The sequence below is a fragment of the Leptospira sp. GIMC2001 genome (genome assembly GCF_028462125.1).
Taxonomy (GTDB): domain Bacteria; phylum Spirochaetota; class Leptospiria; order Leptospirales; family Leptospiraceae.
The window spans coordinates 1,473,783-1,531,453 of sequence record NZ_CP115468.1 but is presented as its reverse complement, the minus strand read 5'-3'; the positions used below and the strand labels follow the sequence as shown (position 1 = coordinate 1,531,453).

At 32.6% G+C, this 57,671-nt stretch carries 62 protein-coding genes and 1 pseudogene (2 of these 63 cut by a window edge); 54 read left to right on the top strand and 9 right to left on the bottom strand.

All coding sequences use genetic code 11. The annotated features are described in order from the left end of the window. The 8 genes from O4O04_RS08405 to O4O04_RS08370 all read left to right on the top strand — a co-directional run. Positions 1-105, top strand: the final stretch of a protein-coding gene (locus O4O04_RS08405; protein ID WP_272535397.1) for a hypothetical protein. Its footprint begins 330 nt before the window's first position; only the last 105 of its 435 coding nucleotides appear in the window; its start codon lies beyond the left edge, outside the window; the stop codon is at positions 103-105. Beyond that, positions 106-666: a hypothetical protein gene (locus tag O4O04_RS08400; protein WP_272535396.1), complete on the top strand. Its 561-nt coding sequence runs from the start codon at positions 106-108 to the stop codon at positions 664-666. Positions 667-2,019: 1,353 nt separating this feature from the next. Further along, a complete protein-coding gene (locus O4O04_RS08395) occupies positions 2,020-3,210 on the top strand; it encodes a hypothetical protein (protein ID WP_272535394.1) in 1,191 nt (396 codons plus the stop codon). 521 nt (positions 3,211-3,731) lie between these two features. Beyond that, positions 3,732-4,112 carry a hypothetical protein gene (locus tag O4O04_RS08390; RefSeq protein ID WP_272535392.1) on the top strand — a complete coding sequence of 127 codons (381 nt, stop codon included), beginning with the start codon at positions 3,732-3,734 and terminating at the stop codon, positions 4,110-4,112. 480 nt (positions 4,113-4,592) lie between these two features. Further along, positions 4,593-4,937: a winged helix-turn-helix domain-containing protein gene (locus O4O04_RS08385; RefSeq protein ID WP_272536050.1), complete on the top strand. Its 345-nt coding sequence runs from the start codon at positions 4,593-4,595 to the stop codon at positions 4,935-4,937. Next, positions 4,924-5,487, top strand: coding sequence for a hypothetical protein (locus O4O04_RS08380; RefSeq protein WP_272535235.1), 564 nt, complete (start codon positions 4,924-4,926; stop codon positions 5,485-5,487). Before O4O04_RS08385 ends, O4O04_RS08380 begins: the two co-directional genes overlap by 14 nt. A 2,488-nt stretch (positions 5,488-7,975) precedes the next feature. Continuing rightward, on the top strand, positions 7,976-8,182 hold the full coding sequence (locus tag O4O04_RS08375) for an AbrB/MazE/SpoVT family DNA-binding domain-containing protein (protein ID WP_272535390.1): 207 nt from the start codon (positions 7,976-7,978) through the stop codon (positions 8,180-8,182). Continuing rightward, complete coding sequence (locus O4O04_RS08370; RefSeq protein ID WP_272535389.1) at positions 8,179-8,556, top strand: type II toxin-antitoxin system VapC family toxin; 378 nt, start codon at positions 8,179-8,181, stop codon at positions 8,554-8,556. Before O4O04_RS08375 ends, O4O04_RS08370 begins: the two co-directional genes overlap by 4 nt. 582 nt (positions 8,557-9,138) lie before the next feature. On the opposite strand, the gene O4O04_RS08365 is transcribed toward O4O04_RS08370, so the two are convergent. Both O4O04_RS08365 and O4O04_RS08360 read right to left on the bottom strand, forming a co-directional pair. Beyond that, complete coding sequence (locus tag O4O04_RS08365; RefSeq protein ID WP_272535387.1) at positions 9,139-9,705, bottom strand: ImmA/IrrE family metallo-endopeptidase; 567 nt, start codon at positions 9,703-9,705, stop codon at positions 9,139-9,141. Positions 9,706-9,707: 2 nt separating this feature from the next. Then, the gene (locus O4O04_RS08360) at positions 9,708-10,070 is read right to left on the bottom strand and encodes a helix-turn-helix domain-containing protein (protein ID WP_272535386.1); all 363 of its coding nucleotides are present in this window, start codon (positions 10,068-10,070) and stop codon (positions 9,708-9,710) included. A gap of 339 nt (positions 10,071-10,409) precedes the next feature. Here O4O04_RS08360 and O4O04_RS08355 point away from each other — a divergent pair, with 339 nt between their 5' ends. The 42 genes and pseudogenes from O4O04_RS08355 (at position 10,410) to O4O04_RS08150 (ending at position 49,474) form a co-directional block, all read left to right on the top strand. After that, on the top strand, positions 10,410-10,841 hold the full coding sequence (locus O4O04_RS08355; RefSeq protein WP_272535385.1) for a GNAT family N-acetyltransferase: 432 nt from the start codon (positions 10,410-10,412) through the stop codon (positions 10,839-10,841). A gap of 581 nt (positions 10,842-11,422) precedes the next feature. Continuing rightward, a complete protein-coding gene (locus O4O04_RS08350) occupies positions 11,423-12,250 on the top strand; it encodes a DUF2971 domain-containing protein (RefSeq protein WP_272535384.1) in 828 nt (275 codons plus the stop codon). 249 nt (positions 12,251-12,499) lie between these two features. After that, positions 12,500-13,489 (top strand): SH3 domain-containing protein, encoded by a 990-nt coding sequence (locus tag O4O04_RS08345; protein ID WP_272535383.1) that lies wholly within the window; start codon positions 12,500-12,502, stop codon positions 13,487-13,489. A gap of 414 nt (positions 13,490-13,903) precedes the next feature. Continuing rightward, complete coding sequence (locus O4O04_RS08340) at positions 13,904-14,182, top strand: type II toxin-antitoxin system RelE/ParE family toxin (protein WP_272535375.1); 279 nt, start codon at positions 13,904-13,906, stop codon at positions 14,180-14,182. Beyond that, positions 14,182-14,478 (top strand): HigA family addiction module antitoxin, encoded by a 297-nt coding sequence (locus O4O04_RS08335; RefSeq protein ID WP_272535374.1) that lies wholly within the window; start codon positions 14,182-14,184, stop codon positions 14,476-14,478. Before O4O04_RS08340 ends, O4O04_RS08335 begins: the two co-directional genes overlap by 1 nt. Positions 14,479-15,085: 607 nt before the next feature. Then, complete coding sequence (locus tag O4O04_RS08330; RefSeq protein WP_272535373.1) at positions 15,086-15,601, top strand: hypothetical protein; 516 nt, start codon at positions 15,086-15,088, stop codon at positions 15,599-15,601. Positions 15,602-15,638: 37 nt separating this feature from the next. Next, positions 15,639-16,307 (top strand): hypothetical protein, encoded by a 669-nt coding sequence (locus O4O04_RS08325; protein WP_272535371.1) that lies wholly within the window; start codon positions 15,639-15,641, stop codon positions 16,305-16,307. A 566-nt stretch (positions 16,308-16,873) separates the two neighbouring features. After that, positions 16,874-18,550 carry a DUF262 domain-containing protein gene (locus O4O04_RS08320; protein WP_272535370.1) on the top strand — a complete coding sequence of 559 codons (1,677 nt, stop codon included), beginning with the start codon at positions 16,874-16,876 and terminating at the stop codon, positions 18,548-18,550. Positions 18,551-19,597: 1,047 nt separating this feature from the next. Then, on the top strand, positions 19,598-20,032 hold the full coding sequence (locus tag O4O04_RS08315; protein WP_272535369.1) for an ankyrin repeat domain-containing protein: 435 nt from the start codon (positions 19,598-19,600) through the stop codon (positions 20,030-20,032). 514 nt (positions 20,033-20,546) lie between these two features. Further along, entirely contained in the window at positions 20,547-21,008 is a 462-nt protein-coding gene (locus tag O4O04_RS08310) for a hypothetical protein (protein ID WP_272535367.1), read from the top strand. 1,461 nt (positions 21,009-22,469) lie between these two features. Next, entirely contained in the window at positions 22,470-23,012 is a 543-nt protein-coding gene (locus O4O04_RS08305; protein ID WP_272535202.1) for a hypothetical protein, read from the top strand. 45 nt (positions 23,013-23,057) lie between these two features. Then, positions 23,058-23,324 carry a transposase gene (locus O4O04_RS08300; protein ID WP_272535201.1) on the top strand — a complete coding sequence of 89 codons (267 nt, stop codon included), beginning with the start codon at positions 23,058-23,060 and terminating at the stop codon, positions 23,322-23,324. After that, on the top strand, positions 23,321-24,124 hold the full coding sequence (locus O4O04_RS08295) for an IS3 family transposase (protein WP_272535200.1): 804 nt from the start codon (positions 23,321-23,323) through the stop codon (positions 24,122-24,124). The genes O4O04_RS08300 and O4O04_RS08295 overlap by 4 nt, the downstream gene beginning before the upstream one ends. Before the next feature lie 1,348 nt (positions 24,125-25,472). Further along, positions 25,473-25,982, top strand: coding sequence for a cupin domain-containing protein (locus O4O04_RS08290; RefSeq protein WP_272535366.1), 510 nt, complete (start codon positions 25,473-25,475; stop codon positions 25,980-25,982). Positions 25,983-26,337: 355 nt separating this feature from the next. After that, positions 26,338-26,643: a hypothetical protein gene (locus tag O4O04_RS08285; protein WP_272535364.1), complete on the top strand. Its 306-nt coding sequence runs from the start codon at positions 26,338-26,340 to the stop codon at positions 26,641-26,643. Between the two features lie 1,702 nt (positions 26,644-28,345). Then, the gene (locus O4O04_RS08280) at positions 28,346-28,549 is read left to right on the top strand and encodes a hypothetical protein (protein WP_272535362.1); all 204 of its coding nucleotides are present in this window, start codon (positions 28,346-28,348) and stop codon (positions 28,547-28,549) included. Between the two features lie 93 nt (positions 28,550-28,642). Then, positions 28,643-28,969 (top strand): hypothetical protein, encoded by a 327-nt coding sequence (locus O4O04_RS08275; protein ID WP_272535360.1) that lies wholly within the window; start codon positions 28,643-28,645, stop codon positions 28,967-28,969. Positions 28,970-29,205: 236 nt separating this feature from the next. After that, positions 29,206-30,006, top strand: coding sequence for an SH3 domain-containing protein (locus O4O04_RS08270; protein ID WP_272535359.1), 801 nt, complete (start codon positions 29,206-29,208; stop codon positions 30,004-30,006). Between the two features lie 1,226 nt (positions 30,007-31,232). Continuing rightward, on the top strand, positions 31,233-31,577 hold the full coding sequence (locus tag O4O04_RS08265) for a winged helix-turn-helix domain-containing protein (RefSeq protein WP_272536050.1): 345 nt from the start codon (positions 31,233-31,235) through the stop codon (positions 31,575-31,577). Next, the gene (locus O4O04_RS08260; protein WP_272535235.1) at positions 31,564-32,127 is read left to right on the top strand and encodes a hypothetical protein; all 564 of its coding nucleotides are present in this window, start codon (positions 31,564-31,566) and stop codon (positions 32,125-32,127) included. The genes O4O04_RS08265 and O4O04_RS08260 overlap by 14 nt, the downstream gene beginning before the upstream one ends. A 162-nt stretch (positions 32,128-32,289) precedes the next feature. After that, complete coding sequence (locus O4O04_RS08255) at positions 32,290-33,123, top strand: hypothetical protein (RefSeq protein ID WP_272535358.1); 834 nt, start codon at positions 32,290-32,292, stop codon at positions 33,121-33,123. A gap of 225 nt (positions 33,124-33,348) precedes the next feature. Further along, positions 33,349-34,455 (top strand): hypothetical protein, encoded by a 1,107-nt coding sequence (locus O4O04_RS08250; protein WP_272535356.1) that lies wholly within the window; start codon positions 33,349-33,351, stop codon positions 34,453-34,455. Positions 34,456-35,516: 1,061 nt separating this feature from the next. Then, positions 35,517-36,731, top strand: coding sequence for a hypothetical protein (locus O4O04_RS08245; RefSeq protein ID WP_272535354.1), 1,215 nt, complete (start codon positions 35,517-35,519; stop codon positions 36,729-36,731). Positions 36,732-37,091: 360 nt separating this feature from the next. Then, positions 37,092-37,532 carry a putative toxin-antitoxin system toxin component, PIN family gene (locus O4O04_RS08240; RefSeq protein ID WP_272535353.1) on the top strand — a complete coding sequence of 147 codons (441 nt, stop codon included), beginning with the start codon at positions 37,092-37,094 and terminating at the stop codon, positions 37,530-37,532. Further along, positions 37,522-37,785 carry a toxin-antitoxin system HicB family antitoxin gene (locus O4O04_RS08235; RefSeq protein ID WP_272535352.1) on the top strand — a complete coding sequence of 88 codons (264 nt, stop codon included), beginning with the start codon at positions 37,522-37,524 and terminating at the stop codon, positions 37,783-37,785. The genes O4O04_RS08240 and O4O04_RS08235 overlap by 11 nt, the downstream gene beginning before the upstream one ends. Before the next feature lie 319 nt (positions 37,786-38,104). Next, a complete protein-coding gene (locus tag O4O04_RS08230) occupies positions 38,105-38,494 on the top strand; it encodes a type II toxin-antitoxin system RelE/ParE family toxin (protein WP_272535246.1) in 390 nt (129 codons plus the stop codon). Further along, positions 38,448-38,765, top strand: coding sequence for a transcriptional regulator (locus tag O4O04_RS08225; RefSeq protein ID WP_272535245.1), 318 nt, complete (start codon positions 38,448-38,450; stop codon positions 38,763-38,765). Before O4O04_RS08230 ends, O4O04_RS08225 begins: the two co-directional genes overlap by 47 nt. Positions 38,766-38,980: 215 nt before the next feature. Then, positions 38,981-40,072, top strand: a complete 1,092-nt coding sequence (locus tag O4O04_RS08220; RefSeq protein WP_272535350.1) for a ParB N-terminal domain-containing protein — start codon at positions 38,981-38,983, stop codon at positions 40,070-40,072. Then, complete coding sequence (locus O4O04_RS08215; RefSeq protein WP_272535349.1) at positions 40,062-41,864, top strand: restriction endonuclease; 1,803 nt, start codon at positions 40,062-40,064, stop codon at positions 41,862-41,864. Before O4O04_RS08220 ends, O4O04_RS08215 begins: the two co-directional genes overlap by 11 nt. Before the next feature lie 243 nt (positions 41,865-42,107). After that, positions 42,108-42,374 carry a hypothetical protein gene (locus O4O04_RS08210; protein ID WP_272535347.1) on the top strand — a complete coding sequence of 89 codons (267 nt, stop codon included), beginning with the start codon at positions 42,108-42,110 and terminating at the stop codon, positions 42,372-42,374. Continuing rightward, positions 42,352-43,149: a Nal1-like putative serine protease gene (locus O4O04_RS08205; protein WP_272535346.1), complete on the top strand. Its 798-nt coding sequence runs from the start codon at positions 42,352-42,354 to the stop codon at positions 43,147-43,149. Before O4O04_RS08210 ends, O4O04_RS08205 begins: the two co-directional genes overlap by 23 nt. A gap of 552 nt (positions 43,150-43,701) precedes the next feature. After that, positions 43,702-43,962: a hypothetical protein gene (locus tag O4O04_RS08200; RefSeq protein WP_272535345.1), complete on the top strand. Its 261-nt coding sequence runs from the start codon at positions 43,702-43,704 to the stop codon at positions 43,960-43,962. A 174-nt stretch (positions 43,963-44,136) separates the two neighbouring features. Then, complete coding sequence (locus O4O04_RS08195; RefSeq protein ID WP_272535344.1) at positions 44,137-44,898, top strand: LEM-3-like GIY-YIG domain-containing protein; 762 nt, start codon at positions 44,137-44,139, stop codon at positions 44,896-44,898. Between the two features lie 443 nt (positions 44,899-45,341). Then, a complete protein-coding gene (vapB, locus tag O4O04_RS08190) occupies positions 45,342-45,572 on the top strand; it encodes a type II toxin-antitoxin system antitoxin VapB (RefSeq protein ID WP_272535343.1) in 231 nt (76 codons plus the stop codon). Continuing rightward, on the top strand, positions 45,572-45,967 hold the full coding sequence (gene vapC, locus O4O04_RS08185) for a type II toxin-antitoxin system tRNA(fMet)-specific endonuclease VapC (protein ID WP_272535342.1): 396 nt from the start codon (positions 45,572-45,574) through the stop codon (positions 45,965-45,967). The genes vapB and vapC overlap by 1 nt, the downstream gene beginning before the upstream one ends. Before the next feature lie 376 nt (positions 45,968-46,343). After that, positions 46,344-46,781 (top strand): putative toxin-antitoxin system toxin component, PIN family, encoded by a 438-nt coding sequence (locus O4O04_RS08180; protein WP_272535341.1) that lies wholly within the window; start codon positions 46,344-46,346, stop codon positions 46,779-46,781. Next, positions 46,774-47,037: a toxin-antitoxin system HicB family antitoxin gene (locus tag O4O04_RS08175; protein WP_272535339.1), complete on the top strand. Its 264-nt coding sequence runs from the start codon at positions 46,774-46,776 to the stop codon at positions 47,035-47,037. Before O4O04_RS08180 ends, O4O04_RS08175 begins: the two co-directional genes overlap by 8 nt. Positions 47,038-47,242: 205 nt before the next feature. Next, positions 47,243-47,425 carry a hypothetical protein gene (locus tag O4O04_RS08170; RefSeq protein ID WP_272535338.1) on the top strand — a complete coding sequence of 61 codons (183 nt, stop codon included), beginning with the start codon at positions 47,243-47,245 and terminating at the stop codon, positions 47,423-47,425. Continuing rightward, positions 47,406-47,828, top strand: coding sequence for an Lp29 family lipoprotein (locus O4O04_RS08165; protein ID WP_442915953.1), 423 nt, complete (start codon positions 47,406-47,408; stop codon positions 47,826-47,828). The genes O4O04_RS08170 and O4O04_RS08165 overlap by 20 nt, the downstream gene beginning before the upstream one ends. A 482-nt stretch (positions 47,829-48,310) precedes the next feature. After that, positions 48,311-48,550 (top strand): annotated as a pseudogene (locus O4O04_RS08160) (CopG family ribbon-helix-helix protein); the annotation flags it as partial. 6 nt (positions 48,551-48,556) lie between these two features. Further along, positions 48,557-48,976: a putative toxin-antitoxin system toxin component, PIN family gene (locus tag O4O04_RS08155; RefSeq protein ID WP_272536052.1), complete on the top strand. Its 420-nt coding sequence runs from the start codon at positions 48,557-48,559 to the stop codon at positions 48,974-48,976. A gap of 18 nt (positions 48,977-48,994) precedes the next feature. Next, positions 48,995-49,474 (top strand): hypothetical protein, encoded by a 480-nt coding sequence (locus tag O4O04_RS08150; protein WP_272535335.1) that lies wholly within the window; start codon positions 48,995-48,997, stop codon positions 49,472-49,474. 44 nt (positions 49,475-49,518) lie between these two features. Here the strand turns inward: O4O04_RS08150 and O4O04_RS08145 are convergent, their stop codons facing one another. Further along, positions 49,519-50,913 carry a hypothetical protein gene (locus O4O04_RS08145; RefSeq protein ID WP_272535334.1) on the bottom strand — a complete coding sequence of 465 codons (1,395 nt, stop codon included), beginning with the start codon at positions 50,911-50,913 and terminating at the stop codon, positions 49,519-49,521. Positions 50,914-51,153: 240 nt separating this feature from the next. On the opposite strand from O4O04_RS08145, the gene O4O04_RS08140 reads away from it, so the two are divergent. Continuing rightward, on the top strand, positions 51,154-51,357 hold the full coding sequence (locus tag O4O04_RS08140) for a hypothetical protein (protein WP_272535332.1): 204 nt from the start codon (positions 51,154-51,156) through the stop codon (positions 51,355-51,357). 68 nt (positions 51,358-51,425) lie between these two features. On the opposite strand, the gene O4O04_RS08135 is transcribed toward O4O04_RS08140, so the two are convergent. The 4 genes from O4O04_RS08135 to O4O04_RS08120 are packed head-to-tail and all read right to left on the bottom strand — an operon-like array spanning position 51,426 to position 53,464. Next, complete coding sequence (locus O4O04_RS08135) at positions 51,426-52,007, bottom strand: hypothetical protein (RefSeq protein ID WP_272535331.1); 582 nt, start codon at positions 52,005-52,007, stop codon at positions 51,426-51,428. Continuing rightward, positions 52,004-52,609, bottom strand: a complete 606-nt coding sequence (locus O4O04_RS08130; protein ID WP_272535329.1) for a hypothetical protein — start codon at positions 52,607-52,609, stop codon at positions 52,004-52,006. Before O4O04_RS08130 ends, O4O04_RS08135 begins: the two co-directional genes overlap by 4 nt. Then, on the bottom strand, positions 52,599-52,820 hold the full coding sequence (locus tag O4O04_RS08125; protein WP_272535328.1) for a FliM/FliN family flagellar motor C-terminal domain-containing protein: 222 nt from the start codon (positions 52,818-52,820) through the stop codon (positions 52,599-52,601). The genes O4O04_RS08130 and O4O04_RS08125 overlap by 11 nt, the downstream gene beginning before the upstream one ends. Beyond that, positions 52,820-53,464: a hypothetical protein gene (locus tag O4O04_RS08120; RefSeq protein ID WP_272535326.1), complete on the bottom strand. Its 645-nt coding sequence runs from the start codon at positions 53,462-53,464 to the stop codon at positions 52,820-52,822. The genes O4O04_RS08125 and O4O04_RS08120 overlap by 1 nt, the downstream gene beginning before the upstream one ends. Before the next feature lie 135 nt (positions 53,465-53,599). Here O4O04_RS08120 and O4O04_RS08115 point away from each other — a divergent pair, with 135 nt between their 5' ends. The 3 genes from O4O04_RS08115 (at position 53,600) to O4O04_RS08105 (ending at position 55,610) form a co-directional block, all read left to right on the top strand. Beyond that, a complete protein-coding gene (locus O4O04_RS08115) occupies positions 53,600-54,259 on the top strand; it encodes a metallophosphoesterase (RefSeq protein ID WP_272535325.1) in 660 nt (219 codons plus the stop codon). 89 nt (positions 54,260-54,348) lie between these two features. After that, the gene (locus O4O04_RS08110; protein ID WP_272535323.1) at positions 54,349-54,954 is read left to right on the top strand and encodes an RNA polymerase sigma factor; all 606 of its coding nucleotides are present in this window, start codon (positions 54,349-54,351) and stop codon (positions 54,952-54,954) included. 5 nt (positions 54,955-54,959) lie between these two features. Then, positions 54,960-55,610, top strand: a complete 651-nt coding sequence (locus O4O04_RS08105) for a hypothetical protein (protein WP_272535322.1) — start codon at positions 54,960-54,962, stop codon at positions 55,608-55,610. Positions 55,611-55,693: 83 nt separating this feature from the next. On the opposite strand, the gene O4O04_RS08100 is transcribed toward O4O04_RS08105, so the two are convergent. Beyond that, positions 55,694-56,170, bottom strand: a complete 477-nt coding sequence (locus O4O04_RS08100; protein WP_272535321.1) for a hypothetical protein — start codon at positions 56,168-56,170, stop codon at positions 55,694-55,696. A gap of 264 nt (positions 56,171-56,434) precedes the next feature. Then, positions 56,435-57,671, bottom strand: partial view of an ATP-dependent DNA helicase gene (locus tag O4O04_RS08095; RefSeq protein ID WP_272535320.1) — the 3' end only. The gene runs 2,360 nt beyond the window's last position; only the last 1,237 of its 3,597 coding nucleotides appear in the window; its start codon lies off the right edge, out of view; it ends in the stop codon at positions 56,435-56,437.

Sequence of the window (57,671 nt, the reverse complement as noted above, 5' to 3'; positions counted from 1 at the left end):
AAAAGACAGGAATTAGCAGATTTAAATATTTACAAAGGTTATGCTTTTAATGTTTTAGTGAATGATTATAATCTTATTTTAGACCGAATGAATAAGGATAAATAATTGGAAAGACCAACAGCGCAGAATGTTCGCTCGCTCAACGATTCATTTTATAAGATTACAAAAAATAAAATCCCATCGGACACCGTTTCCCTTTTTTTCTCAAAGTTTCAGCTAAACACTGAAATCGAGCCTATTCTAATGAAGGTTACTTTATTAAACAAACTATATAGTACAAATATTCTGGATGTTTATTCAGTAGCAATTCATATAAAAGAATTGAAAGTTGACAATGACTTAAACAACGGAAACTTGCAGCTGATTGATAAAATAAAGAAAATAAAAATTAAAGAAAAATGTTTCAATTTCTACTCATTTTCAACAAAATTCTGTAACAAACATAACTCGAACAGCTTTCCCATTTACGATTCATATGTTGATAAAGCTTTATGTTATTTTAGAGATAAAGATAATTTTTTTTCTTTCAAAAAACAAAATTTAAAAGATTATACATCTTTTGTTGACATATTCTATGAATTTAGATATTTTTATGAATTAGATGGATGCTCAAACGATGAAATTGATATCTACCTTTGGTCTATAGGAAAAGTACTAATTAACTAGGCACAACTGCAGATAACTTTCGCTTGCCGCATCGCCGGAATACCGGCTCGGTCTTCGACACATTCCTCTCCGTCACGCTTCTTGCAAAGGCAAGAAGACGTGCCGACGCTAACGCCTCCTCTGGAGGCTCAGCTACGAGGAACGTCGGCAAGCTCATTCGTTATCTGTAACCGCCTTTAAGAGCGGACATCGTGTCCGCTTTTTTATTTTTAAAAGAATTCAATTAAAGAAAAAAAGTTTAAACCGCCCTATTACATTAATGGTTACTATAAGAGTGAAGTATAAGCCTAGCTCAGTTGATATTATATAATTTTTTCACTGAATGTTTGTAAAAGATCAAAGACACTTCATTCAGATCTGAATTAATATCTTCTTTTTAATAAAATTTGAGTCAAAGTTGATTTCAGAGATTTTGTATTAATTTCGGTTCTCAGTTTATAATTAAGATCTAAAACATTTGATATTTAAAAAAGTAAATGAAAGATTAATTCTTTAAGATTGTATTAAAAATTCTAAGAAGAAGATAGAAAGAAAGAAAGAAAAAAAAAGAAGGTATTACTCTATTACATTGTTTATCTATTTCTACTTTCGGTTTTAGTAAATAATATTTGTTATACGCAATCTCCAAACGTCAATCAACGTTATCAAGATTGAAAAAATGAAAGATTCAGTAGCGGATGTGAAGTTCGAGAGATAATTTTTCACTTCAGACTCAATTTGCTCTTATTTGAATTGAAAGCAATTAAATGCAATATGAATACTGCCTAAAAAAGTCGGCTTCCGTGCCGAGAAGATGGCGGCTACAGATAACACCAACTATCCGCTGCGCCTGAAATACAGGCTTGGTCTGCGACACATAAATCCTAGTCACGATTCTTGCATTGCAAGAATTCGTGCCAACGCTACCGCCTCTTTGAGGCTCAGCTAGGATTTACGTCCGATAGTCAGACCGTTAGTAGTAATTTGGGCTGTTGATTGAAAGTAAGGTTTTATTCTTTTCGAAAACCGCTTAATAAATCAAAAAGCAATAAGGTTTTGCTGAGTTTAAATTTTGACGATTCAATTATGCTATTCATAGGCAATTCGGAAGTGAAAATTAATTGAGAGAAGTCGGCAAAATCTTAAGGTAGAAAGATGCTTTAGTCGGATCGCGGTTTTCTCAAAGACAGGAAGACTAAGTAAGCGTGCCCAAACTACTACTAACTCCGACTACCCACTGCGCTCTGATTGTCGCTGAAGCGACTGCAGAGCTTGGTCTACGACACATAAATTCAGCGCTAACGTCTCTTTGAGACTCAGCTCGAATTTACGTCGGGTAGTCTGAATCGTTAGTCGTCAATTCATATATCTACCATGACTAGATCAGAAAAATTAACAAAAGAATTGTGTGAATTAGCTTTCTTAAAAATGTGGAGTCATCCAAATCCAAAAAGATTAGACAATAATAAAGAATTAACTGATCTATTAGTTTATGTCCATCCATATGTAATTATTTTTTCCGTGAAGGAAATCAATTTATCTTCTGAAAGAGATGAAAATATTCGGGAAAAAAGATGGTATAAAAAGGCTATAACGAACTCTATAAAACAGATATTGGGAGCAGAAAGAGCTTTATTAGGAAATATTAAATTTTATGGAACTAACAATCAGATTTTAAATTTAAATAATATCGAGGAAGTAAAATTTTATAGAATAGCGATTGCTTTCGGAAGTGAAGGTAATTTTACTTACAGACATGAACTTTTTAACGGAAAATATATTCATATATTTGATGAAATATCCACATTATTAATTTTCAAGGAATTGAATACAATAATGGATTTTGTTAATTATTTAGATAAAAAAGAATCTTTCACTAATGGAAAAGAAATTATTACTGAAAGAGAAATTGATATGATTGCATACTATTGCAAAAACAATAAGGAATTCCCAGATGTAAACATAAATACATTTTTTGAAAAAGGAATTTGGGAAAATTATTTAAAACATCCTTCATACTATAAAAAATTAAATGAAGAAAGAAAAAGTTATTTTTGGGATAATTTGATAAATCATTTTTCATTTCATCAATTTAATAAAACTTTAGTATTAAATTCTAGTTCGCTAGAAGAGCCCTTAAGGTTATTAGCTTTAGAAAGTAGATTCAATAGGAGAATTCTTAGTATTTCATTTCTAGATATATTGGAGAATCATTTAGATCTCGAAAAAGTAAGTACGAGAACAATTATATCACCTTCAGGAATTGTGTACATTTTTTTCATAATGGATATCCGATCAGATTATAAAAGATTAAATGATTTAAGAAGAAATATATTATATAAAAAATGCGTTGCAACAAGATATTTATGTAAAGATAAAAAAATAATAATTGGTATAGGTGTAAATCCTTTTATGGAAATACTTGAAAGTGTAGATTTGATTTATTTTGAATTAAATGAAATGTCAGAAGATTTTATTGAAGAGGCAAGTATGTATATCAAAAAATTAGGCATACATTCTAACGTTCAAATTACAGAAAAATTTATTAAGGAATATCCAGATTAAGTGAATCGACGACTAACTTTCGCTTGCCGCATCGCCGGAATACCGGCTCGGTCTTCGACACATTCCTCTCCGTCACGCTTCTTGCAGAGCAAGAAGACGTGCCGACGCTAACGCCTCCTCTGGAGGCTCAGCTACGAGGAACGTCGGCAAGCTCATTCGTTATTCGTAATTGTCCATTATACTCTTTTTGATCGGCTCATATTCGCCTTGCAAATTTAGTATAAAAGTGAAATTGATTGATTAATAATTGAAAAAGAAAATTGCTAAGATTTATCACTTGCTTTTTAACAAGAAAGAAACAAATGAATAAAAAAATAAATAGAAAGTAGTTAAGGTAAGGAATTTAATCTTTATAATTGGTTTATTTATATTTTTTTTCTGCGAATTAAATAATAGAGATATACTGATATTATTTGGTTTTTTTAGTTAAACTACATTAAAGTTAATTTCAACAAATTCTTGTTATTTAATAGTTGACAAAATATTATTCAAAAATAGGTTTAAGTTTAAGAGGAGAATGTATGATTCGAAATACGATCTTAATATTAGTTTTAGTCTTTGGATGCAGTCCATCGGCACCTCCAGAAATTTTTCCATATAATTTCGTGAACGCTAAGGAAGAGAAAAATGGAAAGATCCTTAGTAATCTGGAACTTTATGCTTATGAAGGAGAGTTTGATCTCGAACAATTGAAACGTTTTGTTAAAAAAAATTCAGATAGAATGGACAAAATGGATCGATATAATTGGTATTTTATTGCAATTTTTAATACAAAGGAAAAAGCGAAATTCCCTAAAGCCCCTTTGACTGCTGCGTATGGATTAGATGATAATACTATGAAAAACATTAGGGTATATTATACATACAACAGAATGAATGGATTTAAAGAGATTAATATTTAGAAAAAAAAATATGTTTGAGAGCGCGCCACAAACCATAAAGCCTTAATTGATAATCATCATATTATTTTTGTTAAATAGTTTATGATAATATAAAATATAATTATTAGCAATTCAGATTGTTTTGAAGGAAAATATTTCAATTTCAGTGTCAGAATTCAAAATACTATTCATTAAAATTTTAAGAAAAGATTTGAATGGTATATTTGAGACTAATGTAATTATATAATTGGGACAACTACGAATAACTTTCGCTTGCCGCTCCGCCGGAATACCGGCTCGGTCTTCGACACATTCCTCTTCGTCACGCTTCTTGCAAAAGCAAGAAGACGTGCCGACGCTAACGCCTCCTTTGGAGGCTCAGCTACGAGGAACGTCGGCAAGCTCATTCGTTAAGCGTAATTCCGAATGTGACTATATTTTAGTTTATATGAACTAAAATATAGTTGATTAAATTTGAGTAAAAAACACAGTAGTATTGTGATGGTTTTGGATGGAATATTTGGAAATAAGACAGCTTCGAAAGTTCTCATTCATCTTTTCCATTACAATGAATTACATGCCTCCGCCATTGCTAAAGATTATGGTGTAGCACTTACACCTATTAAAAATCAATTAGAAAGATTTGAAAAAGCTGGGGTACTAGTTTCAAAGAATATAGGAAAGTCTCGAGTCTATTCGTTTAATCCCAAATCGCCTTTCGTTAAAGGTCTCAAGTTAATTTTAGAGGTTTATTATAATTCACTTTCAATAAATGATAAAGAAATTCTGTTCTCTTCAAGGCGACGCCCAAGGGACAAAGGAAAGCCAGTTTATGGAAGAACCTAACTGGGAAAAAGTAACGGAAGAAGATCTTTGGAAATTTGTTGGTTGGCATCTTGCTAATAAAGGAATAAGTTCCGTATTAGTTGGAGGTTCCGTAGTTTCTATTTATTCTAAAGGCGCATACAGATCTGGTGATTTAGATATGGTTGAACCATTGATATCTCGCGGCAAAGAAATAAGAGAAACGATGGAAGCATTAAATTTTAAAAAATTTGGAAGGCATTATCGCCATCCAATGTGCGCTCATCTATTTGTTGAATTTGTTTCTTCGCCAGTTTCGATTGGTGATGATTATAGAATAAAACCAGATGAAATAGAAGTTGATGGAAAAATATTAAGGATACTCTCTCCAACCGATTGTGTTAAAGATCGTTTAGCATCTTTTTTCTATTTTAAATCTCGGGATTGTCTAGATCAAGCAGTGTTAGTCGCAAGCAATCAAAGGATATACTTTGATAAAGTAAAAGAATGGTGTTTAAATGAACCAGGAGCCGGAATAGAAGGTTATCTTGAATTTGAAAAAGCTCTCAAAATATTTCGGAACAACGCTTAACTTTCGCTTGCCGCATCGCCGGAATACCGGCTCGGTCTTCGACACATTCCTCTTCGTCACGCTTCTTGCAAAGGCAAGAAGTCGTTCCGACGCTAACGCCTCCTTTGGAGGCTCAGCTACGAGGAACGTCGGCAAGCTCATTCGTTATCTGCAACTGCCTGGAAGAGCGGACATCGTGTCCGCTTATTGAATAAAAAAGGACGAATTTAAAAAGCCTTTAAGAGAATATTGTTTTGTTTCAAGAAAGGTCTAATTAATTTCACATAACACGAATAAAATAATAAGACAAAGAAAGTAAATTCAAATCCACATTTGATGAGATCGATAATTTTTGATTTAAAAAAACTATTGAATAAGTTTTGTCAAAGATTATATTTGGAATTGAAAACGTAAGATCTGAATACCAATTCTTCATTGAAGTAAAACGATGTTCATCTCGAGTTCTACAAGTTTTATTTGAAATTGATTCAAAGAAAAAGAAAGACTTTTTAAACTCATTTTTGGTGTTTATCATTGTTAATAATAGTTTTGAAAGTTTTATAAAAGCAAATTCCTGATTTACTAGAACATCTTTTTGGTAGCGAATACCGATAAAATTTTAGAATTAAATCTATTTTTAGGTTTCAAAATTTTAATTTGAAAAAAATAAAGTACGCTTATAAAGCTGTCTCATGAGTGTATGTTCTACAGTTTCACTAAAGTTTTATGTGAAAAACATAAAAATTATCTCAGAAAAATTGCCTTTATAAGCGGACGTTCTAAGTTAAAAGATCAAAGAAAAAAAAAGGAATTACACTTAAGCGATCTAAATGAACTTAGATTTAAGTTTATTTACAAAAAGAATCAGATTATTAAAGTTTATTTTGAAAGTTATCGGCATCCATGCCTCAATGACGGCAGCAGCAGATAACAATGACCATCCGCTGCGCACTGAGTTCTAGAAGAACCCAGTGCTTGGTCTTCGACACATAGATCCTAGTCACGATTCTTGCAAAAGCAAGAATACGTGCCAACGGTAACGCCTCCTATGGAGGCTCACCTAGGATCTACGTCGGATAGTCTTACCGTTATTTGTAATTTTGGCTTTTAATTGAAAGTCGGGTTTAACTCTTTTCGAAAACCGCTTAATAAATCAGAAAGTATTAGGGATTAGCTTGGCTTAAACTTGCTCGATTCAATTATGCTAAGTGAATTATCTCTGAAAGTGAAAGTTTGTTGAGAGAATTCGGCAAATTCCTAATGTAAGAAGATGCCTCAGTCGGATCGCGGTTTTCTCAAAGACAGTATTTTTAAGTTAGCGTGCCAAAACTACAAATAACTCCGACTACCCACTGCGCTCTGAATGTCGCTAAAGCGACTGCAGAGCTTGGTCTACGACACATAAATTCTTCGCTAACGTCTCTGCGAGACTCGGCTCGAATTTACGTCGGGTAGTCTGAATCGTTATCTGCAACCGCCTAGAAGAGCGGACATCGTGTCCGCTTTTTTATATTTAAAAGAATTAATTCAGAGGAAGAAAGTTTTAACCGCCTATTATTGTAAAAACTAATTAGAATGTGAATTAAAGGATTTGTTCAGATGATATTGCTGTTTTAGCTTATTTCATGTTTACAAAAGATCAAAGAAGCTTCATTCAGATTTTAGTTTTGCTTTTCATTATTAAATTATTATTACCTTCTCTAAATTGAAATTCCCAGATTGATTTAGGTTCTCAGCGGATAAAGAAAATAAAAGCTATTAACCAATTAAGTTTGTTAATACTTTTTCGCTTTCGTTTGTTGAAAAATTTAAAAAAATCAAAGAATTAACTTTTAATTTTCCAACAAAGTTTTGCTATTCTGATTTTCGCATTACGTATAAGCTATATGTTATACGCAATCTCCAAACGCCAATCAACGATTTCAAGATTGAAAAAATGAAAGATTCAGAGGCGGATGTGAAGTTCGAGAGATAATTTTTCTCTTCAGATTCAATTTGCTCTTATTTGAATTGAAAGCAATTAATCAAGACAAAAATACTGTCTAGGAACTTCGGCATCCGTGCCGAGAAGATGGCGGCTACAGATAACACCAACTATCCGCTGCGCCTGAAATACAGGCTTGGTCTGCGACACATAAATCCTAGTCACGATTCTTGCAAGGCAAGAATTCGTGCCAACGCTAACGCCTCCTTGAGGCTCAGCTAGGATTTACGTCGGATAGTCAGACCGTTAGACGGCATATGTCTTAGCTCAACCTGAATTAGAAATTTTTTACTCAAATTAATTTAATGATTCAATAAAACTTCTTATTTAAAGGTGCAATGTATTACGGCGTTTTGAGTATTTAAAACAAAAAACTTAAGTAATACATTACTATCATTGATCTTAATTTATAGTATTCATCGGTTTTCCTTTTCTAGGTTTAATCATAAGAAATGTGATCGATTTTAACATTTAAGATGTTGATTTTTATCGATCAGTCTCTAGTGTTACAAATGAGGTATCGATATGAGTCAAGTTAAGGTTTCACCGAAATTTCAAGTCGTAATTCCTAAAGAAATTAGAGATCTAATTGGTGTCAAAGTTGGTATGAAACTTGAAATAGTTACATTTGGAAATAGAATTGAATTAATACCGATTGAACCAATTAAGAAATTAAGAGGTTTAATACCAGATTTAAATACTGAAATTGAACGAGAAGGCGATAGAATTTGAATGTTGTCGATTCTTCAGGCTGGTTAGAATATTTTAGTGGATCATCGAGATCGGATCTCTTTGCCGAAGCCATAGAAAAAACCAATGAATTATTAGTTCCAAGTATCTCAATATTTGAAATTTTTAAAAAAGTGTGTAAAGAGCATGGTGAAGACAAAGCATTGAAAATCGTCGCTCACATGCAGCAGGGACGAGTAATTGATTTAGATTCACGAATCGCAATATATGCAGCGAAAGTAAGTATTAATAAAAATATACCTATGGCTGACAGTTTAATTTATTCTACAGCATATTTAAACAACGCAATTCTATGGACGCAAGATAATGATTTCAGAGGATTAGAAGGAGTAAAATTCTTTAATAAGAAAAAATAACATACGCCGTCTAACTCCGCGTTACTGGAAACGTCTTCGCTCCTTTGCCTTGAATGAAGAGGAGCTTCAGACCCATTCGGGTGTCACTACGATTGCCCTGCTCTCTTCGTTCACAGCAATCTCGTGCCAACGCCAATGTCTCCTTTGGAGACTCGGCTATCCCGAACGGCAGCAACGCTCCTCGTTATTTGTAATTTTGGCTTTTAATTGAAAGTCGGGTTTAATTCTTTTCGAAAACCGCTTAATAAATCAGAAAGTATTAGGGATTAGCTTGGCTTAAACTTGCTCGATTCAATTATGCTAAGTGAATTATCTCTGAAAGTGAAAGTTTGTTGAGAGAATTCGGCAAATTCCTAATGTAAGAAGATGCCTCAGTCGGATCGCGGTTTTCTCAAAGACAGTATTTTTAAGTTAGCGTGCCAAAACTACAAATAACTCCGACTACCCACTGCGCTCTGAATGTCGCTAAAGCGACTGCAGAGCTTGGTCTACGACACATAAATTCAGCGCTAACGTCTCTTCGAGACTCGGCTCGAATTTACGTCGGGTAGTCTGAATCGTTATACGAAAGTGCAAAAAAAATTAGGCTATACTTCTCAAACGAACTTCTACAACCTGTTTCGAAACTTTGAATTTATTAGCTAATAACATGGCAGGATCTGAAACTTTTCGAACATTAAAATTATCTCTAAGCTTTTCAAGTTCATCAACTAAATCTTTTTTACTTACGAGTAATCCTCCGGCAAATTCATTTGCTTGCCATTCTAATCTACTATAATCACTTTCTGACAAATTAGAAATAAAATTTCTATAATCTTCGCAAGAATTCACATCATACGAACCATAAAAACTTCTATGAAGAACGTAGTGCCCTACTTCATGGGCAAGACCAAATCTCAATCTTGGTAATAGCCTATCGTTATTATATAACTCAGAATCAACTATAATTTTCTTAAAATCTGAAGTAAGGTAAGTTTCTGTTCCCCCATCCCTTAAAAGATTAGGAAGAGGTATAATTTCCAATTTTAAGTGTCTTTCAATTATTATTTCGATATCGACAGGAAAACTTTGAGGCCAATACTGGCCTCGAAAATCTTCAACTTTGCAATGTAGTTCATCTTTGTTTAGATATTTAACTTTCTTTTCCAAACTTACACTCCTTTTTTTAATAATCCGATTAGATTATCAATTTCCTCACTTGTAGGTTTTTGATTTCTTACAGTTCTTAAAAAAGCAGGCAACAAACCTAATATCTCTGGATTCTCAACAATGTCATCTGGTATCCGTCCAGCATCGATGCGTGCTAAATCGATTAATTCAGACATATTTTGAGACTCCTTTCTTAGCTTTAATGCTTTGCCGATTTTATACAACTTCTCCATTTCTTGAGGAGGATTTAAAACTCCTCTTTCAACCTTGCTCCAATTGCTCGGATCTTCCTGGATTTCCCGGCAAAATTCTCGAAGACCAAGATCAATCATCAGTCTATGCTCTTTTACCTTTTCCCCAAACATTCATTTTTTCTCCTATTTAACTTCCTGTATATGTGGTATCATTATAACCACATGTGGTAAAATGTCAACCACATTCTAAAGAAAAAATGTTAATTTTGAAATTATTTGCACCTTCGTATAACTTTCGCTTGCCGCATCGCCGGAATACCGGCTCGGTCTTCGACACATTCCTCTTCGTCACGCTTCTTGCAGAGCAAGAAGACGTGCCGACGCTAACGTCCAGCACCATTTTAAACGTTCGCTAAGCTCACTAAATGGTGCTGGACTCAGCTACGAGGAACGTCGGCAAGCTCATTCGTTATTCGAAAGCACTTAAAGTCCATGATCTAATTTAACGCAATGATTGATTCACAAATTATTATTCGAAAGGCTGTGACAGATGATATTCAAGGAGTGTATGACTTAGTGGAACTATTTTCTACGACGTTTAAAGTTGATTTCGAATGCTTTAAAGTTACATACAGCGAAAATATAATTGATGAAAAATCTATTATTTTGGTAGCCATGTTAGATAAAAAGATAATAGGTTATTGTCTTGGTTTTTTTCATTCAACGTTTTATGCAAATGGAAAAGTTGCTATTTTAGAAGAAATTATGGTTATGGAGAAGTTCAGAAGAAAAAAAGTTGGCGAAATGTTGATGAGGGATTTTGAGAATTGGGCAAAATCAAATAATATATCTATAATCGGACTAGCTACACGAAGAGCTGCTTTCTTCTATGAAGCACTTAACTATGAAAATTCTGCTTTATATTTTCGAAAACTAATCTAAGGATAGTCGTTTTTTTTATTTTCGAATAATTTTTATTTTCAGACTCAATTCATAACAGATTGAACTTTAAACTCATTTTAGTATGTTTAAAATAATTTATAGACAGTTTCAATAATTAATAAAGTCCAACATAATTTTCTAATTGATCAGATTTAAGCTTTCTCTAGTTTCGGAATGGACAATGATCGAGAAAGATATTACTCATTAGAGAGTCCCATTTCATTTTTTTTGAGATTAAGTCATTGTGAGCCTGTTCATAATGTGAATTTAGCAAACTTACTAATTTTGCGCGACTGTTTCAATTGCCCATGCCTGCGCGTTTAAAAAAAATAAAAAATTAGTATTGCTAATTTGACAATTTCGTTAAATTATATATACATTCAAATATATAAGAAGTGCCTTCGAATAACTTTCGCTTGCCGCATCGCCGGATTACCGGCTCGGTCTTCGACACATTCCTCTCCGTCACGCTTCTTGCAAAAGCAAGAAGCCGTGCCGACGCTAACGCCTCCTGTGGAGGCTCAGCTACGAGGAACGTCGGCAAGCTCATTCGTTAGCTGCCATTATCGAAGCACTATATTATGATTTATCAATACGCCTCACTCGGAAAGTACCATTTATCGAATCTTAAAAACAGATGGATACATTTTTCAAATGTTAATACCTTTAATGATCCATTTGATTCTGAAATCAGAGTGCGGCATGAGGGTACCGAAGAGCAGTGGCGAAATTATTTGAAAAAGAACGGGGAAAGTTCCAAGAGTATAGAACAGAAAATTTGGATGCTGAAAGCCATTGCGGTTGCGAATAATACAGATCAGAATCGATTATATTTCCCGCGAAAGGAAAATATACGCTATAATGCATATGTTTCTTGCTTTTCTCGGCGATTTGACAGCATCCTGATGTGGTCTCACTATGCTCACAATCATACTGGCTTTGCACGAGGTTTTGAGCCTAAAGTAGATGAAAATCTTGAATATATTGACATTGAAAAAGGTCAGCTAGAATACCTTGGATTGGGTGATATTGGTCGTTTTGTTTTATTTGATGTGCTATATAGCAGTGACCCACCTCCAACAGCGAATGGACTTATTGAAGATCAATATGTTGAGCGATTTTTGAAAACTAAATATATTGATTGGGCTTATGAGCAGGAGGTTCGGGCGTTCTGTTTGAATTCATGGATGAAAAATGAAGATATTATACATTCAATAGATTGCTTAAAGGAGCTTATTTTCGGTCTAAAAACACCTATTGAGGATATGAAGAGCATGACGGTAGCATTAAAGGAAAGTGGGGCTAGAGATGTGAAACTATATCGCTGCGAGAGATTACCAGATTCATTTCTGATCCAGAAAAGGGAAATTGTCGATATAGATGCTGAAATAAACAATAACGGCAGCTAACTCCGCTCAATCGGAAACCCCCTGCGCCCTTTGAAGCTATGGAAGAGGGCTTGGGGCAATTGTCGTGGCACTGCAATTGCTTTACCTCACTTCGTTCGTCGCAATTTCGTGCCAACGCTAACGTCTTGAATTTCTAATCCTCAGGCACGGAGGCCTTCGGGAAATTCAAGACTCAGCTATCGACAACTGCGATTGAGCTCCTCGTTGTGCGTAATTTTAAAAACGTTTTCTGAGAATTTAAATTTTTCTATGAAGATTTCAATTTTAATTATATTCTTTGTTTTGTATTGTTCTGAAAATAAATCTGACAAGCAAAATGTTATTTTATCGGAAGAAAAATCTAGTCAACACAATGAAGTATATTCAAACTTTATCGTTACAGCTAAGAGCGGTTTAGTCTTAAGAGAAATTCCCGATGCCTCATCTCAAGCTATTTTAACGATTCCATGGAATTCCATAGTTCATAAAATTGAAGATACAAATTTATTTTTTATAACTGAAAATGTTGAAGGAAAGTGGTTTAAAGTAGTCTATAATTTCAGTATTGGATATGTTTTTTCTGGGTTTTTAAAGGAAGATACAACTTCAAAATCGAATATTGAATATTTATTTATAGATTCTAAACCTGAGGTGCAATTTGAATATGATAAAAAAGAAGAAAGAAATGCAACTTTAGAATTTGGTTCCTATAGATTTACTTTTCCACCAAAGATAAACTCTAAAGTTTATTTTTATCCTTTTTCAAATAAAATAAAAAAACCTATTAAATTAAATGTGAGTTTTGTTGAATTTCAATATTTTGATGATTCCGGTGATAGTACTTTTAGGAAAGGATTTTTGGAAGCTTCTGAAGGATTATATGGAAGATTTAGGGTGAATTTTGATAAAATAAACGATAGGGATTATATAAACGATTTAATATTACAAGGACTATTCTATCCTTATGGAATTATCATTTATCCCAAAGTAGATAAATTTGTTTGTTTAAAAAAGGAGAATATTATTAACCTTGATCTTCCTGACAATTTAAATTCTTTAGAATTTGCTATTGATATTAATGGAGATTTGAAGCCAGATATTTTAAGATATCGCATAGTTACTGGTATAAGCGATACCCGGAAAATTTGGACTAAAAATAAATCCGAACAGTGGACAGTTTACGAAGAATATTCTTCTAAAAATTATGACTATGAAGTGGAAGAGGACGGTCTTTATCATCCACAGTATTTATGTAATTAAAACTACGCACAACTCCGCGTTACTGGAAACATCTTCGCTCCTTTGTCTTTAAGGAAGCGGAGCTTCAGACCCATTCGGGTGTCACTACGATTGCCCTGCTCTCTTCGTTCACAGCAATCTCGTGCCAACGCCAACGTCTCCTTTGGAGACTCGGCTATCCCGAACGGCAGCAACGCTCCTCGTTATTCGCCAGTTTACTCAATATTAGAATTTAGAATTACGAATAAATAATTTCATTATTCAGCTATTCTATTGGATCAATTAATTTAAGAATAGTGTAGATACAGGTTTAAGATTATTTTAGATCAGTTAGATCTCCATCATTTTAGTTTAGAAAAAAATAAATAAGATTATTTACGATGTAATGTAAAAAAAGTTTTGACACTGTAACCCTTTAGTTTACATTAACCTCAGGTGATAAAATCTTTTTTACATAAAGGATTGGAGGAATTTTTCAACACAGGAAGTAAAAGAGGAATAAAGCCTGATCATGTGGGAAAGATTGGTCGTATTTTGGATAGATTAGATTCGTCAAAGAATACAGCCGATATGAATTTACCAGGATTCAAGTTACATTCACTTAAAGGTGATAAAAAAAATCGTTGGTCTGTCTGGGTGAATGGTAATTGGAGAATTACGTTTGAATTTATTGATAATGACGCTATATTACTGAATTATGAGGATTATCATTAATGAATCGATTAAAAGGTAGAAAGCCGACTCATCCAGGTGCAGTCTTATTGGAAGATGTAATTAAACCATTGAATTTGACTATATCGGAAGCGGCGAAAAGTTTAGGAATATCACGAAAGACACTTTCCGAAATAGTAAATCAGAAATCAGGTGTTTCTCCGAAGATGGCTTTAAGAATAGGGTATGCCACCAATACATCAGCAGAAAGTTGGATTAACATGCAGGGCAAGTATGATCTTTGGATTGCAATGCAAGAAAAGATGAATAATATAGAAAAGTTTCCAATTGCAGTTTAAGATTAATAAAAAAACCGGCGAATAACTCCGCGTTACTGGAAACGTCTTCGCTCCTTTGCCTTTGAAGAAGCGGAGCTTCAGACCCATTCGGGTGTCACTGCGATTGCTTTTTCGCTTTGCTCAAGCAATCTCGTGCCAACGCCAACGTCTCCTTTGGAGACTCGGCTATCCCGAACGGCAGTAACGCTCCTCGTTATTTGTAATTTTGGCTTCTAATTGAAAGTCAGGTATGATTCTTTTCGAAAACCGCTTAATAAATCAGAAAGTCTTAGGGATTAGCTTGGCTTAAACTTGCTCGATTCAATTATGCTAAGTGCATTATCTCCGAAAGTGAAAGTTTATTGAGAGAATTCGGCAAATTCTTAATGTAGAAAGATGCTGCAGTCGGATCGCGGTTTTCTCAAAGACATTAATTTTAAGTTAGCGTGCCAAAACTACAAATAACTCCGACTACCCACTGCGCTCTGATTGTCGCTGAAGCGACTGCAGAGCTTGGTCTTCGACACATAAATTCAGCGCTAACGTCTCTTCGAGACTCAGCTCGAATTTACGTCGGGTAGTCTGAATCGTTATGCGAAATCTTATAAAATTAAAAAGAGGAAAAACAATGAAAAAGATAATCTTTATTCTAATAGCAACGACAATGAGTTGCGCAGCTTCACAAAAAGGTTATAAGTCTATATCACCCCAATCTAGAATAATAGTAAAAAATGATAAAATAGAAGATCGCTCAATTTATACTCATGAAGATTTTGTAGGTTATTTCTCTAAAAAGTCTATCGAATTATATATAATTAAAATGGGTAAGAAAAAATATTTAAGAATTGTTTTTTCTTATACTGGAAATGATTGGATTTTTTTTGAAAGAATGATATTGTCAGGAGTTAATGAAAAAATTGAGTATTCAATTGATAGTTTTGATAAGTTTACTAATGTTAATAGTAATGCCTCGGTAATAGAAAAAGCCGATTTAAAAATTGAAGATGCAAAATTAAAAGTTCTAAAAAATATATTTTCAAACTCATTTACTTTAAGACTTTCGGGGAAATACTATACGGATGAAGAATATAGAGATTGCGATGCATGTTTAGAGTTAATTGATTTCTATGAAAAATTAGATTAATAAAAAAAATAAATTTATTGATGTTTTTTCTCAATATATGACTCGTAATAAAAATTATTCATGGGATATACTGGAACTTGATGAAGGGACTAAAGGAACATTTTCAGTTTACGTTAAGAAAAATAAGAAAGAACTAAAATCTAAATTTTCAGTAACATATTCAGATTTGCATAAAATGTTAGAAACTGTGAAAAAGGTAATAATAAGATCTGAGGAGAAAAATTGGAAAGATATTAAAGTAATTTGGAGTGCAATAGGATATATGTTATACATTTCTCTTGAATCAAAACATGCAATCGAATTATTGACTTATGAAACAGATTTTGATAAGCAACGATTATATATAAAAAATATAATTAATATTATCTATGAATCACTCAATGATCTCGAAAATTTACTTGGAGGAAAAATATCTAAAGAATTAATTACGCTGGGAATTAATAAAGAAATCTTAGATGAATTAAAGATGGAACGGAATAAAGTCCATAATTTTAAGAAGAGTTATTTTTCGGATCTCCAATATGTTAGAAATGCTTTTTGCAGTCATAGAGATCAGAATTTTATTGAGTACGACAATATATATAAAGCAATTGAAAAATCATCCATTATGAAATTAGTCTTTCTTTATGATGATATCATCAATTCTCTAGGAAAGCCCATGACAAATATTATGAATGAATCGAATCGACTGAAAACATCAACGTGAAAAAGACTTCGCATAACTTTCGCTTGCCGCATCGCCGGAATTCCGGCTCGGTCTTCGACACATTCCTCTTAGTCACGCTTCTTGCAGAGCAAGAAGACGTGCCAACGCTAACGCCTCCTTTGGAGGCTCAGCTACGAGGAACGTCGGCAAGCTCATTCGTTATTTCTAATTTTGGCTTCTAATTGAAAGTCGGGTTTAATTCTTTTCGAAAACCGCTTAATAAATTAGAAAGTAATAGGGATTAGCTTTGCTTAAACTTGCTCGATTCAATTATGCTATGTGCATTATCTCGGAAAGTGAAAGTATGTTGAGAGAATTCGGCAAATTCCTAATGTAAGAAGATGCCTCAGTCGGATCGCGGTTTTCTCAAAGACAGTATTTTTAAGTTAGCGTGCCAAAACTACAAATAACTCCGACTACCCACTGCGCTCTGAATGTCGCTAAAGCGACTGCAGAGCTTGGTCTACGACACATAAATTCAGCGCTAACGTCTCTTCGAGACTCGGCTCGAATTTACGTCGGGTAGTCTGAATCGTTAGCCGCAATAATAATAAAAAAGGAAAAATATGAAAATTACCTCAATAGACAGAAACATTAAAAAATTATTTGACTCAGGATTTTACAGAATCCCAAGATTTCAAAGACCTTATTCATGGGATAGAGATAACTTAGATGAGTTTTGGAATGATGTTAAAGAAAATGAAAGCGGAGACTACTTCCTTGGTTCAATGGTAGTTTATAAACATGATGGTGAATCTTATAACTTAGTTGATGGTCAACAAAGATTAACAACTATTACAATTCTTCTTTGTACCATAAGAAATCGATTCAGTGAATTATTACAAAAGAATCTTGCATCAGGAATACATAATATCATCGAAAGAGCAGATATTAATAATAAACATCAATATATTATTCAAACTGAAACTTCCTATCCGTATTTTCAAGAGCATATTCAAAAATTTGGTCAACCAGATGTTAATCCTTCTTTTCAAAATGAAGAAAGAAGACTTAAAGAAGCATACGATTTTTTTAAAGAAAAATTACTAGAAGTAGCTAAAACTAATAAAGAAAAAGAAATTCAGTCATTAAAAAACCTAAGGGACAAAATACTTTCTCTTAGTTTTGTTTATATCGAATTAGATAATGAAGAAGACGCTTACATTATTTTCGAAACCTTAAATACGAGAGGGAAAGATCTTTCTGCGTCTGATTTGATTAAAAATTTATACACTAAATTGATAAAAAATCAAAATAAACATGTAGATTTAGTAAAAGATAAATGGAAGAAGCTAGTAGAGAATATACAGGATATTTCTTCTTCAACGCAAATTGATCAATTTATGCTTCATTATTGGCTATCCCAAGGTAAATATATAAATTTAAAAAATCTATATAAAAATTATAAAAAAACAGTCACTAAAAATACTGCAAAAACATCTTTGGATGAATTAATTGTTAATAGTGAGTATTATAAAGAAGTATTAATTCCTAATAAAAATAATTTCTCTAAACAAGAATATCCATTGTATGATTCAATTAAAGCAATGACTATTTTTGGATTGTTACAGAATGCTCCTTTATCGCTTGCGATTTTTAGGCATTATAAAAATAAAATTATATCAATGAAAATGGCCAAAGATTGGTTTAATACAATAGAAAAATTTCATTACATTTATACGGCTATCACTTCTAGTCGTTCTACTGGTGGAATGTCCTCTCTTCATGCCGGTGCAGCAAGAAATTTAGCAAACGAAATTGATAAGGATAAAATTTCAAAGCAATTAAAAGAATTTAAAGGGAAATTGAAGACTAAGTTTCCAGAATATAATTTGTTTTTATATAATTTTCAAAATCTTAACTTTACTTCGAGCCAACAGAAAGATAAAAAATTAGTTCAATATACATTAAAAAAATTGTTAGAACATCATGTTAAAAATTCTCCACTAACAATAGATTATGAAAATTTGACTATTGAACATTTAGCTCCTGAAAATCCATCACAAGGAAAAAAATCTAAAGTTAAGAATATTGGAAGTATAGGAAATCTTTTATTTATTAGTACAGCATTACAAAACAAATTAAAAAATAAGGCATTTGAAGAAAAATTGAAAATTATAAAAAATGAAAAATTTCCTATTGATAGTTATTTGAATAATATGAATATAATTAATGATAAAGAAGTAAAGAAAAGAACGGACTATCTCGCTAAAATATTATATGAAGATATATTTAGTCTTTAATTATTACTGCGGCTAACTCCGCCCACCTGGAGACGTCCTCGCTCCTTTGTTTTTAACGAAGAGGAGCTTCAGACCCATTCGGGAGTCACTTCGATTGCTTTTCTCGACTTTGTCTCGATGCAATCTCGTGCCAACGCTAACGTGTCCTTCGGACACTCAGCTATCCCGAACGGCAGGTAGGCTCCTCGTTAGTCCTCATCGCCTTTAAGAGCGGACATCGTGTCCGCTTTTTTTATTTATTAAAGAAAAAATCAAAGATTCGAAAAAAATGGAAATTTCAAGTTCTTAACTTCAGAGCATTACGTTTTTTAGTAATAAAAAAGATCTATATTTTTTTTCGATTTCTTTAGTTCTAAATAATACAATGTTTATGCTCGAATATTTCATTTTCTCATTCTATGCTATCTTATCAATTTCTTAATCATTTCTATTAAAAATCAATTTAAAGTTCTTAATAAATACCTTGTTTGAAAGTGATTTAATATGACTTTTTAATAATGTCGTGAGTGTAAATCACTGTTGCTTTCAGTGAATCAGCGTTTCTCGTAAACAGTGATTAAGAAATCAAATTATATGTTCCAGACAAAAAGAAAGATTCTACGATTCTTTTATTTCAAAACTTAAATATATAACATTTCAAACAATGTTATATACAATTTACAAAGTTAAGATAATTTTGAAAGATAAATTTTCTAGAACATCGCCTACCCTCTTTCTTTTCCGTTCATTATTACTTTATTAAGTATAAAGCATTCCATTTATCGTTTTTTTATATTTCTAATTTGCGAAGCTCAAAATAATTATAGATTATTAAAATAATTAATAGAAAGAACTAAGAGCAACCATCGGCCTCCCTGCCGAATTTAAGGCGACGAGGACTAACTCCGACTATCCGCTGCGCCTGGAATACAGGCTTGGTCTACGACACATAAATCCTAGTCACGATTCTTGCATTGCAAGAATTCGTGCCAACGCTAATGTCTCTACGAGACTCAGCTAGGATTTACGTCGGATAGTCTGAACGTTAGGCGAAAGAAGCTAAATAAAATGAATAAAAAACTACCAAAAAAGAAAGATAGACCTGGTGTAGATAAATATGGACGAACGCCATTACATAATGCTATACTTGCAAAAGATTGCGGACTAATCGATTCTTTGATAAATTCTGAAATAAACATCGATGCTCAAGACGACGACGGTTTTACAGCTTTACATTTTTCAGCTATGAATTTAGAAACCGAAATCATTAATAAATTATTAAGAAATAAGGCTACTGTCGATATACAAGATTCTCATGGAAATACTGCACTTTGGAGAGCGGTATTTAACTTAAGAGATGGAGATATTAATATTTTAGAAATATTTTTAAAGGAAGGTGCAAACCCTAATTTAAAAAATAAATATGGTGTTAGTCCTTATGATTTTGCTCAGACAATCAAAAATACGAAATTAATTGAACTTTTCAAAAAAGAATCAAAATAATTATAATAATATGATATAGATGTTATAGATTCAAATTTCATAAGTCATCAATAAATATAAAATTGAATAATTACATTGTATTTTAAATATCTTTTTATAGTGGAATCTTTTACGGATATTTTATACTTTATTATAAGCGCTTTCAAAAAGTGAATATTTATTCAATTAAATTTGATATTATCAAATATCCATATTGATATTTTTCTACTTATTTTGATTTGGGATTGCTTAGAATTTTGTAGTAAAGTGGTAGATGAAATATACCCTAGAAAGTAGATCTATATGAAGCTTCCTTCGCCTAACTCCGCGTTACTGGTAACGTCTTCGCTCCTTTGCCTTTAAGGAAGCGGAGCTTCAGACCCATCCGGGTGTCACTACGATTGCTTTTTTCACTTCGTTCGAAGCAATCTCGTGCCAACGCCAACGTCTCCTTTGGAGACTCGGCTAACCCGAACGGCAGCAACGCTCCTCGTTATTCGACATTGGTTTTTAATATAAGGATGGATGTATAAAATTGAAAATTAATCGTATTTTGAGTTTCTTGTTCATTCTCTTATTTCTATTTATATTTAACTCTTGCCCGAATGCTGGCGTAGACACAGCAGATGTCATTTCGGCAAATAGAGCACTTGAAAGATATTTTGACCTGATGTGGGCTAAATATTCCTTTTGCACAAGTATTGGATTTAAATATGCTTCGGATGCCACCCCTTTTGGAGCACTTTCTTGTTCCGATTCCACTTTTGATAATAATGAAGGTAATTATGTTTGGTTAAGGGATTATAATAATTGTGTGAGAAATATATCTCTTTCACCATGCCCAGACAATAACACCAGTTTTGCATATTGGGTTGAGTTTATGCTCGATACTTGCAAGATTTCAGAGGCCTATTATATTAACAGCTACAAACCTTTTCAGGGTAAAATAATCGGTGAACCTAGAAATTTAGATAGTACTGTTTCTAGTTGTTTATAAAACTTAAAAGATTTATTTTATAGTTTGATTGCGAAACCTGCCTCATATCGAAATTGCCAAGTGACAATATTTTGTATAAAAAGAGAACACCTATGCTGTCATATCTTTTAAGATAGCTTTAGTTAAAATAAGAAATTTAAGGAATAAATTATTATAATAAATAGGAAACTTAATGATTAATTTTCAGTAGGCTTGTTAATAATGATACCTTTGCTATTGCAAAAGTCATTTTTAAAATTGATCATTAGAAATACGGTTTCCTAGCCTACTTTAGATTAAAAAATGTTCGATAAAAATAATAAGCAAATTAGTATCTGAAAACCAGCCACGTCCTTTTCAGCGAAATCTAAACACAAATATTTAAATCGCTTTCCAGTTTAGATTAACCAACGTCGAATAACTCCGCGTTACTGGAAACGTCTTCGCTCCTTTGTCCTTGAAGAAGCGGAGCTTCAGACCCATTCGGGTGTCACTATGATTGCTCTGCTCTCTTCGTTCACAGCAATCTCGTGCCAACGCCAACGTCTCCTTTGGAGACTCGGCTATCCCGAACGGCAGTAACGCTCCTCGTTATTCGCAACCGCCTAGAAGAGCGGACATCGTGTCCGCTTATTGAAAATAAAAAGAAAAATTTTAAAAGAATAGATAGCTATTTCCGAGGGAAATGGTCGTGCTGTTCGAATTTCTAAAGTAGGAATTAATTTAAAAGGAGAAAATACAAAAAGAATGTCCCAAACCTATTCGAAAGAGAGATTTTATCTTCATTCAAAATACTAATTGAGAATGTTCTAACTTAAATTGAATTTGACCTCGAAATTGGTAATTTAAAATTAAAAATAAAGATGAAGTTGGATGTTAAACGTATCTAAAAGTAATTTTATACGAAAGTGATTCAAAGAAAATGAAAGACTTTTTGAATTCGTTTTACATGTTATTCATTGCTTCAATGAAATAGGAAAGCTGGTTTTGAAAAATGCAAGTTAAGAAAAGGAAGATTTTGGTATCACATTTAACCACGAAGTAAATTTTTAAAAAGAAAAATCCGAAGATCGCCAACAAAGTTCATTGAATAGTGGATGTATTTTATTTCCGAGAAGGTTTGAATTTTTAAAAAGTTTCACTTATTTTCCACAATTTAAGTTTCCAAACGGACGTTCCAAGTTGAAAGACCAAAGAATTCAAATATCACCTAGGCAGTCTGTGTAATCTGAGATTTAAATTGATATTCAAAGAGAATCTGATTATTAGACTTTATCTTGAAAGTTATCGGCATCCCTGCCTCGAAGACGGCGGCAGCGAATAACACCAACTATCCGCTGCGCCTGAAATACAGGCTTGGTCTACGACACATAAATCCTAGTCACGATTCTAGCAAGGCAAGAATGCGTGCCAACGCTAACGCCTCTTTGAGGCTCAGCTAGGATTTACGTCGGATAGTCAGACCGTTAAGCGCAATAGCTTATGTTAAATGACAATAAAAATGAAAATATGATTTTTAAGCTCATATTGAAAATAAGTCAATTTCGATTAAAAAGAAATTTCAATAGAAAGTTTAAAAATTTAGAAAAAACGTTATCGTTGATACATGATGCAAACAGCTTCACCTTAAATAATAAACTCGTTTATCATAATACTATTTGGAATTTTGCAGGCTTCGTAAACATATGTTCCTATGATCTAGCTGTTGCTGGATATGAAATGCTTTTCACTAATCATCATTGGAAACGTGTTTATTTTGCGCGACAAGCTGCTTTAATAATATTCGAGGCATCCGAAGATATACCTCAGTTAATGGGAAGAAAATTACGGACAGCTATCTCGACTCTTCCTAACAGCCAGTCACTTATTGCTGAATTAAATCAGATTAATGCAAATTTTACTGATTATAAAAGAGAGAAGAGAGCTTCACTTGAGAGAATACGTCATTTTACGATAGGACATAGAGATCACGATATGGAAGATGTAATGGAAATTATTTTGAATAACCTGCCCCCCAAAAACTGAACCGATTAATAAGTTAGTTTTCACCGATGATAATAGGAGAAAACAATGGCAAAAAAGAAATTTCAAGAATCAGAGATCTATAAAGTTCTTAAGGAAGCAGAATCAGGTATTCCCATTAAGGAAGTTGCTAGAAAATATGGGATAACTGAGCAAACCTTCTACCGATGGCGGAACAAATATGGAGGAATGGAGATGAGTGATATGAAACTTTTAAAATCACTTGAAAATGAAAATTCCAACCTAAAAAGATTAGTAGCTGAACAAGCTTTAGAAATCCAAGCGATTAAGAATGTTTTAGGAAAAAAGTTTTGAACAGGGAGCATAAAGAGAAAGCAGTATCCCTGTTAATTCAAGAAGGACTTTCTCAAAATAGCAGTCTGAAACTTTTAGAATATCCCAAGTCGACATTTTACTATAAAAGTAAACCACCAGATACTGATACAATAGATGAGATTAGAAGACTGGCTTTTCGACGAAAGCGAGATGGCTATCGACGAATATACAAAAAGATACGTCGATCGGGAAAGATTGTAAATCATAAAAAGATTTACCGTTTATATCGATTAGAAGGGCTAAAAATAAGGACAAAATCAAATAAACGAAAGAAAACAATACCATCTAAGCCTTTAGAACTCCCAACAAAATCAAATCAAGTTTGGTCTATGGATTTCGTTTTTGAGAGAACATTGGATCAGAGAAAACAAAGAATACTAACAGGGATTGATCACTTCAGCAGGGAATATTCAATTCTTCATGTAGAATATTCTTTTTCCTCACTTAAGTTAATTCAATTTTTAGATTCTCTAGAAAATCTTCCAAGATCTTTTGTCTTAGATAATGGAACGGAATTTACCTCTACGGCATTTAGAGAATGGGCTGAAAATAAAGGTATAGATATCCATTTTATTGATAAAGGAAAGCTTACTCAGAATGCATTTATAGAAAGCTTCAATGGTAAGCTGAGAGATGAGTGTTTGAATCTTAACTTATTTAAAAACCAAAATGAATTATCTAAAGCCTTAGAAATATATCAAAAGGATTATAATGAGGAAAGACTTCATTCTTCATTAAACTACTTGACCCCATTGGAATATAAGTTGAAGTTTGGATAAGATTTTATTGAAAACTAACTTATTTATTGGTACTGAAAATGGGGGCAGGTCATGAATATTGATATTCCAGAAATTCGAAATATGATTTTTTCATTTGACAATCACTTAAACACTTTAGGACCATTTTTACAAAAGCTTATGAATGAGAGTTCTAGTCAAATCCCAAGGTAACTTATCCTTAATCCAACATTCTTATAGCATTACTTTTTTAATATCATTGACAGTTTCTCAAATAAAAACGAATCTTTCATTTCGAAGCTAACGTAAAAACCTGGAAAAGCTACTGCGCTTAACTCCGTCTACCTGTAAAAACCCTCGCTCCTCGTCCTTAGGTAGCGGAGCTTCGGGTCCATTCGGGAGTCACTGCGATTGCTTTGACTCACTTTGTTCGTCGCAATCTCGTGCCAACGGTAACGCCTCAGGTTTCTAATCCTCAGGCACGGAGCCCTTCGGGAAACCAGAGGCTCACCTATCCCGAACGGCAGGTAGACTCCTCGTTATCTGTAACCGCCTTTAAGAGCGGACGTCCTGTCCGCTTTTTTTAAATTTAAAAGAATTAATTCAAAGAAAGAGAGTTTTAACCGCTTATTATTGTAAAAACTAATAAGAATGTGAATTAAAGGTTTTGTTCAGATGAAATTGCTGTTTTAGTTTATTCTCAGTTTACAAAAGATCAAAGAAGCTTCATTCAGATTTCAGTTTTGATTTTCATTATTAAAGTATTATTGTCTTCTCTAATTTGAAATTGAACAGATTGATTTAGGTTCTCAGTTTATAAAGAAAATAAAAGCTGTGAACAAAATAAGTTTGTTATTGCTTTTTCCCTTACGATTGTTGAAAAATAAATAAATAGAAAAGAATTCACGTTTAATTTTCCAACAAAGTTTTACTATTCTGATTTTCGTATCATGTATAAGCTATATGTTATACTTAATCTCCAAACGCCAATCAGCGTTTTCAAGATTGAAAAAATCAAAGATTCAGTCACGGATATGAAGTTTAAGGCATAATTTTTCATTTCAGATTGAATTTGCTCTTATTTGAATTTAAAACACAGAAAGGCGATAAAAATACTGTCGAAGAAAGTCGGCATCCTTGCCGAGAAAATGGCGGCTACAGATAACACCAACTATCCGCTGCGCCTGAAATACAGGCTCGGTCTGCGACACATAAATCCTAGTCACGATTCTTGCAAGGCAAGAATTCGTGCCAACGCTAACGTCCAGCACCATTTTAAACATTCGCATAGCTCACTAAATGGTGCTGGACTCAGCTAGGATTTACGTCGGATAGTCTGACCGTTAGCGGTCATTGATAAACTTTCAAAAATACAGAAATATTTAGAAAAATGGAAGAAATAAATAGATTCATTGATAAATCTTCAAATATTATTGCAAATAAAGGTTTAACTGAAGAAAATCTAGGATTAATTGCTTCTGACCTTCGAATTTTAGCCCTAAAAAGTAAATATTGGTTAGACAATTATAAGATGGCTAAACACAGTGAAGAATTACTTTATCCTATCATCTCTCATAGAAAATCCGGAATTGCACTTTACTTAGTGTCGGATGCTCCTGGTGTAAAAAGCCCTCCTCACAGTCATCAAACATGGGCTATCATTGCAGGTATAAGCGGTATAGAATTAAACCATTTCTATAAATTAATAGATGGAAATGAAAAAAAAGTCCAAAAAATTTCTTCAATCTTAGTTAATAGAGGGGACGTGATAGTTATGAAAAATTTTGAGATTCATTCAACAGAGGTAATTGGAAGTATTCCTAGTTTTCATTTGCATTTATATGGTCAGAATTTAGAGTTACTTCCGGAATTTTCTGAAAGAACTTTTTTAAGTTATTAATAATATTTATATCATTTCATTCATAATCCTAAAAGAATATTTTCTATTACTGAATTTTATTTTTGTATTATTCAAATGAGAAAAATCTGGTTAAAATTTATAGAAATTTAAATTAAAATTAAAATTGTGAAGAGCGAATTAATCAGTTTGATATTAAGATATTTGATACTGTTAAAACTTTCAATAATTCCTCATTGACTAAAAATAAAATATTTTAAATATCATCATAGTTGAATGGAGTCTAATCATTATTTCAATTAAAAAAATATATCCTAAGACAGAGAGAAATGCCGAAAAGTCAAAATTTATAGCAGGAATTGTTGGACCGACATTATTAGTTATGATTTTGTCTGAGATGAAACTCTGGAACCCAACGCTGTATGACACACAAATAGTTCCTCTTATCTATTTGAATGGTGTATTGTTTTTTGTAGCTGGATTGGCTATAATAAGAAGTCATAATATTTGGATTTATGGTTGGCAAACACTAATAACAATAATCGGTTACGTTATTATTATACTTGGTACCTTTCGAATGTTCTTTCCACAGCTTCAAAAAGAAGAATTTGATAACAATAGTTTTATTATGACTCTTCAAATTATTTTAGTGATTGTAGGAATATTTTTAACAATTAAAGCATATTTTTCAAGAAAGAAATGATCACTATAGCGTGTAAATTAAATTCAATAATAAACGGAATCAATTTTTATCAAAGATGATAGACAAATATTTCAGGAAATTATACGCCAAAAAGAATTTTGAAAATATATGGTATATTGATATCAACGACCGCTAACTACCCTCTTCACATTTCACCCCTGCGCCCTTTGTAGTCATGAAGAGGGCTTGGGGCAATTGTCGTGTCACTACGGTTGCTTTTCTCAACTTCGTCTCGAAGCAACCTCGTGCCAACGGTAACGTCCCCATCGCTTTTTTGGCTGGGTCCCTTCCCAACCAAGCTCCGGGGACTCACCTCTCGACAACTGCGTGAAGAGGGAGTCGTTATCTGCAACTGCCTGGAAGAGCGGACATCGTGTCCGCTCATCGATTAAAAAAGGACTAATTCAAAAGATTGTAAGACATTATTGTTTTGTTCCAAGAAAAGTCTAATTAATTTCACATAACATGAATAAAGTAATAAGATAAAGAAAGTAAATTCAAATCACCATTTGATGAGAGCGACTATTTTTGATTGAAAAAAAATTGAGTAAGTTTTTTCAAAGATTTTGTTTGAACTTGAAAACGTAAGATCTGAATGCCAATTTTTCATTGAAGTAGAACGACATTCATCTTGAGTTCTACAAATTTTTTTGATATTGATTCAAAGAAAAAGAAAGACTTTTTAAGAACATTTTCTCTGTTTATCATAGTTAATAATAGTTTTGAAAGTTTTATCAAAGCAATTTCCAGATTTACACGAACTATTTCCTATTGGTGGATTAAAAAAATTTATATTTAAATTTGTTTCTAGATTCCAGGATTTTAAAGTGAAAAATTTAGAATTCACTAATAAAGTTTTCTCATTAGTGTATGTTTTTCCGTTTCGCTCATGATTTTTGTGAAAAACATAAAAATCATCTAAGAAAAAATTCTTTTATAATCAGACGTTCTAAGTAAAAAGATCAAAGAATAAAATTTAGAATTTCATTTAAGTGAGATAAGTAATCGAAGATTTATTTTGGTTTACAAATAGAATCAGAATATGAAAGTATATTTCGTAAGTTGTCGGCATCCCTGCCTCAATGACGGCAGCAGCAGATAACAACGACCATCCGCTGCGCACTGAGTTCTTGAGGAACCCAGTGCTTGGTCTTCGACACATAGATCCTAGTCACGATTCTTGCAAAGGCAAGAATACGTGCCAACGGTAACGCCTCCTTTGGAGGCTCACCTAGGATCTACGTCGGATAGTCATACCGTTATGCGTCATATTTTTAAATGCATTTAAAATTTGTCCCACCTATAAGTTAAAATATTAAAATCAAGGAGAAAGACCGAGCAGATGGTAGAAAAAAATACTAAAGAAACCGCAGATGTTATAATTGAATTAGCAAAACAAGGATTAGATTAATTTTTTGAATGGTTAGAAAAAGATGAATAATTCAATGCAGAGGGATTTTTACGATATTTCATTGCATTGGCATCCGTTTGGGGTCATACAGCTTAAGCTGTTAACGAAATATCTGAAGAGAAGGAAGAGTTCTTAGGTCTATTGGCCGATGAATGGTTCATTCAAGCCGGCGAAGAAGATTTCTACATAAAACCAGAGATTTTAGATACTATCGGTCTCAAAAAGTAGTAAATGAAAAAGTTGATGCTAGATACTATTCATTAACTTATGATTCTAAAAGATATTTGTCGATTGGCCGATGAACTTGAAGATGAGGAAAATTTCAATTTCCAGGCAAGTTTAGTAGTATTTTGTGATAACAAGCTAAGAGAAGAGGAGGATCAATTTCTAATGGAATTCGCAAATAAACTTGAACTATCCAGAATTGATACAAAACGATTATTTCAAGAAGCTACCAATTTTTTTGCAGAATATAATGATGAGGAAGAAGAGTAAGAATTTCACTAATTAGACGTATGGTTAATTACTTCCTCGGAATAAGCAAAAAGATTCTTTTCAAAACAAAAAAAAGTCTAGATTGGTAAATTTATGAATACTTATGATCTTACAACAGATAAAGGAAAAAAAGAAGCAATCAAATTTTTGGGATCCCTTGCCTCCGTAGTATTAAATCCTTTATTAGGATTATCTTACCTTTTATTGAAGAAAGTTTTTTCACCATCTGATGAAACAGCAAAACAAGCTGAACTTGCTATTAAATTAATAAAAGCAGGAAAAGAAAACGGCGTCCAGGAGATGGAAATCAAAGTATCCCATGATGCTGGAATCAAAATAAAAAGTGAACTTCCTGATATGCCTATCACCTTAAATTTAGGTAATGGCGGAAATATGGAACTTAAGGTAAAATATAAATAAAATTTGAGGTTACTAAAAATACGACGCATAACTCCGCGTTACTGGAAACGTCTTCGCTCCTTTGTCTTGAATGAAGAGGAGCTTCAGACCCATTCGGGTGTCACTACGATTGCTTTTTTCGCTTTGCTCACCGCAATCTCGTGCCAACGCCAACGTCTCCTTTGGAGACTCGGCTATCCCGAACGGCAGCAACGCTCCTCGTTATCTGCAATTGGTGAAGAAAAAATAAAATCAACATGAAAAAAATCTCAACCTTAATCTTTTTACTAATAATAACATGCATATTTCTGGATAAATCGGTAAATAAGATCTATGATAACTTTGAAGTCCATTTTACTAACGCCGATATTTTAAATATAAGAACAAAACCTTCACTAAGTTCAAAAATTATCAATCAGATTCCATTCGGTTCTAAAATTAATACTTCTAATACAAATATAATGGAAACTTATGAAAATAAATTAAATTCGTGGCATTTCGTAAAAGAGGCAAACGGATTCGTTCTCGACTCCTTTTTACAAAAAAATGAAACGGATTTAGCAAGAAAAAAAATGATATTGAAATCATCTTATTCTTACAACCGATGCAATTTATATGGTCTTGAAATTTATAAAACGATAGAATTGTATAACAATACAGCATATTTCACTGACGAATTTATCGATTTTGATTTTGGAAAAAAAAGAATATTTCTTGGAAATTATCAAATAGAAAATGATTCAATTTTAATTAATGTAGTAGAACAGGAATTACAAAACATATCATATGCGGATGAAACATCAAATATTACTGAAAAAATAAAAACAAAAGAAAAAAAAATAAGCAATCTTAATCTTATTTGGAAAGAAAGCATAAAAGGATTTATCACAAACGATCAAGTTAAATATCTTGAATCTACGACTTACAATGTTGATATTAAAAAATGTATATTTACTTCTAAGAATTGCATAGATTACGATCCATCCAAAAAAAAATGCTCAGAAAAATATGAAAATTCAGACATTTGTGATCAAATTGGCTATTTTTGTAAAAGATAAAAAATCAACTTAGACATCACCAACAGCAGATAACTCCGCGTTACTGGAAACGTCTTCGCTCCTTTGTCTTGAGTGAAGCGGAGCTTCAGACCCATTCGGGTGTCACTTCGATTGCTTTTCTCGACTTTGTCTCGAAGCAATCTCGTGCCAACGCCAACGTCTCCCTTGGAGACTCGGCTATCCCGAACGGCAGCAACGCTCCCCGTTATTCGCAACCGCCTAGAAGAGCGGACATCGTGTCCGCTTATTGAAAATAAAAAGAAAAATTTAAAAAAGAGAAGAATACTTTCGCCGAGAAAACTAAAGATAAAGTTTGAATTTCTAAACTGGAGGAAAATTAAAAAGAAAAAAATTCAATTAGAAATTCCAAATTCAAATTGAAAGAAAAATTGAATATTCATTGAATCAATTAACTGAAAATGTTCACAATAAGATTCGATTTGACCTCGAAATTGACAGTTTAAATTGAAAAATAAAGATGAAGATGTATGTTCTACGTATCAAAAAATAATGTTGAGCGAAAATGATTAAAAAATAATGAAAGACTATTTGAATTCGTTTTAAATGTTATTCATTGCTTCTAAGAAATAGGAACGTTTTCTAAGGACAAAGGAAATTAAAGAAGTCAATTTAATGAATCATGCTTAAATACGAAGTAAATTTTGAAAAAGTATTAAAATAGTTGAAAAAAAGAATTCGAAGATTGATTACGAAGTCCTTTGATTATTGGATGTTTATTATTTCTGCGAATGTTTTAATTTTTAACAAGTCTCACAAGTTTTATGAAATAAATACTTCTAAACGGACGTTCCAGGGTGAAAGACCAAAGAATTCAAATTTCACTTAGGTAGAACGTGTAATCTAAGATTTAATTTGTTTTACAATTAGAATTAGATTATGAAGGCTTACCTCGAAAGATATCGGCATCCCTGCCTCGAAGACGGCGGCAGCGAATAACACCAACTATCCGCTGCGCCTGAAATACAGGCTTGGTCTGCGACACATAAATCCTAGTCACGATTCTTGCAAGGCAAGAATGCGTGCCAACGTTAACGTCCAGCACCATTTTAAACATTCGCATAGCTCACTAAATGGTGCTGGACTCAGCTAGGATTTACGTCGGATAGTCAGACCGTTAAGCGTAATTCCGAATGTGACTATATTTTAGTTTATATGAACTAAAATATAGTTGATTAAATTTGAGTAAAAAACACAGTAGTATTGTGATGGTTTTGGATGGAATATTTGGAAATAAGACAGCTTCGAAAGTTCTCATTCATCTTTTCCATTACAATGAATTACATGCCTCCGCCATTGCTAAAGATTATGGTGTAGCACTTACACCTATTAAAAATCAATTAGAAAGATTTGAAAAAGCTGGGGTACTAGTTTCAAAGAATATAGGAAAGTCTCGAGTCTATTCGTTTAATCCCAAATCGCCTTTCGTTAAAGGTCTCAAGTTAATTTTAGAGGTTTATTATAATTCACTTTCAATAAATGATAAAGAAATTCTGTTCTCTTCAAGGCGACGCCCAAGGGACAAAGGAAAGCCAGTTTATGGAAGAACCTAACTGGGAAAAAGTAACGGAAGAAGATCTTTGGAAATTTGTTGGTTGGCATCTTGCTAATAAAGGAATAAGTTCCGTATTAGTTGGAGGTTCCGTAGTTTCTATTTATTCTAAAGGCGCATACAGATCTGGTGATTTAGATATGGTTGAACCATTGATATCTCGCGGCAAAGAAATAAGAGAAACGATGGAAGCATTAAATTTTAAAAAATTTGGAAGGCATTATCGCCATCCAATGTGCGCTCATCTATTTGTTGAATTTGTTTCTTCGCCAGTTTCGATTGGTGATGATTATAGAATAAAACCAGATGAAATAGAAGTTGATGGAAAAATATTAAGGATACTCTCTCCAACCGATTGTGTTAAAGATCGTTTAGCATCTTTTTTCTATTTTAAATCTCGGGATTGTCTAGATCAAGCAGTGTTAGTCGCAAGCAATCAAAGGATATACTTTGATAAAGTAAAAGAATGGTGTTTAAATGAACCAGGAGCCGGAATAGAAGGTTATCTTGAATTTGAAAAAGCTCTCAAAATATTTCGGAACAACGCTTAACTTTCGCTTGCCGCATCGCCGGAATACCGGCTCGGTCTTCGACACATTCCTCTTCGTCACGCTTCTTGCAAAGGCAAGAAGTCGTTCCGACGCTAACGCCTCCTTTGGAGGCTCAGCTACGAGGAACGTCGGCAAGCTCATTCGTTATACGACATAAGCAAAATGAAAAATACACTATTTCTCTATATGGATATCCTTGGCTTTAAGGATATGATAAAAAACAAAAGTAAAATCAAGAGATTGTATAAAATTTTAGATTCTGCTTTTATCCACAAGGATAGAAACTTTAGAACAATTGTATTTTCGGATACACTTCTCGCATTTAATATATATGATGATTTAAAGAATGATAAAAAAAAAATTGAACTAATGTATTTAATTGAGTTAACACAGAATATCTTTAATAAATTTATTGGTGAAAATATATATTTTCGAGCTATTATTACCGAAGGTGAATTTATCTTTGAAAATTTAGAGCACTTTCATGCATACTATGGCAATGCTCTAATTGACACCCACAAAAATGAGAAGGAACTTAAAGGAATAGGCCTGTATTTAGACAAAAAACTAAGAATTTACAACCGTTTTTTTAGATATTTTGACATACCAGGACTGTATGATTTTATATATTTAACCAACAATTGTTGTAGACTTTTCCCTTATGAAAAAAAATTAGTGAAGAATAATTACATTGATGATAAAGGAATCTATCCATTACCAGAAATATTGATATCATCTACCAGTGCAGAATATTTACTTTATCCAGAATTTAAACATTTTAAAGATATCTTTGATCAAATTAAAAAACAAAGAAATATAGAAATTAGAAAAAAATATATTTACACTTGGGAGCTTTATAAACTGGCATATCCTGCTCTAATTGAAACTCTATGCAAATCAAAATTTAATCCAAAATCAGTTTGCAAAATAAATTGGTCGAAAGCAAAAAAACTATATAACGAAAATAAAACTGACATACTTGCTTACGACGTATAACACCAACTATCCGCTGCGCCTGAAATACAGGCTTGGTCTACGACACATAAATCCTAGTCACGATTCTTGCAAGGCAAGAATTCGTGCCAACGCTAACGTCCAGCACCATTTTAAACATTCGCATAGCTCACTAAATGGTGCTGGACTCAGCTAGGATTTACGTCGGATAGTCTGACCGTTACGCGCAACAACATAAATATCTAAAAACATAATTTAAAGGTTAACATGAAAAAAATTAAAAAAACAGATACCATTACTTTAACTTTGCAATCGCCTCCAAAAAAAATTTTAAGGGACGGGGAAGTTACAAATTATCTATCTAGGCTTATTTCTTATCATTATAAACTTGAAGTAATCAACATTGTGAAGATGCGTTTATCGGCTGGAATTGACCCAAAAAATATTATGATTCTCGGCGAATCTTTTAAGTTTGATCATTCTTATCAGAATTTAAAAAATATAAATATTTTAAATCCAAAAGTATATAGCTTACTAAACATTGGAATTCCTTATTCACTATTTCCAAATGAAGAAATTACTCGATTGAGACTCGGATACAAGCTTTTGAATAAATTATATGATCTATCTAGAGTTAATACTTTTGGTTTCAGACGAGAATGGTATTGGAAAAATTACAAAAGTTTATTAAAAGGAAATTTTAAAAATGTATCTACTTCATTTTTAAAACACAAAATACTTTCAAAGTCAACTAGTCAACAAAAAAATTTAGCTAATGATTATGTAAAAAAAATAATTAACGAATTTTCCGAAAAAGAATCTTTTTTTAGAGTAAAAAACCCAAATCAGCTTTCAAATGAAAAGAAAAAAAGCGCTATAACAGATTACAACAGATTAATTAAAAAACTTCACCGACCTGTAGTAGCTGAATTTATTCCTAAAAGCAAACAAATTATAATACTTGGCTTGGAGTTAATCAAAAAGAAAGGCGGATCAAACACTCCATTTAATTTATTACAGCTTACCCATCATAATCCTTGGTCAGCATTAATACAAGGAGCAGGAGAAGTTTTTAAATATTTTCTACAGGCAGAATCTATTCGTGTAAATAACGACTTACAAAAAGAAAGATTATCTAACGAAAAAAGGTTAGCTCTTCAAAACGATCTCAAAATAATTACCGATTGTATTGCAACATTAGATAAAATTAATTCGTCTGCCACACTTCCTCAAGGATATAAGGATAGTTTGACCGAATTAATATATATGCAATTAGAACAAACTAGTGGAGAGCTTAAAAAGAGAGCATCTCAAATAGGATCAGGTTCTGAATTGAGAGTTATCAATATTCAAAAAGTTGATTTGCTGGTATAAATGTTACTGCGCGTAACTTTCGCTTGCCGCATCGCCGGAATACCGGCTCGGTCTTCGACACATTCCTCTTCGTCACGCTTCTTGCAAAGGCAAGAAGGCCTGCCGACGCTAACGTCTCTTCGAGACTCAGCTACGAGGAACGTCGGCAAGCTCATTCGTTATTCGCAACCGCCTAGAAGAGCGGACATCGTGTCCGCTTATTGAAAATAAAAAGAAAAATTTTAAAAGAATAGATAGCTATTTCCGAGGGAAATGGTCGTGCTGTTCGAATTTCTAAAGTAGGAATTAATTTAAAAGGAGAAAATACAAAAAGAATGTCCCAAACCTATTCGAAAGAGAGATTTTATCTTCATTCAAAATACTAATTGAGAATGTTCTAACTTAAATTGAATTTGACCTCGAAATTGGTAATTTAAAATTAAAAATAAAGATGAAGTTGGATGTTAAACGTATCTAAAAGTAATTTTATACGAAAGTGATTCAAAGAAAATGAAAGACTTTTTGAATTCGTTTTACATGTTATTCATTGCTTCAATGAAATAGGAAAGCTGGTTTTGAAAAATGCAAGTTAAGAAAAGGAAGATTTTGGTATCACATTTAACCACGAAGTAAATTTTTAAAAAGAAAAATCCGAAGATCGCCAACAAAGTTCATTGAATAGTGGATGTATTTTATTTCCGAGAAGGTTTGAATTTTTAAAAAGTTTCACTTATTTTCCACAATTTAAGTTTCCAAACGGACGTTCCAAGTTGAAAGACCAAAGAATTCAAATATCACCTAGGCAGTCTGTGTAATCTGAGATTTAAATTGATATTCAAAGAGAATCTGATTATTAGACTTTATCTTGAAAGTTATCGGCATCCCTGCCTCGAAGACGGCGGCAGCGAATAACACCAACTATCCGCTGCGCCTGAAATACAGGCTTGGTCTACGACACATAAATCCTAGTCACGATTCTTGCAAGGCAAGAATTCGTGCCAACGCTACCGCCTCTTTGAGGCTCAGCTAGGATTTACGTCGGATAGTCAGACCGTTATTCGTCATGCTAAAGAAAAACAACAATGTTTGATTCAGTTTCAATTATAAATAATATAGTCAGTAATTTTATCTATGCATTGATAGTTTTTCTATGTACTAGTGCATATTATTTTTATCTGAAAAGAGTAAATAATGAATCAGTGAAGGATTTTGATGGAAAAAGAGGCATAAAGCTTAAAGTTCCATCAGAGCCTCTTTTGAATAAGTATTCTTCGGTAAGTTTTACATTATCCGATATCGAACGGTCAAGGTTAAACTCGTTTACTTCCTCATTTGTTAAAACTCAAGATCCTTTAGTATTTGAAGGCAATCGAACCGTAACTATCATAGATCATATTAAAAATGAAACAAAACAATTAGAAATAAATAGATTAGAAATAAAAGCTAAATTACCTGGGGATCGATACTTCTCTTTGAATATCGATAAGAAACAATATTTTGATTTATATCCTCGTTTCTCATTTGTTGAATTAAATAAGCTAGACAAATATTTAATTTTTGAAAATAATAAGCAGTTATTTCCTCTTAAAATAAAAATTATTTGGTATTATGAGTCGAAAGATTTTAGCTTATCAGTTAATTTTGATTCAGTAAATTTATTTTCGATTGAAGATTGTATCAAAGCTAATGAATTTCTTCTCGCTTTCTATCAAGGAAATATATTTGAATTAAAAGAAAAAAATAATTCGTTTAGTATTCCGCTAAATTTACAAGAAGGGAGAAAATTAAATGAAGAGCTTTTTGAAAATAATAAAAAATTCATAGAAGAAAATTTAGAATCATTTGAAATTATTAGAAATCTTAAAAATAATTTTCTATCAAATTTACATGCTTTTCGGCCTTCTCTAAATGAGAATGATATTTTTTATTCAAAGCGTTTAGAAAATTATTTTCTAAACAATGGTATAAAACATCGAAAGTTTCAATTCAATGTATATATAGATAGGAAAAATATTTTAATGTTTATTAAGGAATATTTTTTTAAAATTTATATTGGCGATGTTAATTTAATATTTAAAGAAGAGATAAACCAAATACCTTTTTTATCAGGAAAAATACATTTGGAAAACCAAAGTATATTTTCATCGAAAAATTCGATCAATAATAGATTTTCATTACTAATATCAATTTTACTATTCTTTCCTTTTATGAAACAATTCAAAATTGAGATTGTTTCTAACGTTAATTCAATTATATTAGAGAAATATGATAAAATTAAATTTGTTGTCAACGATTAAGGCACGACGAATAACTCCGCGTGCTCGGAGACGTCCTCGCTCCTTTGATTTGAGTGAAGAGGAGCTTCGAACCCATTCGGGTGTCACTGCGATTGCTCCTTCGCTTTGCTCAAGCAATCTCGTGCCAACGCCAACGTCTCCTTTGGAGACTCGGCTACCCCGAACGGCGAGCACGCTCCCCGTTATTCGAAATGCCTAATTCCATTCGATGAATACAATTTTTGGATTTCATGATTAAAAAATAACAAATTCAATATTTATGATAATGGCTGTTTAAATCCAAAGTAAAGAGCTAAAATAAGGTTCGGAGAATTGAAATAATCAACTTGACAGTGATGCTATATATGACATCATGCTATTGTGAGGGTAATATTAGATACGAATGTTCTATACCAAGCGCTCCGTTCTTCCAAAGGTGCTTCGAGAGCAATTTTAAATTTGATTATAGATCAGAAAGTGCAAATTTCGATTTCGACTCCAGTCTTTAAAGAATATGAAGAAGTTTTAAATAGAAAAGCTACTTTGGAGGATATGAAAGCCGAAATTGAAGATATCAATAAGTTACTATCATTCATCGCATATGTCGGGAAAGAACAATCGATATACTTCAATTTTCGTCCCAATCTGAGAGATGAAGATGATAATCAATTCATTGAGCTGGCACTAAGTTCCAACTCAGATTATTTGATTACGAGCAACATAAATGATTTTATTATAGGAAATGAGTTAAAGTTTCAAGATTTAAAAATTGTAACTCCGACAAAGTTCATGGAAATATGGAGAAGGAATTATGAAAGCTAAAGCGAGTTTACTAACCTTAAGAATACCATCAGAGTTAAAGCACAAAATTGAAAGATTGGCTGATGAACAAGGAGTTTCAATAAATCAGCTGGCTTTGTATGCCTTTACAAAGGAGGTGAAAGAGTTAGAAACTCGATCATACTTTGAACAATATTACAAAGGAAAAAGTAAAAAAGAAATATTTAGTGGAGTTAAAGAAGTTTTGAATAAGCTAAATCATGAAGGTGATATTCCTGAATGGGACAGGCTATAAAAATAAGGCACTTCGAATAACTTTCGCTTGCCGCATCGCCGGAATACCGGCTCGGTCTTCGACACATTCCTCTTCGTCACGCTTCTTGCAAAAGCAAGAAGACGTGCCGACGCTAACGTCCAGCACCATTTTAAACGTTCGCGAAGCTCACTAAATGGTGCTGGACTCAGCTACGAGGAACGTCGGCAAGCTCATTCGTTATTCGAAATGTGAATAAATCATACTTGAATGACATTTGTAAACTTAAATTGTCACTTTAAATTATTATTCAACTGTTTAAATAATTGACAGCGTATCGCTATTCCGTTACACTGGAAGAGTGAAAGAGATTGTCGCCTATAAAGGTGAGAAATTTACAATAGAATGGTATTTTGATGAAAAAGAGAAATCAGATGTTTTACATTATTTCAATGGATTAACAGAACCGCTTCAGATTAAAACTTTAGCTTTGTTCAAGCGTTTTGCTGAAGTTGGCGAGATAAAGGATCGGACAAAATTCAATTTTGAAGGGGACGCATTATATGCTTTCAAACCGTTTCCACACAGATTTCTTTGTTTCTTTGTAAAAGGTAAGAAAGTAATTATTACGAATGCATTTCTAAAAAAGACAGATAAATTACCAAAGAATGAAAAAGAGCGAGCGCTAAAAAGGAGGGAAGATTATGAAAAAAGAATTAAAAAAGGAACTTACTACAAAGACAACGTTTGATCGTCTGATGACAAAACGTTCAATTAAGGAAAAATTTGATAAAGAATACGAAGCTTTAACATTGTCTGAAACAATTATCAATTTGATGGAATCAGAAAAAGTTTCAGTTCGGGAATTATCCAAATTAGCTAAAGTATCAAGCACCGTAATTCAAGAAATAAGAAGTGGTAAGCAGGACAACCCAACGTTGTTAGTTTTATCAAGATTAGTTCATACACTTGGAGCAGAGATAGTAATCAAGAAAGGTAAAAAAACTCTTGCAAGTGTTTAAATCACACTTCGAATAACTTTCGCTTGCCGCAGCGCCGGAATACCGGCTTGGTCTGCGACACATAGAACCTAGTCACGATTCTTGCAGGAGCAAGAATACGTGCCAACGGTACCGCCTCCTCAGGAGGCTCACCTAGGATCTACGTCGGCAAGCTCATTCGTTAGCTGCAACCCTGGAATTTTATTTTAAAAAATTTAAGGAGAATAATAAAATAAATGAAATTAGAAAAAATAAAAATTGGTATAGATGATTTGCTTTTGGATCCGAATAATCCTAGATTTGCAGATATTTCCGATGATGCTTTAAATATAGATCAATCAAGATTTGGTGATGCATTAATTCAAGAGGCGGCTTTCGAAAAAATGATGAATCCCAAATTCGATGTTATAACATTGGCTAATTCTATTTCGACAGTAGGCTTTGTTCCAGTTGATAATATCGTAGTAAGCAAAGTATCAGAGAAACTTTTTTATGTCATAGAGGGAAACAGACGAACTTCTGCAATTAAATATCTTATAAAACAATTTAATCTGGGATTATCCACTCTTAGCGAAGTAGAAATAAAAAATCTAAAAAATATTGAAGTCCTAGCAGTAGATAATATGGAAAATTCCAATTTAAAGATCGGAATGATAATCCAGGGTATTCGTAATGTCAGTGGGATCAAAGAATGGGAGGCTTTTCAAAAAGCTCAATTTATAAATCAAATGATTGATTTTGGAAAGCAACCTGGTGAGATATCAAAAACCATAGGAATACCTGTAAAGGAAATAAATAGGTATTATAAAACCTATAGTGTAATGCTACAATTTAAAACTGATGAAGAATATGCTTCGAAATGGAAACCAAGCTACTTTAGTTACTTTGATGAAATTTTGAAAAAGCCCGCACTAAGAAATTTTTTTGAATTCAATGAAGAAACATTTAGATTTGACAATATTGAGAATATTAAAAGGTTCTATGAGTGGATAGTACCAGACGAAGAAGGAAAAAGCACTTTTTCTGATGCACGTACCGTAAGACGACTTTCAGAATTACTCGATGATAATATTGCATTAAATTATCTCGATGATAGGAATTTTGATAAAGCTGTAAATTATATTAATCAAAAGAATTTTAATCAAAATATAGTTTCTGTTAATGAATGTATTGTCCAAATAAGATCTGCTATTAATGCTTTTAAGACAATTTTAGCAGAAAGTTTAGAAATAGAATTAACGGATGAAGAATTTACTGAAATTAAATTAGGAATTGATGAAATGAATAAAAATTTCAAAAGAGTTGAACAGCTATACAATGTTCGATGAAAATCTTTTAGAATCGATTGCCAAGGAGACGAAAACTAATAAATTAGGAACTGATGAATTGCTTACCAAATATTATGTTAAGCAAGGGAGAAATAGTTTTAAGGCTTCTGAATTAGCGTTTAGTAATCTAAATAATTTTTTAGAATTTACTAATGCAAATATTCTGTGTAACAATGAGAATAATACAGATTATTTGTATAAAACAGTAACAAAAGAGATAACGATACAAAATCCGAATTACTTTGAAGTTAAAAATATTTATTCAAATTTAGTTCAGACTAATTGGAGAGATTTCGAATTTATTTCTGCTTCAATACTTAGATTATGTTTCCAAGGTCTTGAAGTAAGTGCAAGCCAAGCTACCGCAGACGGAGGAGTTGATTTTGAGGGAAAGATAGCAATATTGTCTGCAGAATCCAAACAGACTTATGGTTATATTCAAGTATATGGTCAATCGAAGCGATATTCAGCTAATGTGGGTATTGAAGAGATTAAACAATTTGTTGCTTTTGCCAACAGCAAAAAAAGAAATTATACTCACTTCCCTCAATTATTTCTTTTCTTTACAACATCAGATTTTGCTAGAAATTCTCGTTCAGAATTGAATATTAATGGATTCATAGGTCTATCTGGATTGCAAATAGCTAGTCTAATTTATAATAACAAGAACTTAATAAGTGGTAATTGTAAATATTTAGATGGACTTTTTATTCAAAAAAAAAGGGCTGCAGCTAACTTTCGCTTGCCGCATCGCCGGAATACCGGCTTGGTCTTCGACACATTCCTCTTCGTCACGCTTCTTGCAAAAGCAAGAAGACGTGCCAACGCTAACGCCTCCTTTGGAGGCTCAGCTACGAGGAACGTCGGCAAGCTCATTCGTTATTTGCAATGTGTCATTTTTGTTAACCGAGTAATCCATAGAATAATTAATCTTAAAAGAGGAAAAATGATGTTAGATATTTTGAATTTAAATTATAGCAATTCGGTTCATAGATTTAAAGAATTAGCTGAAAAAAATTCGGATTTATTGTCTAGTTTTAATGAAAAATTTTCAAATTTCGGTTGGTCAGATTATCATCCCAATGATTCGGAAAATTTAGAAGAATTTATGAAAGCGAATAGGCCATGTTTAGTCGATAGGAAATCTAAACAAATACATATTTATATTGATGAAAGTTTAAAAAATATACTAGATGATTATCTTTCTTTGGAAGATATTACAGTATTTGTAAGCAATTTTTTTCAAATAGAAACAGTCTTATTAATTGAATCTTTTAAAAATACAATTAATGAATTTCCAAGAAAAAATAGTCAAATCATAACAACCGGTATTTACGAATTCATAAAAAAAAGAAAAATAAAAAATTCATACAATCTCATGATTTTATCAGATGATTTATGTCCAGCGGAGGAGATGTACAATTTTGTTTTTGGTGAAAGTAATTTTAGTAATGCGACAGCTATGGTATCAATTTTTAGATATTTTCATGATAAAAATAAATTAAATGAAAGGTTGATTAAGATGATTATGCATGAACTGGGACATGTATTTAGACTTAATCATTGCATATCTCACAATTGTATCATGAATGGAATAAATGATATTGAAGAACTGGACAATATTCAAATAGATTTTTGTTCAAAATGTAATTCTAAATATTATTTTATTTCAAATATTTCTTTGTTGCAAAAATATTCTACACTTATTCAATTAATCGAAGATAATGTAAGTAAGGATAAATTCTTAAAACCAATTTATGTTAAAAATAAAGTACTGGATAGTTTGTTTTGACACACTGCAAATAACTCCGCGTTACTGGAAACGTCTTCGCTCCTTTGTCTTTAAGGAAGCGGAACTTCAGACCCATTCGGGTGTCACTTCGATTGCTTTGTTCACTTCATTCACAGCAATCTCGTGCCAACGCTAACGTGTCCTTTGGACACTCAGCTATCCCGAACGGCAGCAACGCTCCTCGTTAGGCGAACTGCTCAAGAATCTCGGATTTAATGTATTAAAATTATTTAAGGAAAAAAAATGACAAACCTCGACAAAATAACAGAACAATTAAGCAATCAAATATTTGCTGGTGGAGGATTTAGAGGCAGTCTCACCACAAATGTACAGGCATCTTCCAATAATGGAGATGAAGATTTCATCCGTCCAGTGGTAGACATGACTTATGGTCTAGATATTGTTGGAATTGGTCATAACGACAATTTAAAGAAACCCAAAATTTTACCTTTTTGCTCGCTCTGCCTCCCAGTCATATCTAAAAAATATGAAAAAAGTAGAGAACATTGAATATAATATAATTAAATTTGGAAGAACCGAAATTAGACCGCAAGCTGCATCATCTGCAAGAGCAGTAGGTCAAATTTTTTATAGAAAGAATCGAATTTGTTGTGGTTCATCATGTGCTCCAAGTGGTGAATCTTACGCCGGGACATTCGGAGCTATCGTATCCGATGCAAATGGAAAACACTTTGCATTATCAAATAACCACGTTTTCGCAGCTTGTAATCATATTGAAAAGGACATGCCTATTATGTCGCCTGCTGGTTCAGATGTAATTCCAAATTCCGCCGTTCCTCTTGCAATATTTAAGCACTCTGATATTATTGAAATCAGAAGTGGTTATCCGCTCTTAGTACCAAAAAATAGAATGGATGCTGCAATAGCTGAAGTGATCGATATCAAATCAGTATCGAGCTTCCAAGGAAATTTTTATGACACGCCAACAAGTGTCATAAATCCAACTGAAGGACTCCGAGTAAAAAAAGTAGGTCGAACTACATCGTTAACAATTGGAACCATTAAAGCAAAAATGAATACAATGAAATTACCGTATAAAACCAAGTATTTTAATGCTGTAACATATTTTGAAGAATGTTGGATAGTCGATCCCGATGAGAATGCATTCGCAGCTCCGGGAGATTCAGGTTCACTAGTCGTTACAGAAGATGAAAAATTTGCAGTTGGTTTGCTATTTGCTGTATCTGGTGAAGGATATGGAATTTTCGCTCCAATAAGTGGTATCCTAAAAAATTTTAGTCTAAATCTTGTTACTGGAATGTAAGTTTTGAATTTAGATAGCCTACTAAATATCTCTGGAATTTCCGGATTCTCTGAAGATCGGAACTCAGGATACGTAATAATTTATACTAATAAAAAAAAATTCAATGATTATGAAGTAGAAAGAATAGAAAAAATAATTCCGAATAAAAAATACAAAATTTCATATCTAGGAAAAATAACTTCAAACTAAATAAATTTCGCACTTCGCCTAATTTCGCTTACCTGGAAACGTCTTCGCTCCTTTGCCCTTAAAGAAGCGGAGCTTCAGACCCATTCGGGTGTCACTACGATTGCTTTGTTCTCTTCGTTCACAGCAATCTCGTGCCAACGCCAACGTCTCCTTCGGAGACTCAGCTATCCCGAACGGCAGGTAGGCTAGTTCGTTAGCAGTAATTTTATGAAAATACGTTCACGAGAAAGAGAAAAATATATGACGAATGAATCAATGGTCTTTGTAGCCAAAAATCTAAGCAGAAAAATATTTTTTGTTTTAGTATTTACATTATTTATCAGTAGTTGTGCAACATTCAGACAATGAAATAGTGTTGCTAACTTGTCTGGAACAAAATGGCTCTATTCCGACAAAGATTGGACTTATGAAGTGCATTTTAAGAACAATGGACAATTATTTACGACTCATCCAAATGACAAGACGAAAGGAGATGATTATTGGGAGCAAAGTAATACAACGGTTGACTTTTCTTACAATGATAAATATTCTATATACAACGGAAAACTCATAGGACAAGATACAATTGTAGGTATAGGAAGAAACCAAAACGATACTTGGGAATTTAGAATGACTAAAAAGTGATAAAAAGCTACTGCTAACAGCGGTTATTCGGAATAGCGGGTGCAGTGCTTCGTATGATAGTTTAGTGGTAGGTTCAAGTTCAGTTCTTCGTATGAACATTTGTGCTAAAAATCCGCCACTACGCAAAGCCGCAAAACGTTATACGCCATAGAAAAAAATATTTTAGGTAGATTTATGAAAAAATTTAACAAAAAAATTCAAGAGGCACTTGGATACTATGTTTACGGTCTGATTGATCCATTCACAAAGAGAATATTTTACATTGGTAAAGGCGGAAAAAACAGCCGACCACATGAACATTTAAAACCCTCTAAAATTGAAACAGATAAAACATTAAAAATCAGTGAAATTAGAAAACGTAAAAAAGAACCCATCATTGATATTATTAGATACGGATTGGAATCAAATGAAATTGCGCACCAAATTGAAGCAGCAATTATAGATACAATTGGATTAGAAAATTTAACTAACAAGGTTCGCGGACACGGAATAGAAAATGGTAGATTGTCTATTCCGGAAATAGAAAGACTTTATGGTAGTGATGCTATTTTTAAAAAGGATATAACCGAAAAGATGATGATGTTCTTCATTTCTCGAACTTATAGTACAACTTTAAATGAAATTGAAATATACGACGCTACCAGACAATTTTGGTTTGGTGTAGCGGAATCTACAAGAACAAATAATAAACAGGGCGAGTTAGATTACAAAATTGCGCTCTCAATATTTGACAGTGTAATAGTAAGAGTATACTCTATAGAATCTTGGTTTCAAGCTGGAAAAACCCTAACAACAAGGGAAAATAAGGATAGAAAGAATAGATTTGAATTCATTGGCAATAAGATTGAAAATCATTATTTATTAGGTAAAAAAATCTTGAATGATGATGGAAAGGAAATAAAAGCATATCAAGCTGGATATGGTTACATTAATTAAATTTATGCGGCGTATAACTGCGGCTAAACGCATCGCTTCGGGACTTCGCCCTCGCTCGGCCTTTGGCAAATTCCCTTCCGGCACGTCTCTTGCCTTCGCAAGATTCGCGCCGACGGTAACGCCTCCTTTGGAGGCTCACCTAGAATCTACATCGGCAAGCTCATTCGTTAGATGCAATTGCTAGATATCACAGAAATTAAGATTACTTTTGCAAAAATTGTGTAATTTACAATTAGCGTTAGATCTTTTTTTAAAAAAAGAAAATCAATAACTCAGATTGTTTTCTGGATTATTATTGATTATCGATTACATCCTTTTCTTATCTTCGATCTAAGAACATAGCGTTTTTCCAGAAGCAATTTCTGATTCTTTACATATCCCTTTTAGTGAAAGATAGTTGACGAATATATATCGCGATATATACCTGCAGTAAAGGTATAAATATGCAAACAGCAAAATTATTTCAAAATGGAAGAAGTCAAGCTGTAAGACTTCCGAAAGAGTTTCAATTTATTGGCGAGGATGTTTTAATCAAAAAGGTTGGAAATGCTGTAATCTTAATTCCACATGAAAAATCCTGGGAAGTTTTTTTAGAAGGCTTAAATTCATTTACTGATGACTTTCTATCCGAAGGAAGAGACCAAGGCCATGACAAGGAAAGAGAAACTTTTTGATGTATCTATTAGATACCAACATTTGCATTTACATTATAAAGCAAAAACCACCTCAGGTTCTAAAGAAATTAAATCTAAAAAGAAAGTCGGACATTTATATTTCATCTATTTCTGTGGCTGAGCTTGAGTTTGGAGTTTCAAACAGTGATTATCCTGAACGGAACAAAGTATCATTAATATCATTTCTTTCAATATTTAACATTCTTAATTTTGATGACATCGATGCTTCGGAATTTGGAAATATAAAGTCGTTTCTAAGGAAATCGGGCAAAATAATTGGAACAATGGACTTACTGATTGCTTCACAGGCACGTGCCAGGAATTTAATATTGGTGTCGAACAACACAAAAGAATTTGAAAGAGTGCCTAATCTAAAATTAGAAAATTGGGTCTAAGATGTAGAAAAGCAACTGCATCTAACTCCGCGTTACTGGAGACGTCTTCGCTCCTTTGTCTTTAAGGTAGAGGAGCTTCAGACCCATTCGGGTGTCACTACGATTGCCCTGCTCTCTACGTTCACAGCAATCTCGTGCCAACGCCAACGTCCAGCACCATTTTATACATTCGCAAAGCTCATTAAATGGTGCTGGACTCGGCTATCCCGAACGGCAGTAACGCTCCTCGTTATTCGCAAGCTCGATGCGTTTAATTATATTAAAATCTTTTTCATCCAATAGAGCTAATTTCCTCAGTAATTTCCTTTCAGTAAATCTACGAATTAATCTGTTAAAAAAATACTTGACTCTGATAGCATATGCACTACCTTAAATTGTGAGGATTGTATTAGATACGAATGTGTTTTTTCAAGCGATTCGGAATAAGAATGGAGCATCAGGTTACATTTTACAAAAGATAATTGAGAAAAAACTTGAGATGATGATTTCTATCCCTGTTTTTATGGAATACCAAGATGTTCTTACACGGGAGAAAAGCCTAAAACAGCTTGACATTGATAAGAAAAGTGTAACAACAATATTAGATTTTGTTTCACTGCTTGCTACTCCAGTTGAAATTAATTATTTAATGAGGCCAAATTTAAAAGATGAATCGGACAATATGTTTGTTGATCTCGCATTCGCAAGCCGTAGCAAATTTTTAATAACATCAAATATCAAAGACTTTAGACACAATGCTGATTTACGATTTGATTCTTTTAAAATTTTTAAGCCAACTGATTTTGTGAAGTTTTGGAGAGGAAGTTATGAGTAAAAAAAATGTTTTAACAATTAGAGTCCCAGAAGATTTAAAATATCGCATTGAGAAAACAGCTTCACTACAAGGAGTTTCGATTAACCAATTTGCTTTATATGCATTTACAAAAGGGATTTCAGAGATTGATACAGATAATTTTTTTAGAAGTAGAATTGAAGGAAAAAAATCAGAAAAGATTGAAAAGGACTTTTTTGAAATTTGGAATCGAGCTGGAAATAAAAAAACGAAATTGCCTGAGTGGGATAAGATATAGTTATAAAAAAAGAGCCTGTGAATACCTTTCGCTTGTCGCAGCGCCGGAATACCGGCTTGGTCTGCGACATATAGATCCTTATCACGATTCTTGCAGGAGCAAGAATACGTGCCAACGGTAACACCTCCTTTGGAGGCTCACGTAGGATCTACGTCGGCAAGCTCATTCGTTAAGCGAAATTATTTTATTATAAAAAGGATAAACAATGAAAAACTTATTTATTTATGCATTATTTGTAGTAATTTCGTGTAAATCTTACGAAATTGTTCAAATTGATAAGGCGAAGTTATCTTCGAAATCTATTAATTCGAATATTGCACTTGTTGGATTTTTTCCATATAAATATGAAAAAAATGGAAATGTAATTACTGCTTTTTTTAGACTATGACAATTCTCTAAAAGAATTTTTTATTAGTGGTAAGCCAATTGAGAATTATAAATCAGAAACAATAAATAATTTAATTACTAATGAACACTGTGGAGCAGTGATACAACAATATCTTAAAAATGTTAGAATATCTGGTATAAAAGAATTAGAGGAAGTACTTTCTAATAGAGAAGGTGACGGAAATAAAATTAATTGTTTAATGAAAACAAAGGATGTTGAATATTACATCTTTGGTGTATTGGGAGAACCTTTTCCAAACGATAATGGCTATTGGGTTTTAAATTTAGGTAATTCATTTCTATCTTTCATAACTCTCAATATATATCCTTCCATAAGCCGCCATCCATTACGTGTAAATTTTTATATTTATGATTCTAAATTAAATCGCATTGATGATTTATGAGGAGTATATTATGATAAGAAAATCATGGTGGTTTAATTTGGAAACTAGTGATGATCGTAAGTATACACGCGATGAACAAATAGCCATAAAAAATTCACTCGTCGCTATAATAAAAGAATTCCATTTTGATTATACTAATAAATTTAAAAAGTAGAAAATAAATTATCTTCGCATAACTCTACGATACTAGAAACGTCTTCGCTCCTTTGATTTTAAAGAAGCGGAGCTTCGGACCCATTCGGGTGTCACGACGATTGCCCTGCTCTCTTCGCTCAAGTAATCTTGTGCCAACGCTAACGCCCAGCACCATTTCAAACGTTCGCATAGCTCACTAAATGGTGCTGGGCTCAGCTTTCCCGAACGGCAGTAACGCTACTCGTTATGTGTCATTGCAAAATCAGTTTCTTGACACTATTTCTTTCGAAACAACAACTTAAAAAAAATGAATTGACATATATACAAAGATTGTATATGATGATCTTATGAATCAAACTGTCAATATCTCATTTGAAAAATCTTTACTAAAAGCAATAGATGAAATAGCTAAAAGAGAACATCGATCAAGATCAGAATTGATCAGAGAAGCGGCTAGGAAATATATTGAAAAAAAAGAGAAGTGGGAATCAATTTTTAACTACTCAGAAACCATGATTGCAGATAAGAATTTGTCAGAAAAGGATGTAATTTCTGAAATTAAAAAATATCGCAAAAGTAAAAAAAGCATCATAATGCTCAGAATACTTCTCGATACGAATATATATATTTCTGCCATAGTTTTTAAAGGTAAGCCAAGAAAGATACTCCAGGATCTAATTGAAAAGAAATATATAGGTTTAATAACAAAGGAAATATTAGAAGAGATAGAAGGAACACTAAGTGGTAAAAAGTTTTCTTTAAAATCCGATTATATTCACGCTGTAATTGAAGAGATTAAAGAAATTTCTGAAATTATAAAAAATAAACCCCTTAATAATTATTTTGAATTAAGAGATCGGGATGATTTTCATATTTTGGAAGCATGTTTTTCAGGGAAAATTGACTATTTAATAACTGGAGATAAGGATTTATTGGAACTAAATATAAATTTAGGTTTTAGGATAATATCACCTGGAGAATATGATATAGTAGAGAAATTATTTGAGCTTTAAATAAATGAAATAATTTATATGGAAGCAAGAAGTATTAATTCAATAGATAAAGACACTCTTATTAAATATCCCTTGTGGGGATATATTCCTTCTAAGGATGGCTCACTATGGATTAAACCTGTTAAATCTTTAACAAATTTAAAAAATAGAATGGTAACAGCCGAAATTACATTTAGAAATGGAACAAAAGGTTTCGGTTTTATTGAATTTTTAAGATTAGATTCCCCAAATTGGTCGAAACACAATCGAGTATTGTGGTTACTTTTAGAAGAATCAAAATGGTTTCGATTGACTAAATATTATAACCATAAATCCAACGATCCACATGGTCCAGAAGAATTAGCAAATCAATTAGGTATGAGAATAGAAGATGTTTTTCCAATACATTTTGAGGCACAGAAATTTTTAAATAAAGAATCTGAAGTTCTAAGTGGTTTATTTGAGATAAAACCAAAATGGGGAGTATCTCATGATGAAGCAGTATTAATGAAAGGATAGAATAAATTACTTTATTTTAAAACGATAAATTATCGCACAGAATTTCAAAGAGTCTTCAATTGAGTTAATTCAACTTCCACTTCCCTTTCTGAATAAGTAGCTGTTCCAGTTGTAAAATCAAAAGTCTTAATGGTTTTGGAATCTATAATCTCGATAGTCTTTGTGTTCTGATTAACGCTTAACCCTTCTGGTAGATTTGATAGTCCACTAATTGCCGTAGCTCTACTTGATAGATTGTTTGTGTTCACCAATCTAAATGTGATCAAAGATGATCCGACTGGCTTACCTGCTACAAGTATCTCCTCAGAGTCTTCAATCGAGTAAATAGCTACTACGTCATCTATACCTGTAATATGAACTACCTGCAATCTAGGATAAAGTTTATATAACTTATAGCTCGTTATCCCTATTGCTTGTGGTAGAGCTTTGTAATAAACTTGACCATTATTTCTTACAAGATATCCATTGCCTGCTGAACAAAAGTTCGTAGCTGAGTAAGTCTCCGACCAATCATCCCAATTACCAGTATTGTTTTCATCAATTGTAGTACTCCAATTAGTGATGGATGTAGTGTTTGGATCATAATAGAATATTCCCGTTCCATTAGCCCCACCAATATTATGTGAGAAGTAGAATTTGTTATCAGGAAATTTTTCTACAAAAGTGTAGTTTGTTCCAGTGCTATTTGAATCGATTAGCGTAGTAACACCGTTCTTAATTGAGTCAAAGCGAAATATTTCTGTAGCGAAAGAATAGTGGTTAATAAGTACTTCTCCTTCATCAGAGACTCTAGCTATATATAGATTGATTAGATTTCCAGAGCCAGTAGAATAAACTATCTCTTTATTGTTTCCTTCAACTGTGTATTTTTTGATTCGCCTAGCTCCATCTCTATCGTTACTTACAGTATAGACATTTCCGTCCAAGTCAAAGCTGACTGCACTTGTTAAATCGTTGTTAAATAGAGACCTAGTTGTTAGATCAAGACACTTTGCACTGCCTTCTGCATTACTGATAATAATGCGACAAGGTTGATAATCTCTTAAAGCATACTGAGAGACATTAAGTTCGCCATCTACTTGTAGTGTATATACATCATCTGATAGTTCGATTAAAACGCCCTTGTTTTTTAAGGTGTAAAAATTCTTAACAGTAATATTTCCTGAAGAGAAAGCAGGAGTAATAGAATTATCATTATTTACAACGACTGCATTTGTAGTGTTGGATGTGTTTCGTGTAATGCTATTTTTAGCTACACCTACTGCCTTTGCATTTTCAAGATTTACCTTTAATTGGGAAAATCCTGGATCAGTTGAGCTACCAGTACCTATTCCACTAGCACCGAGAAATCCTAGCAAAAATAGTGGATCATCACTTTTTTTGTTATCACAAGAAATTAGTAGTACAATAGATGTAATTAAAATTAATTTATTTATCATTTGGATACCTCCAATGTATCATTCATTATACTATATAATGGTTTTTCTCATTGAATTATTGCAGTAAGGGAATTTTTTGTTAGAATTTCTTTGCAAAAGATAAGTTATGATTATTTAGCCATAATTAATTTTCTGGCCTATACTCCAATCATCACATAAGCTTTCCGATTTTTCTGGTCCAAGGAGAACTATATGTCTAATAGACCAAACAAAAAATTTAGGAATTGCAAGTAAGAACTTATGACAAACTATACAAAAATTAATGGGAAATTTCATGCTAAGATGGCTACGTATCCAGCATTAAAATATTTCGCCATCGCACTTGGTGATAAATTAATTTCAGACAAACTCTTGAGCTTCATAGAGCACGAAAGAAGTGGACTTCCATTAAAAAAAATATTTCTCACGCAAAACAAGCTTACATCAATTCTAAGAGTATTGTAAAAGAATGGTACATTGCCATTTCATCTAGATTTTGACGATCATTATTCATTTCCATGCCCCATTTTATTTTAAGGGTCAACTATCATTATATGTTTTAATAATTTATCGTAAAAAAGTCTTGCTCTCCCTCTTGTATGCCAGTTATTACTCTCTGTAAGATTACTTGATATTAGGCATTCGTAGGTCTGCCTGTTAAGACTTTTAACCTTAAGACGCTCATCTTCACTGAGGGTAAGAAGCTCACTCTCTGTGAGTGTAAATCTTGCACCTTCCCACTTGGCATTATCTAAAGTAAGTTGTGATAAAATACTCTGAGTTGCATCAAACTTCTCATTAACTCTAGTAACAAACAAGTAATCCTTTAATTTATATTTTTCAGCCATAGCTCTTAGCTGTTTCTCACTAATGTTAAATATTATGAATGGGTTTACAAGATCACAACATACTCCTTTAATGCGATCATATAAATAGTTTCCTCGGTTCAGGTCTATACCAATCCTCGCAGGTAAGTCATCACCTTGTTTGTCTTCTGAAGGTATTAACGCAAATGTATATATCATAGGAGCTACACCATTCAAGATTTGATATATAAGAGAGTCTTTATCACCTAAGTGCAATCTCTCATTGCTTTTTTCTTTTGAGTTACTCATCCCTCCTCCAGTCTACTCAGCTTTCTTTCTAATACCCTCTCTATTTCCCTTACAGTAGAGTAATATACTTCCGGCTGGGGTATAGGTAACTCATCAAACATAGCTCGAATTTCTTTAGATTTGGTGAGAGAGGTAGAACATTTTTCCATATTGTCTAGCGCTATAGAAATTACTAAAGGGTCCTCTGACTTAATTATTGAGTAAATATCTTTAGCTGTGTAGTACTGAGTAGTTGCAAAGATGTTTCCTGGATCATTTGAAGGAGTAACATCTAGTAAGTTTCTTAAGCTAGTAATATACTCACTATCCGGATTACTCTGAATAAATTTTTCGGCTTTTACTTTCCCGCCGACTTCTGTTTTGAGTGTAAAGATTTCTTCAAGCTCCTTACTAATTTGATCAAAATCGTTTTCACTAACAGTAAGTCCTATAGCCCAAATCTCTAGGAACTTTAGTTTTTCATGCCTTGGAAGCAAGTTAAGACACTCATTCTTGAGATCATTACCTGCCCTTTCGAAAAGCATGTAGCATCTAAGTTCATTTATTTCAGAATCGTTCCTGGAATTGTAATTATCATGAAAGTATTTTAGTTTAACATTCATCAATGATCCTCACTCCGAATTTATTTCCAACAGTTACAATTTCTCCAGTAAATTTTGGCTTACCATTTACCAATACAATAGCTGGTTCTATGAACTCATTGTCTAATTCTAGAATAGAATCCTTTTCTGCTTTTTCTAATTTAGAGAGAGGAATTCTAGCTCTACCAATTACGACAGTAATATCTAAATCAATATCCTTCATATCTGCCATTAAATTGTCCTCCAATTGTATTCTCGTAGAAATTGTTGATTAAATATCATACAAGCTTTAGTGATTAATTCATTAGAATCCAGATCCTTCCAATGAAATTGAATGGGAATAGAAACAACTAGTTCTTTAGATTCAAAATTATCTTCCATTTCGATCAACGACGTTTCTATATTTTGCAAACGAGGTTTTTTATTGCCATAAGCAGCGAATGAATAGAAAAGAGTTTTATGAAAGTCTTTGATAATAATATCTTCTATGATACTTATCTCGAAGTCTGTAATCAGATTTTTGCGTAATAGAATTCGATTTTCGATTCCCTCCAATGAGCCTTTAAGTCTGATATAAAGTAATGAGGAAAATGTTTCTTGATCCCAAAAGCATCCATACTTTGCGTAATTTGATTCAAGTCGTCCTGTCCATCCACTAGAGAAATCGATTAGTTTGCTGCGGATATTTTCAAACTTAGTGAATTCGAAGTCGCCTTTTGTTATATTCAGTCGGAAATGGTTATAGTCAGATATAGATTGCTCCACTAAATCGATATAGTGTGTGAGACCTTTACGAATTATGGGAATCTCCTCGTCCAACAATCGTTTAGGGGATTTGAAATCGTATTTTGTTACTTCATTTTCGTTTCCTATCAATAGTTGCTCCTACCTTGAAAAACATTCGTGCAATAATTATAATGCGTAGTTAGACAAAAATATTGCAGTTTGGAGCTTTTTTCTTAGAAAATATTTTTTTTCTTGTCAAAACCGGTATGATGATATACTGAATCCGTGAATCAAATTAAAAACAAAATTTATAAAAATAATATTCCGTTCATCGCGATTGGAGACTTGCATGATCGTTACGACCTTTTGCAAAAATTGATCTTACGAATCAATAAATGTAATTTATTAGACTATCGAATTGTTTTCTTAGGGGATTATTTTGGAGGTACTAGAGATTTTGGATATTTATTGAAAGAAATTTATAAATTAAGAGAAGAAAGCGATTTTATAATTGGAAATCATGATTTAGAGTTCATCAACTTATGGAATCTAGTTAACTCATCGATTGAAAAGAAAATGAAATTATTAGAATATTTTCAATTGGAGGAAGAGATAGTTCAATGGTTTCTCTCTTCACTAGTTTCTAGTGTCGAGACTCCAAAAGTATTTCTATCGCATGCTGGAATTGATGATTTAAAGAAATTAGAAGATCAAACGCTTACAGATCTAACAACCTCTTGTTATAGAGCAAATTTAGACCATGTTACAGAGAAGTTGATAATTCAGGGACATTTGCCAATGGATGAGGTAACCATTGAAGGAAATCATATCTTCGTAGACACGGGATGTGGATATGGAGGGTATTTATCCGCATATATTTACCCAGATGGAATTAATATTACTAGTAAAACAGAATTAGGAGCGTATCAACATGAATATAATTAGTAGTTCAAATGGTAATGATTACAGGAAAATCGAATTCGATACAAACAAAACGAATTCCATTCTTTTGAAATTAAGGAGTTAAAAAGTATTTGAAAAAGAAAAAAACAGATACGATAAAGAATGAAGCCGAAATACAAGAATTAATTTCAAGTATGGTGAAAAATGACACGAAAGCATGGAGTGAATTTATGAAAATTTTCCATGACATGTTTTTAGGTTTTGTAAATAGTAAAGCCTCCAACTTAGATGGAGATAATATAGTCTCCAATTTCTATTTCAAATTAATCGAAGATGATTTCCATAGACTGAAAAATTTTACTTATGGGGACCAAGTAAATTTATCTCAATATTTGAGATTTATTCTTTATAATGAAATTATGACAGAATCCCAACAGAGAAATTACAATTCAAGTGAAATTCTAGAAGAATATCAAACTAATTTATTTCAAAAAGAAGAAACTGATGAGGGGTATATCTACCAAGATATTACGCATGAAATGTTCATGGAAGCTGTTATGCAATTAGATAATATTGATCATAGAAAATCAATCTACCTTCTCTATCTAGGTAATAAAAATAGAGAAATAGCAGAGATTTTAGATAAACCTATTAATACAATCTTATCCTGGAATAAAAGAGCTAAAGAACAATTGGCTATATTACTAGAAAAAATTCGAAAGGGTGCAATAAAATAATCATTATGGGAATTACTTTTAATAGAGAAGAAGAAGTCACAAATGAAATTCTACAGAAGTATGTGAATGGTAATTTAGAAATATGGATTGTTCCTGAAGTGGAAAAATATATTAATACATCTAAAAAAGTATTCCAGCGGTATATGGAAATTATGGAGATGCAATATTATATCTCTAAAGGTTCCCCTATTTCCAAAAGAATGGAAGAAAAAGTTTTAAATATGCTTCCGAATGCAGATTCAAAAAAGAGCCATCTAGCGCTTCGGGTTAGCCTTCAAAATGATAAGGTTATAATTTTTTCTTCAGATAAAGAAGAAGTTAATTTTTTTAGCGATAAGGAAGAACACGCATGGAATTCATCGGAGCCAAGCTCTTTTTCAATCAAACGTTATCTCAGTGGAGAAGAAGTTTCTATTGAGATAATTCCTGGAGAAAAAAAACATAATTTTCAATTGGCAGTTGAATCTAAACCAGGTATGTCAATTGATTGCGAGATCTATGATGAATCTAAAGTCATCGAATACTTACAAGATGTCTCTTCTCGAAAGACATTTGATTATCCGATAAAATCTATGACTAAAACGAATCTAAGATTTTTACGGAATTCATCCATAGCATTTACTATTTCATTATCAATAAGATATAGGTTATCTTAAATTCATCTGAAAATAAATCATGATTGAAAGGAATTAAAGAATAGATCACCCTCACCTAAATTAACTTAAGTGAGGGATATTTTTTAGCTCATCCAGGAACGGAAGATATTTTTGAAGGACTCAAAGCTTTCTCTGTTTACTCCATTAAAGATAATAGATAAGCTTCCAGTAGATTCTAGCATAAAACCTTTTGAGTTTATAAACCAGAATATTCGATCCTCGAAAGAATTGATTGAAGCTATTTTCTCTTTGTTTAGAACGTAGTCTTTCTGAGTTCTAGAAAACGGAATGACCCAAAAAGGAAAATTCGCTCCATCGTTTGTAACTATAATGAGCCTCTTGTTAGTAACTCCCATCCATGCAGTTTCTCTGACCAACAAGGTAATAAAAATACCTAGGTAATTGACCATTATATACTTAATCCAGAAAAACATTGCGCCTAATCCAGTAGGTGGGTTGATTTCCACCCTTCCCTTCGTACAAGACTTCAATTCCTCACCTTCTTCTAAATAAGGTTCGATTCGTTTTTTGGCCCATTCAGGCAATTTTTCTAAATTCATAATTTACTCTCCGTAAGTTGTTGATTAGTAAGTATAATTTATGGGTAGGACAAATTATTGCAGATTATTAGATTTTTTGTTAATTTAATGAAGATTAAAATAAAATATCGACTAGGAATTATTACTTAAATTACAAGATTTGAAAGAAAGTAAAAATCATTGCAATAAATTTGCTAAGAAATATATTACTGAAAATAGTTAAGCTGTTAATAAAAGTATTTTTAATATTTCTAAACTATTAAAAAAATAAATATAGGCTATTCACTAATTAAAATAGGATGCTAAAATCGATTGTATATCTTTTGTCTGGCTATCAGATTCATAAGTAATAATAAGCTGATCTGGAAAGTTTAATTCATACCAAACTTTTTTCTTTTTCCAGTGTTCTTCATATTCTGGTAAATCAAGGCGACCTACATGTTCCCAAAAATATTTTTTACCTTTCCAGAAGACCGTAAAATCTGGTAAGAACATAGTTCCATCTTCAGCGAATAAAGGAACTTCATACTCAAAGGGTATTTCATTAAAAGAAAGAATATTCGCAATATTCATTTCTGATTTTGATCTCACGTAATATTTAGATAAAGTGGAAATCTTCTTCCCATCCTCATACCACTTATTCTGATTAAAAACTATCTCATCTGGCAATGGATTGAAAATAAAAATAGAAGAATTAATTCTCCTTAGATTTGATTTATCAATCTCACAAAGTCTTGTAAAACTTGATATATCATCCTGAGCAAAAATAGTCAAATGAGAACTGGCTCTTGTAATTCCAGTATACAAAAGCTCCATCGATAGCAATTGACTTTCCCGCTTAGGTAAAACTAAATAAACTCTTTCAAATTCACTTCCCTGTGCTTTATGAATAGAAATTGCATACGCTAATTCTAGATTTTGTTCAACTGGTTCATTAAATACAGTAGACCCATTCTCATTTTTATGAAAACCGTAGTTGTATAATATATTCGGTCTTGTTTCAAATCTGACTTGAAACTTTTTCAAATTAATATTATATTTATCAAATTTATGCTTAAAAGTGAATCCAATTTCACCATTAAATATTTCTTCTTTATTTGATTTTGTTTGCAAATTATAAGCAGAAATTTTATCGGACTTAGGCCTATTTCTAATTTGAATTACTTTATCGCCTAATGATATCCCATCTAGAATCGATTTTCCAGAGTTATGACTGTTCAATGATTTTTGCAAAAAAGTATTTAAATAGTCTACTCCATAATTATCATTTCTATAAGGTGAGAGGACTTGCATAAGACTAGCATCTAAAAAGCCACCAATATTTTTCTTTCTACAATAGGCTTGCCATAATTCATTTGGATCGGTATTTTCAGGTTTGTTTGACTCGCTAGCTAAATCATTGAGAACGACTCTTTGCATTAAATTTTCTAATTCATTCGTATCTTTCCAAAAATAGACGGATAAATCTTTTTCAATTTCGCCACCTTCTTGAATCTTTTTTAAAATGATTTCTTTTTTATCT

Excerpts from the sequence above, each read along its gene's own strand:
- O4O04_RS08285 (WP_272535364.1), top strand. The coding sequence starts at position 26,338 with ATGAAACTCTGGAACCCAACGCTGTATGACACACAAATAGTTCCTCTT.
- O4O04_RS08175 (WP_272535339.1), top strand. The coding sequence starts at position 46,774 with ATGAGTAAAAAAAATGTTTTAACAATTAGAGTCCCAGAAGATTTAAAA.
- O4O04_RS08260 (WP_272535235.1), top strand. The coding sequence starts at position 31,564 with ATGGAAGAACCTAACTGGGAAAAAGTAACGGAAGAAGATCTTTGGAAA.
- O4O04_RS08205 (WP_272535346.1), top strand. The coding sequence starts at position 42,352 with ATGAAAAAAGTAGAGAACATTGAATATAATATAATTAAATTTGGAAGA.
- O4O04_RS08265 (WP_272536050.1), top strand. The coding sequence starts at position 31,233 with ATGGTTTTGGATGGAATATTTGGAAATAAGACAGCTTCGAAAGTTCTC.
- O4O04_RS08125 (WP_272535328.1), bottom strand. The coding sequence starts at position 52,820 with ATGGCAGATATGAAGGATATTGATTTAGATATTACTGTCGTAATTGGT.
- O4O04_RS08375 (WP_272535390.1), top strand. The coding sequence starts at position 7,976 with ATGAGTCAAGTTAAGGTTTCACCGAAATTTCAAGTCGTAATTCCTAAA.
- O4O04_RS08315 (WP_272535369.1), top strand. The coding sequence starts at position 19,598 with ATGAATAAAAAACTACCAAAAAAGAAAGATAGACCTGGTGTAGATAAA.
- O4O04_RS08290 (WP_272535366.1), top strand. The coding sequence starts at position 25,473 with ATGGAAGAAATAAATAGATTCATTGATAAATCTTCAAATATTATTGCA.
- O4O04_RS08275 (WP_272535360.1), top strand. The coding sequence starts at position 28,643 with ATGAATACTTATGATCTTACAACAGATAAAGGAAAAAAAGAAGCAATC.
- O4O04_RS08350 (WP_272535384.1), top strand. The coding sequence starts at position 11,423 with ATGATTTATCAATACGCCTCACTCGGAAAGTACCATTTATCGAATCTT.
- O4O04_RS08135 (WP_272535331.1), bottom strand. The coding sequence starts at position 52,007 with ATGAGTAACTCAAAAGAAAAAAGCAATGAGAGATTGCACTTAGGTGAT.
- O4O04_RS08215 (WP_272535349.1), top strand. The coding sequence starts at position 40,062 with ATGTTCGATGAAAATCTTTTAGAATCGATTGCCAAGGAGACGAAAACT.
- O4O04_RS08130 (WP_272535329.1), bottom strand. The coding sequence starts at position 52,609 with ATGAATGTTAAACTAAAATACTTTCATGATAATTACAATTCCAGGAAC.
- O4O04_RS08395 (WP_272535394.1), top strand. The coding sequence starts at position 2,020 with ATGACTAGATCAGAAAAATTAACAAAAGAATTGTGTGAATTAGCTTTC.
- O4O04_RS08380 (WP_272535235.1), top strand. The coding sequence starts at position 4,924 with ATGGAAGAACCTAACTGGGAAAAAGTAACGGAAGAAGATCTTTGGAAA.
- O4O04_RS08320 (WP_272535370.1), top strand. The coding sequence starts at position 16,874 with ATGAAAATTACCTCAATAGACAGAAACATTAAAAAATTATTTGACTCA.
- O4O04_RS08150 (WP_272535335.1), top strand. The coding sequence starts at position 48,995 with ATGGAAGCAAGAAGTATTAATTCAATAGATAAAGACACTCTTATTAAA.
- O4O04_RS08385 (WP_272536050.1), top strand. The coding sequence starts at position 4,593 with ATGGTTTTGGATGGAATATTTGGAAATAAGACAGCTTCGAAAGTTCTC.
- O4O04_RS08100 (WP_272535321.1), bottom strand. The coding sequence starts at position 56,170 with ATGAATTTAGAAAAATTGCCTGAATGGGCCAAAAAACGAATCGAACCT.
- O4O04_RS08360 (WP_272535386.1), bottom strand. The coding sequence starts at position 10,070 with ATGTTTGGGGAAAAGGTAAAAGAGCATAGACTGATGATTGATCTTGGT.
- O4O04_RS08270 (WP_272535359.1), top strand. The coding sequence starts at position 29,206 with ATGAAAAAAATCTCAACCTTAATCTTTTTACTAATAATAACATGCATA.
- O4O04_RS08140 (WP_272535332.1), top strand. The coding sequence starts at position 51,154 with ATGACAAACTATACAAAAATTAATGGGAAATTTCATGCTAAGATGGCT.
- O4O04_RS08210 (WP_272535347.1), top strand. The coding sequence starts at position 42,108 with ATGACAAACCTCGACAAAATAACAGAACAATTAAGCAATCAAATATTT.
- O4O04_RS08195 (WP_272535344.1), top strand. The coding sequence starts at position 44,137 with ATGAAAAAATTTAACAAAAAAATTCAAGAGGCACTTGGATACTATGTT.
- O4O04_RS08255 (WP_272535358.1), top strand. The coding sequence starts at position 32,290 with ATGAAAAATACACTATTTCTCTATATGGATATCCTTGGCTTTAAGGAT.
- O4O04_RS08170 (WP_272535338.1), top strand. The coding sequence starts at position 47,243 with ATGAAAAACTTATTTATTTATGCATTATTTGTAGTAATTTCGTGTAAA.
- O4O04_RS08105 (WP_272535322.1), top strand. The coding sequence starts at position 54,960 with ATGGGAATTACTTTTAATAGAGAAGAAGAAGTCACAAATGAAATTCTA.
- O4O04_RS08345 (WP_272535383.1), top strand. The coding sequence starts at position 12,500 with ATGAAGATTTCAATTTTAATTATATTCTTTGTTTTGTATTGTTCTGAA.
- vapB (WP_272535343.1), top strand. The coding sequence starts at position 45,342 with ATGCAAACAGCAAAATTATTTCAAAATGGAAGAAGTCAAGCTGTAAGA.
- O4O04_RS08330 (WP_272535373.1), top strand. The coding sequence starts at position 15,086 with ATGAAAAAGATAATCTTTATTCTAATAGCAACGACAATGAGTTGCGCA.
- O4O04_RS08355 (WP_272535385.1), top strand. The coding sequence starts at position 10,410 with ATGATTGATTCACAAATTATTATTCGAAAGGCTGTGACAGATGATATT.
- O4O04_RS08325 (WP_272535371.1), top strand. The coding sequence starts at position 15,639 with ATGACTCGTAATAAAAATTATTCATGGGATATACTGGAACTTGATGAA.
- O4O04_RS08250 (WP_272535356.1), top strand. The coding sequence starts at position 33,349 with ATGAAAAAAATTAAAAAAACAGATACCATTACTTTAACTTTGCAATCG.
- O4O04_RS08335 (WP_272535374.1), top strand. The coding sequence starts at position 14,182 with ATGAATCGATTAAAAGGTAGAAAGCCGACTCATCCAGGTGCAGTCTTA.
- O4O04_RS08235 (WP_272535352.1), top strand. The coding sequence starts at position 37,522 with ATGAAAGCTAAAGCGAGTTTACTAACCTTAAGAATACCATCAGAGTTA.
- O4O04_RS08305 (WP_272535202.1), top strand. The coding sequence starts at position 22,470 with ATGTTAAATGACAATAAAAATGAAAATATGATTTTTAAGCTCATATTG.
- vapC (WP_272535342.1), top strand. The coding sequence starts at position 45,572 with ATGTATCTATTAGATACCAACATTTGCATTTACATTATAAAGCAAAAA.
- O4O04_RS08245 (WP_272535354.1), top strand. The coding sequence starts at position 35,517 with ATGTTTGATTCAGTTTCAATTATAAATAATATAGTCAGTAATTTTATC.
- O4O04_RS08145 (WP_272535334.1), bottom strand. The coding sequence starts at position 50,913 with ATGATAAATAAATTAATTTTAATTACATCTATTGTACTACTAATTTCT.
- O4O04_RS08155 (WP_272536052.1), top strand. The coding sequence starts at position 48,557 with ATGCTCAGAATACTTCTCGATACGAATATATATATTTCTGCCATAGTT.
- O4O04_RS08390 (WP_272535392.1), top strand. The coding sequence starts at position 3,732 with ATGATTCGAAATACGATCTTAATATTAGTTTTAGTCTTTGGATGCAGT.
- O4O04_RS08225 (WP_272535245.1), top strand. The coding sequence starts at position 38,448 with ATGAAAAAAGAATTAAAAAAGGAACTTACTACAAAGACAACGTTTGAT.
- O4O04_RS08300 (WP_272535201.1), top strand. The coding sequence starts at position 23,058 with ATGGCAAAAAAGAAATTTCAAGAATCAGAGATCTATAAAGTTCTTAAG.
- O4O04_RS08220 (WP_272535350.1), top strand. The coding sequence starts at position 38,981 with ATGAAATTAGAAAAAATAAAAATTGGTATAGATGATTTGCTTTTGGAT.